Origin of the sequence: Aminobacter niigataensis, from assembly GCF_014200015.1 — a bacterium.
Taxonomy (GTDB): Bacteria; Pseudomonadota; Alphaproteobacteria; order Rhizobiales; family Rhizobiaceae; genus Aminobacter; species Aminobacter niigataensis.
Genome location: NZ_JACHOT010000003.1, coordinates 1 through 53,742, shown reverse-complemented (window position 1 = coordinate 53,742; position 53,742 = coordinate 1). Strand labels below are relative to the sequence as shown.

61 protein-coding genes (1 of these 61 only partly in view) are annotated in these 53,742 nt (G+C 65.0%); 28 read left to right on the top strand and 33 right to left on the bottom strand.

Annotated features, from left to right (window positions below; all coding sequences use genetic code 11):
- Positions 1-361 carry the 5' portion of an NADPH-dependent FMN reductase gene (locus tag GGQ99_RS13310; RefSeq protein ID WP_183262918.1) on the bottom strand. It extends 209 nt beyond the left edge of the window, so the window shows 361 of its 570 coding nt (coding positions 1-361); it begins with the start codon at positions 359-361; its stop codon lies beyond the left edge, outside the window.
- Between the two features lie 178 nt (positions 362-539).
- Between GGQ99_RS13310 and GGQ99_RS13305 the strand changes: the two genes are divergently transcribed.
- Complete coding sequence (locus tag GGQ99_RS13305; RefSeq protein WP_183262917.1) at positions 540-1,910, top strand: cytochrome P450; 1,371 nt, start codon at positions 540-542, stop codon at positions 1,908-1,910.
- Here GGQ99_RS13305 and GGQ99_RS13300 read toward each other — a convergent pair.
- Entirely contained in the window at positions 1,907-2,734 is an 828-nt protein-coding gene (locus GGQ99_RS13300; RefSeq protein WP_183262916.1) for a cyclase family protein, read from the bottom strand. The genes GGQ99_RS13305 and GGQ99_RS13300 overlap by 4 nt on opposite strands.
- A 204-nt stretch (positions 2,735-2,938) precedes the next feature.
- On the opposite strand from GGQ99_RS13300, the gene GGQ99_RS13295 reads away from it, so the two are divergent.
- Positions 2,939-3,223 (top strand): acylphosphatase, encoded by a 285-nt coding sequence (locus tag GGQ99_RS13295; protein WP_183262915.1) that lies wholly within the window; start codon positions 2,939-2,941, stop codon positions 3,221-3,223.
- 27 nt (positions 3,224-3,250) lie between these two features.
- On the opposite strand, the gene GGQ99_RS13290 is transcribed toward GGQ99_RS13295, so the two are convergent.
- From GGQ99_RS13290 to GGQ99_RS13275, 4 genes are all read right to left on the bottom strand, one after another.
- Positions 3,251-3,481: a DUF3297 family protein gene (locus tag GGQ99_RS13290; RefSeq protein ID WP_108609548.1), complete on the bottom strand. Its 231-nt coding sequence runs from the start codon at positions 3,479-3,481 to the stop codon at positions 3,251-3,253.
- Positions 3,482-3,595: 114 nt separating this feature from the next.
- The gene (locus tag GGQ99_RS13285) at positions 3,596-3,967 is read right to left on the bottom strand and encodes a YraN family protein (RefSeq protein WP_183262914.1); all 372 of its coding nucleotides are present in this window, start codon (positions 3,965-3,967) and stop codon (positions 3,596-3,598) included.
- Complete coding sequence (gene rsmI, locus GGQ99_RS13280; RefSeq protein WP_183262913.1) at positions 3,960-4,859, bottom strand: 16S rRNA (cytidine(1402)-2'-O)-methyltransferase; 900 nt, start codon at positions 4,857-4,859, stop codon at positions 3,960-3,962. The genes GGQ99_RS13285 and rsmI overlap by 8 nt, the downstream gene beginning before the upstream one ends.
- Positions 4,860-5,097: 238 nt before the next feature.
- The gene (locus tag GGQ99_RS13275) at positions 5,098-5,535 is read right to left on the bottom strand and encodes an EamA family transporter (protein WP_183262912.1); all 438 of its coding nucleotides are present in this window, start codon (positions 5,533-5,535) and stop codon (positions 5,098-5,100) included.
- A 101-nt stretch (positions 5,536-5,636) separates the two neighbouring features.
- On the opposite strand from GGQ99_RS13275, the gene GGQ99_RS13270 reads away from it, so the two are divergent.
- Positions 5,637-6,116: a GNAT family N-acetyltransferase gene (locus GGQ99_RS13270; RefSeq protein WP_183262911.1), complete on the top strand. Its 480-nt coding sequence runs from the start codon at positions 5,637-5,639 to the stop codon at positions 6,114-6,116.
- Between the two features lie 421 nt (positions 6,117-6,537).
- Here the strand turns inward: GGQ99_RS13270 and hemW are convergent, their stop codons facing one another.
- From hemW to rph, 4 genes are read right to left on the bottom strand one after another with little or no spacing between them, the layout of a single operon-like run.
- Entirely contained in the window at positions 6,538-7,704 is a 1,167-nt protein-coding gene (gene hemW / locus GGQ99_RS13265; protein ID WP_183262910.1) for a radical SAM family heme chaperone HemW, read from the bottom strand.
- Entirely contained in the window at positions 7,704-8,351 is a 648-nt protein-coding gene (gene rdgB / locus GGQ99_RS13260) for an RdgB/HAM1 family non-canonical purine NTP pyrophosphatase (RefSeq protein ID WP_183262909.1), read from the bottom strand. The genes hemW and rdgB overlap by 1 nt, the downstream gene beginning before the upstream one ends.
- Positions 8,351-8,761 (bottom strand): VOC family protein, encoded by a 411-nt coding sequence (locus tag GGQ99_RS13255; RefSeq protein ID WP_183262908.1) that lies wholly within the window; start codon positions 8,759-8,761, stop codon positions 8,351-8,353. Before GGQ99_RS13255 ends, rdgB begins: the two co-directional genes overlap by 1 nt.
- 10 nt (positions 8,762-8,771) lie before the next feature.
- Positions 8,772-9,488: a ribonuclease PH gene (gene rph / locus GGQ99_RS13250; RefSeq protein ID WP_183262907.1), complete on the bottom strand. Its 717-nt coding sequence runs from the start codon at positions 9,486-9,488 to the stop codon at positions 8,772-8,774.
- Positions 9,489-9,652: 164 nt separating this feature from the next.
- Here rph and hrcA point away from each other — a divergent pair, with 164 nt between their 5' ends.
- Both hrcA and GGQ99_RS13240 read left to right on the top strand, forming a co-directional pair.
- A complete protein-coding gene (gene hrcA / locus GGQ99_RS13245) occupies positions 9,653-10,723 on the top strand; it encodes a heat-inducible transcriptional repressor HrcA (protein ID WP_183262906.1) in 1,071 nt (356 codons plus the stop codon).
- Between the two features lie 23 nt (positions 10,724-10,746).
- Positions 10,747-10,944, top strand: a complete 198-nt coding sequence (locus tag GGQ99_RS13240; RefSeq protein WP_108605461.1) for a hypothetical protein — start codon at positions 10,747-10,749, stop codon at positions 10,942-10,944.
- A gap of 35 nt (positions 10,945-10,979) precedes the next feature.
- Here GGQ99_RS13240 and GGQ99_RS13235 read toward each other — a convergent pair whose 3' ends face one another.
- The 4 genes from GGQ99_RS13235 to GGQ99_RS13220 form a co-directional block, all read right to left on the bottom strand.
- A complete protein-coding gene (locus tag GGQ99_RS13235) occupies positions 10,980-12,332 on the bottom strand; it encodes a calcium-binding protein (protein WP_183262905.1) in 1,353 nt (450 codons plus the stop codon).
- Positions 12,333-12,436: 104 nt separating this feature from the next.
- Positions 12,437-13,240, bottom strand: coding sequence for a C40 family peptidase (locus GGQ99_RS13230; RefSeq protein ID WP_183262904.1), 804 nt, complete (start codon positions 13,238-13,240; stop codon positions 12,437-12,439).
- A gap of 51 nt (positions 13,241-13,291) precedes the next feature.
- Positions 13,292-14,224, bottom strand: coding sequence for a CHAD domain-containing protein (locus GGQ99_RS13225; protein WP_183262903.1), 933 nt, complete (start codon positions 14,222-14,224; stop codon positions 13,292-13,294).
- Positions 14,221-14,694: a CYTH domain-containing protein gene (locus tag GGQ99_RS13220; protein ID WP_108605457.1), complete on the bottom strand. Its 474-nt coding sequence runs from the start codon at positions 14,692-14,694 to the stop codon at positions 14,221-14,223. The genes GGQ99_RS13225 and GGQ99_RS13220 overlap by 4 nt, the downstream gene beginning before the upstream one ends.
- A gap of 78 nt (positions 14,695-14,772) precedes the next feature.
- Between GGQ99_RS13220 and GGQ99_RS13215 the strand changes: the two genes are divergently transcribed.
- From GGQ99_RS13215 to GGQ99_RS13180, 8 genes are all read left to right on the top strand, one after another.
- Positions 14,773-15,450: a CerR family C-terminal domain-containing protein gene (locus GGQ99_RS13215; protein WP_183262902.1), complete on the top strand. Its 678-nt coding sequence runs from the start codon at positions 14,773-14,775 to the stop codon at positions 15,448-15,450.
- Positions 15,447-16,397 (top strand): HlyD family secretion protein, encoded by a 951-nt coding sequence (locus GGQ99_RS13210; RefSeq protein ID WP_183262901.1) that lies wholly within the window; start codon positions 15,447-15,449, stop codon positions 16,395-16,397. The genes GGQ99_RS13215 and GGQ99_RS13210 overlap by 4 nt, the downstream gene beginning before the upstream one ends.
- A gap of 110 nt (positions 16,398-16,507) precedes the next feature.
- Positions 16,508-17,425 carry an ABC transporter ATP-binding protein gene (locus tag GGQ99_RS13205; RefSeq protein ID WP_108605454.1) on the top strand — a complete coding sequence of 306 codons (918 nt, stop codon included), beginning with the start codon at positions 16,508-16,510 and terminating at the stop codon, positions 17,423-17,425.
- Positions 17,422-18,570, top strand: coding sequence for an ABC transporter permease (locus GGQ99_RS13200; protein ID WP_183262900.1), 1,149 nt, complete (start codon positions 17,422-17,424; stop codon positions 18,568-18,570). Before GGQ99_RS13205 ends, GGQ99_RS13200 begins: the two co-directional genes overlap by 4 nt.
- Before the next feature lie 177 nt (positions 18,571-18,747).
- The gene (locus tag GGQ99_RS13195; protein ID WP_183262899.1) at positions 18,748-19,707 is read left to right on the top strand and encodes a TAXI family TRAP transporter solute-binding subunit; all 960 of its coding nucleotides are present in this window, start codon (positions 18,748-18,750) and stop codon (positions 19,705-19,707) included.
- Between the two features lie 88 nt (positions 19,708-19,795).
- Positions 19,796-21,901: a TRAP transporter permease gene (locus tag GGQ99_RS13190; protein WP_183262898.1), complete on the top strand. Its 2,106-nt coding sequence runs from the start codon at positions 19,796-19,798 to the stop codon at positions 21,899-21,901.
- Positions 21,898-22,266, top strand: a complete 369-nt coding sequence (locus GGQ99_RS13185) for a DUF1850 domain-containing protein (protein ID WP_183262897.1) — start codon at positions 21,898-21,900, stop codon at positions 22,264-22,266. The genes GGQ99_RS13190 and GGQ99_RS13185 overlap by 4 nt, the downstream gene beginning before the upstream one ends.
- A 99-nt stretch (positions 22,267-22,365) precedes the next feature.
- Complete coding sequence (locus tag GGQ99_RS13180) at positions 22,366-22,986, top strand: glutathione S-transferase family protein (protein ID WP_183262896.1); 621 nt, start codon at positions 22,366-22,368, stop codon at positions 22,984-22,986.
- Positions 22,987-23,179: 193 nt separating this feature from the next.
- Here GGQ99_RS13180 and GGQ99_RS13175 read toward each other — a convergent pair whose 3' ends face one another.
- Both GGQ99_RS13175 and GGQ99_RS13170 read right to left on the bottom strand, forming a co-directional pair.
- Positions 23,180-23,332: a hypothetical protein gene (locus GGQ99_RS13175; RefSeq protein WP_183262895.1), complete on the bottom strand. Its 153-nt coding sequence runs from the start codon at positions 23,330-23,332 to the stop codon at positions 23,180-23,182.
- Between the two features lie 287 nt (positions 23,333-23,619).
- Positions 23,620-24,300: an ArsR/SmtB family transcription factor gene (locus GGQ99_RS13170; RefSeq protein ID WP_108605449.1), complete on the bottom strand. Its 681-nt coding sequence runs from the start codon at positions 24,298-24,300 to the stop codon at positions 23,620-23,622.
- A gap of 86 nt (positions 24,301-24,386) precedes the next feature.
- Here GGQ99_RS13170 and GGQ99_RS13165 point away from each other — a divergent pair, with 86 nt between their 5' ends.
- The 3 genes from GGQ99_RS13165 to GGQ99_RS13155 all read left to right on the top strand — a co-directional run bounded on the left by GGQ99_RS13165 (position 24,387) and on the right by GGQ99_RS13155 (position 25,328).
- Positions 24,387-24,590, top strand: coding sequence for a DUF1127 domain-containing protein (locus GGQ99_RS13165; protein ID WP_183262894.1), 204 nt, complete (start codon positions 24,387-24,389; stop codon positions 24,588-24,590).
- A gap of 64 nt (positions 24,591-24,654) precedes the next feature.
- A complete protein-coding gene (locus GGQ99_RS13160) occupies positions 24,655-24,987 on the top strand; it encodes an NIPSNAP family protein (protein ID WP_183262893.1) in 333 nt (110 codons plus the stop codon).
- Positions 24,984-25,328, top strand: coding sequence for an antibiotic biosynthesis monooxygenase (locus GGQ99_RS13155; protein WP_183262892.1), 345 nt, complete (start codon positions 24,984-24,986; stop codon positions 25,326-25,328). Before GGQ99_RS13160 ends, GGQ99_RS13155 begins: the two co-directional genes overlap by 4 nt.
- 152 nt (positions 25,329-25,480) lie before the next feature.
- Here the strand turns inward: GGQ99_RS13155 and mbfA are convergent, their stop codons facing one another.
- Entirely contained in the window at positions 25,481-26,464 is a 984-nt protein-coding gene (gene mbfA / locus GGQ99_RS13150) for an iron exporter MbfA (RefSeq protein ID WP_183262891.1), read from the bottom strand.
- A 177-nt stretch (positions 26,465-26,641) separates the two neighbouring features.
- On the opposite strand from mbfA, the gene GGQ99_RS13145 reads away from it, so the two are divergent.
- Positions 26,642-26,965, top strand: a complete 324-nt coding sequence (locus GGQ99_RS13145; RefSeq protein ID WP_183262890.1) for a hypothetical protein — start codon at positions 26,642-26,644, stop codon at positions 26,963-26,965.
- 45 nt (positions 26,966-27,010) lie between these two features.
- Here GGQ99_RS13145 and GGQ99_RS13140 read toward each other — a convergent pair whose 3' ends face one another.
- Complete coding sequence (locus GGQ99_RS13140; protein WP_183262889.1) at positions 27,011-27,826, bottom strand: DUF2066 domain-containing protein; 816 nt, start codon at positions 27,824-27,826, stop codon at positions 27,011-27,013.
- A 224-nt stretch (positions 27,827-28,050) separates the two neighbouring features.
- On the opposite strand from GGQ99_RS13140, the gene GGQ99_RS13135 reads away from it, so the two are divergent.
- Both GGQ99_RS13135 and GGQ99_RS13130 read left to right on the top strand, forming a co-directional pair.
- Complete coding sequence (locus GGQ99_RS13135; RefSeq protein ID WP_183262888.1) at positions 28,051-28,401, top strand: YciI family protein; 351 nt, start codon at positions 28,051-28,053, stop codon at positions 28,399-28,401.
- Between the two features lie 2 nt (positions 28,402-28,403).
- Positions 28,404-29,648 carry an RNA polymerase sigma factor gene (locus GGQ99_RS13130; protein ID WP_183262887.1) on the top strand — a complete coding sequence of 415 codons (1,245 nt, stop codon included), beginning with the start codon at positions 28,404-28,406 and terminating at the stop codon, positions 29,646-29,648.
- 36 nt (positions 29,649-29,684) lie between these two features.
- On the opposite strand, the gene cysK is transcribed toward GGQ99_RS13130, so the two are convergent.
- On the bottom strand, positions 29,685-30,665 hold the full coding sequence (gene cysK, locus GGQ99_RS13125; RefSeq protein ID WP_108605443.1) for a cysteine synthase A: 981 nt from the start codon (positions 30,663-30,665) through the stop codon (positions 29,685-29,687).
- Positions 30,666-30,817: 152 nt separating this feature from the next.
- A complete protein-coding gene (locus tag GGQ99_RS13120) occupies positions 30,818-31,435 on the bottom strand; it encodes a LysE family translocator (RefSeq protein ID WP_183262886.1) in 618 nt (205 codons plus the stop codon).
- A 209-nt stretch (positions 31,436-31,644) separates the two neighbouring features.
- Here GGQ99_RS13120 and GGQ99_RS13115 point away from each other — a divergent pair, with 209 nt between their 5' ends.
- Complete coding sequence (locus GGQ99_RS13115) at positions 31,645-32,901, top strand: Hsp70 family protein (protein WP_183262885.1); 1,257 nt, start codon at positions 31,645-31,647, stop codon at positions 32,899-32,901.
- A gap of 160 nt (positions 32,902-33,061) precedes the next feature.
- On the opposite strand, the gene GGQ99_RS13110 is transcribed toward GGQ99_RS13115, so the two are convergent.
- From GGQ99_RS13110 to GGQ99_RS13100, 3 genes are all read right to left on the bottom strand, one after another.
- A complete protein-coding gene (locus GGQ99_RS13110; protein ID WP_183262884.1) occupies positions 33,062-34,783 on the bottom strand; it encodes a SulP family inorganic anion transporter in 1,722 nt (573 codons plus the stop codon).
- A gap of 85 nt (positions 34,784-34,868) precedes the next feature.
- Positions 34,869-35,111, bottom strand: a complete 243-nt coding sequence (locus GGQ99_RS13105) for a helix-turn-helix domain-containing protein (protein WP_183262883.1) — start codon at positions 35,109-35,111, stop codon at positions 34,869-34,871.
- 89 nt (positions 35,112-35,200) lie between these two features.
- Entirely contained in the window at positions 35,201-35,887 is a 687-nt protein-coding gene (locus tag GGQ99_RS13100) for a phosphatase PAP2 family protein (RefSeq protein WP_183262882.1), read from the bottom strand.
- 249 nt (positions 35,888-36,136) lie between these two features.
- On the opposite strand from GGQ99_RS13100, the gene GGQ99_RS13095 reads away from it, so the two are divergent.
- The gene (locus GGQ99_RS13095; protein ID WP_183262881.1) at positions 36,137-38,122 is read left to right on the top strand and encodes a PhoX family protein; all 1,986 of its coding nucleotides are present in this window, start codon (positions 36,137-36,139) and stop codon (positions 38,120-38,122) included.
- 254 nt (positions 38,123-38,376) lie between these two features.
- On the opposite strand, the gene GGQ99_RS13090 is transcribed toward GGQ99_RS13095, so the two are convergent.
- The 4 genes from GGQ99_RS13090 to GGQ99_RS13075 form a co-directional block, all read right to left on the bottom strand.
- Positions 38,377-38,715, bottom strand: coding sequence for a hypothetical protein (locus GGQ99_RS13090; protein ID WP_108605436.1), 339 nt, complete (start codon positions 38,713-38,715; stop codon positions 38,377-38,379).
- A 165-nt stretch (positions 38,716-38,880) separates the two neighbouring features.
- On the bottom strand, positions 38,881-39,189 hold the full coding sequence (locus GGQ99_RS13085; RefSeq protein WP_183262880.1) for a hypothetical protein: 309 nt from the start codon (positions 39,187-39,189) through the stop codon (positions 38,881-38,883).
- Positions 39,190-39,509: 320 nt separating this feature from the next.
- Complete coding sequence (locus tag GGQ99_RS13080) at positions 39,510-40,292, bottom strand: hypothetical protein (RefSeq protein ID WP_183262879.1); 783 nt, start codon at positions 40,290-40,292, stop codon at positions 39,510-39,512.
- A complete protein-coding gene (locus GGQ99_RS13075) occupies positions 40,289-40,885 on the bottom strand; it encodes a GNAT family N-acetyltransferase (protein WP_246389588.1) in 597 nt (198 codons plus the stop codon). Before GGQ99_RS13075 ends, GGQ99_RS13080 begins: the two co-directional genes overlap by 4 nt.
- Positions 40,886-41,156: 271 nt before the next feature.
- On the opposite strand from GGQ99_RS13075, the gene GGQ99_RS13070 reads away from it, so the two are divergent.
- Both GGQ99_RS13070 and GGQ99_RS13065 read left to right on the top strand, forming a co-directional pair.
- Positions 41,157-41,471 (top strand): hypothetical protein, encoded by a 315-nt coding sequence (locus GGQ99_RS13070; protein WP_183262877.1) that lies wholly within the window; start codon positions 41,157-41,159, stop codon positions 41,469-41,471.
- Positions 41,472-41,522: 51 nt separating this feature from the next.
- On the top strand, positions 41,523-41,843 hold the full coding sequence (locus tag GGQ99_RS13065; RefSeq protein ID WP_246389587.1) for a hypothetical protein: 321 nt from the start codon (positions 41,523-41,525) through the stop codon (positions 41,841-41,843).
- Between the two features lie 15 nt (positions 41,844-41,858).
- Here GGQ99_RS13065 and GGQ99_RS13060 read toward each other — a convergent pair whose 3' ends face one another.
- Positions 41,859-42,800: a homocysteine S-methyltransferase family protein gene (locus GGQ99_RS13060; protein WP_183262876.1), complete on the bottom strand. Its 942-nt coding sequence runs from the start codon at positions 42,798-42,800 to the stop codon at positions 41,859-41,861.
- 236 nt (positions 42,801-43,036) lie between these two features.
- On the opposite strand from GGQ99_RS13060, the gene GGQ99_RS13055 reads away from it, so the two are divergent.
- Complete coding sequence (locus GGQ99_RS13055; protein ID WP_183262875.1) at positions 43,037-43,723, top strand: TetR/AcrR family transcriptional regulator; 687 nt, start codon at positions 43,037-43,039, stop codon at positions 43,721-43,723.
- Here the strand turns inward: GGQ99_RS13055 and GGQ99_RS13050 are convergent.
- Positions 43,697-44,614, bottom strand: coding sequence for a trypsin-like peptidase domain-containing protein (locus tag GGQ99_RS13050; protein WP_183262874.1), 918 nt, complete (start codon positions 44,612-44,614; stop codon positions 43,697-43,699). The genes GGQ99_RS13055 and GGQ99_RS13050 overlap by 27 nt on opposite strands.
- A gap of 7 nt (positions 44,615-44,621) precedes the next feature.
- Complete coding sequence (locus GGQ99_RS13045) at positions 44,622-45,209, bottom strand: hypothetical protein (protein WP_108605426.1); 588 nt, start codon at positions 45,207-45,209, stop codon at positions 44,622-44,624.
- A 210-nt stretch (positions 45,210-45,419) separates the two neighbouring features.
- On the opposite strand from GGQ99_RS13045, the gene lepA reads away from it, so the two are divergent.
- Positions 45,420-47,228 carry a translation elongation factor 4 gene (gene lepA, locus GGQ99_RS13040; RefSeq protein WP_183262873.1) on the top strand — a complete coding sequence of 603 codons (1,809 nt, stop codon included), beginning with the start codon at positions 45,420-45,422 and terminating at the stop codon, positions 47,226-47,228.
- 202 nt (positions 47,229-47,430) lie between these two features.
- Here lepA and GGQ99_RS13035 read toward each other — a convergent pair whose 3' ends face one another.
- The 3 genes from GGQ99_RS13035 to GGQ99_RS13025 form a co-directional block, all read right to left on the bottom strand.
- Positions 47,431-48,111 carry a DNA-processing protein DprA gene (locus tag GGQ99_RS13035; RefSeq protein WP_183262872.1) on the bottom strand — a complete coding sequence of 227 codons (681 nt, stop codon included), beginning with the start codon at positions 48,109-48,111 and terminating at the stop codon, positions 47,431-47,433.
- The gene (locus GGQ99_RS13030) at positions 48,108-48,950 is read right to left on the bottom strand and encodes a hypothetical protein (RefSeq protein WP_183262871.1); all 843 of its coding nucleotides are present in this window, start codon (positions 48,948-48,950) and stop codon (positions 48,108-48,110) included. Before GGQ99_RS13030 ends, GGQ99_RS13035 begins: the two co-directional genes overlap by 4 nt.
- A 151-nt stretch (positions 48,951-49,101) precedes the next feature.
- Positions 49,102-49,566, bottom strand: a complete 465-nt coding sequence (locus tag GGQ99_RS13025; protein WP_183262870.1) for a hypothetical protein — start codon at positions 49,564-49,566, stop codon at positions 49,102-49,104.
- Between the two features lie 147 nt (positions 49,567-49,713).
- On the opposite strand from GGQ99_RS13025, the gene GGQ99_RS13020 reads away from it, so the two are divergent.
- The 3 genes from GGQ99_RS13020 to GGQ99_RS13010 all read left to right on the top strand — a co-directional run bounded on the left by GGQ99_RS13020 (position 49,714) and on the right by GGQ99_RS13010 (position 53,476).
- Positions 49,714-49,893 carry a sugar transporter gene (locus GGQ99_RS13020; RefSeq protein WP_183262869.1) on the top strand — a complete coding sequence of 60 codons (180 nt, stop codon included), beginning with the start codon at positions 49,714-49,716 and terminating at the stop codon, positions 49,891-49,893.
- A gap of 1,091 nt (positions 49,894-50,984) precedes the next feature.
- Positions 50,985-51,362: a hypothetical protein gene (locus GGQ99_RS13015; RefSeq protein ID WP_108605421.1), complete on the top strand. Its 378-nt coding sequence runs from the start codon at positions 50,985-50,987 to the stop codon at positions 51,360-51,362.
- Between the two features lie 89 nt (positions 51,363-51,451).
- Positions 51,452-53,476 carry a hydantoinase/oxoprolinase N-terminal domain-containing protein gene (locus GGQ99_RS13010; RefSeq protein ID WP_183262868.1) on the top strand — a complete coding sequence of 675 codons (2,025 nt, stop codon included), beginning with the start codon at positions 51,452-51,454 and terminating at the stop codon, positions 53,474-53,476.
- Positions 53,477-53,742: the final 266 nt, after the last annotated feature.

The following is a 53,742-nucleotide window of genomic DNA, read 5'->3' as shown; positions in this document are numbered from 1 at the left end:
CGGCCGAAACGCCACCATAGCTCAGGAAGCTCGCCGGCTTGTAGTTCCATTCGCGGGACAGATAGTCGATAGCGTTCACCAGAGCCGGAGCGGCGAAGTAGTTGTACTCGGGCGTCACGAACACGAAAGCGTCGGCGGGCTTGATCGCCTCGGACCACTGCCTGGTGTGCTCGTTCTCGTACTGGCCGAGGCGCGGGTGCTTGGGTTCGTCGAAGATCGGCAGCCCGAAGGCGTCGATGTCGGTGATCACGGGGTCGAACTTGCCGTGCTCGCGTGCAAACGCTTCGAGCCAGCGGGCGAAAACGGGGCCGACGCGACCGGGGCGGGTGCTGGCCACGACGATATTGAGCTGGTGTTTCAAGATTTCAGTCCTTGGTGGGCAGGTATCAAATGGTGACCTGCGGAGATAGTCGCCTAGACCCTCCAGTGACAAGAAGGCACCTTTTGGTAACCGGTCACATCTGGGTCATCTTGCGGCTCGGTCGCATGGACGCATGCCTCTGCCGCACCTACATTGGGCGGGTGAGGCAGAAAATCTGATGGATACCAGACCGGAACCCTTCGTCCCGCCGGCGCCGATACCGCGCACCAAGCCGCCGTCGACGCTGGAGATGATGCGCATCGTCTACCGCAACCCGCTCGAACTGTGGGGCGAGCCCTCCTACAACGAGCCGTGGATTTCAGTGTCGGGCGTCGGCGGCCCGCTGGTCATCGCCAACGATCCCGGTCTCATCCGCCACGTGCTGGTCGACAACGCCAAGAACTACAAGATGGCGACCGTGCGCCAGATGATCCTCAGGCCGATCCTGCGCGACGGCCTGCTGACCGCCGAAGGCGACGTCTGGAAGCGCTCGCGCAAGGCCATGGCGCCGGTCTTCACGCCGCGTCACATCTTCGGCTTCGCCCAGCCGATGCTCGCCCGCACGCTCGATTTCGTCAAACGCTACGAGGATGCCACCGGTACGGTCGATGTCGCCCAGGACATGACCATGCTGACCTACGAGATCCTGGCCGAGACGCTGTTTTCGGGCGAGATCGCCGGCGAGGCCGGCAGCTTCGCCCATGAGATCGACCGGCTGTTCGAGACCATGGGCCGGGTCGATCCGCTCGACCTGTTGCGCGCGCCTCAATGGCTGCCGCGCCTCACCCGCATCCGCGGCCGCAAGACCATGGCCTATTTCCGCAAGATCGTCACCGACACGGTGGCGATGAGGAGCGACAGGCTGGCCCGCGATCCCGCTGGCGTGCCGCAGGATTTCCTCACCCTGTTGCTGCGCGCAGAAGGCCCGGACGGATTGTCGCGACAAGAGATCGAGGACAACATCATCACCTTCATCGGCGCCGGCCACGAGACCACGGCGCGCGCGCTTGGCTGGACCATCTATTGCCTTGCCGAAGCCACCTGGGAGCGCGACCGCGTCGAGCAGGAAATCGACGAAGTGCTGGCCCGCGAACCCGACCCGGTGAAGTGGCTCGACGCCATGCCTTACACCCGCGCTGTCTTCGAGGAAGCGCTCAGGCTCTACCCGCCGGCGCCTTCGATCAACCGCGAACCCATCGCCGACGACGATTACAAGGGGCTGAAAATCCCCAGGAAAGCCCAGGTGCTGGTCATGCCCTGGACGGTCCACCGCCACCGCAAGCTGTGGGACCGCCCCAACGCCTTCATGCCGGAGCGCTTCCATCCCGAGAACAGGGACAAGATCGACCGCTACCAGTACCTGCCGTTCGGCGCCGGTCCGCGCGTCTGCATCGGCATGAGCTTTGCCATGCAGGAGGCGATCATCGCCCTCGCCATTCTGCTCTCCCGCTTCCGCTTCGACACCGTCGCCGAAACCAAGCCCTGGCCGGTGCAGAAACTCACCACCCAGCCGCAAGGCGGCCTGCCGATGCGGGTCACTCGCCGCTAGACTAGCGCGAAGACGCGGGCCGGGCCACCGGTGCCGCCGCGCACCTTGGGCGCGCCGACCACGATGGTCGCGCCCTTGGCGGGCAGCTTGTCGAGATTGGCAACGCCCTCGATGCCGTAGCGCCCGGCCGGCAGCCAGGTGTTGTGCACGGCGAAGTCGGGCGAAGGGCCATGGTCGAGCGACAGGGTGTCGACCGTGATCGCCTTGACCGTCGGCTTCTCGAGCAACAGCTGCGCCGTCTCGACATGAAAGCCCGGGAAATGCAGCGTCTTGCCGTCGGCGCTGACATTGCGGAACTTCTCGGTCGCGACATGCGCGCCCCAGCCCGACAGCAGCGCCACCACGGCGCCCTCCGGCAGTTCGCCATTTGCAGCCTCCCACGCCTTGATGTCATCGGGCGTCAGCTGCGCGTCGGGGTTGTCAGCCGCCTTGGTGCGGATGTCGACCACGACAAGCGGCGCGATCAGGTCCTCGACCGGCAATTCCGCCACGGACTTTCCGTCGGCGCTGAAATGCAGGGGCGCGTCGATATGCGTGCCGGTGTGCTCGCTCACCCGCCATTCGTTCAGGTTGAACGTGTCCTTGGCATGGCTGAATTTCTGCTCGATGAACAGCTGTTGTCCGCCAAAATAGGTCGGAAACTGTTCCCACAGTTCATGGGTCAGGTCTTCGGCCTTGTGCGGCGGTTCGGCAGCGAATAGCGGCCTCGGCGGCAGGGCCGAGGCAAGCGCTGCGGCCCCGGCGGCGGTGATGGCTCCCTTGAACAGGCTGCGGCGGCTCAGCATGCCGCTCTTGACGGATTCGATGACGCAGTGATGGCACATGATCTCCTCCTGGGGTTGGGCGGGAGAGTGTGTGCCTGCACTGGCGCAGCGGCAAGTGGTGCGCTTTGCACCTGATTCTGTCGCTGTAGAAAAGCGTTTCGCGGAAGTTTCGAACGCCGAAACCGGCTGCCAGCCGGGCAGGGCGGCGTATACTGAGGTGCCAAGGGCGTGGCGGAAAACCGCCGCGCCGGTCAGGAGGCCCGAATGCCAGCTCCGTCCCGCGCGCTTCTTGTCCGCATCGCTGGCCACGTCCAGGGCGTCAGCTTCCGCGTCTGGACACAGCGCGAGGCCCAGCGCCTCGGCCTGCGCGGCTGGGTGCGCAACGAGCGCGACGGTTCGGTCAACGCTTTGATATCAGGCCCGGACGAAGCGGTGGCGTCGATGCTGGACGCGTTTTGGCAGGGGCCGCGCGGCGCCGATGTCCGAAGCGTCGTGCCGGAGCCGGCCGATCCGTCGGGCGTGCCGGCCGGCTTCGACATCACCGGCTGACAACTCGTCAGGAGCGAACCGAGCGCCTTACGGCTTGGGGAACGGCTCCACCGTGCCCTTGAGCTTGATGGTGATCGGCTCGCCGAAGCGATCCTTCGACTTGCCGGCCGGCACGCGGATCCAGCCTTCGCTGACGCAATATTCGCTGACGTCCTGGCGCTCTTTGCCGTTGAACAGGATACCGACGCCCTGCTCCAGCGCTTCCGCGTTGAAATAGGGGCTGCGCGGGTCGTTGCTCAGGCGGTCGGGAAGGGTCATCGATATCTCCAGTATTTCAAGGCGTCCATGCCGACGCGAAACGCGATTGCCCGCGCCACGGCAGGCTTTGCGAGCGCTGTTAAGGGCATTGGCCATCGGGGTAAAGACCCGCGCTCAATTCCGTCCCTGGAATGCGTTCTCGACATGCACCGGCCAGCGCCTCGGCAGCACCGCCACCATGTCGAAGCGCACCGAAAGTTTTCCATAGTCCGGCTGCCGCGCCAGCCACAGGTCGGCAGCGCCTTCGATGCGGCGCTCCGAGCCATAGGCCACGGCCTCCATCGCCTCGATCAACGTCTTGCGCGCTTTCACTTCGACGATCAGCACAAGGTCGCCACGCCTCGCGATCAGGTCGATCTCGCCGAGCTTGGTCCTGTAGCGCCGGGCGACGATGCGATAGCCCTTGAGCATCAGCGCGAGCGCAGCCAGCCATTCGCCGCGATGACCGCGGCCCAGTGCCTTCTGCCGGGCGAGCCGGTCAGTCACCGGCCCCTTCCTTGAGTTCCAGCAGCCGGCGGTAGAGCACGGGCTTCTGCTGCCCGGTCATGCGCGCGGCTTCCGCCGCCGCCTTCGACGCCGGCATCTCCTTGGCCAGCGAAACCAGCAGCTTGTCGATGTCTTCCACCGTCTCGGTCCGCTCCTCGGGCGGTGCCACGCAGATGACGACCTCGCCCTTCGGCGTGTCGGCCTCGGCATAATGCGCGGCGAGTTCCGCCAGCGTGCCGGTGCGGATTTCCTCGAAGGCCTTGGTCAGCTCGCGGCCGATCGCCGCCTGGCGCGTGCCGAGCACCTCAGTCATCGCTTCCAGCGTGTCTGCCAGCCGGCGCGGCGATTCGAAGAAGATCAGCGTGCCGGGCACGGCTTTTACCTCACCCAGGCGCGTCCGCTTCTGCCCGTCCTTCACCGGCAGGAAGCCGGCGAAGAAGAACGCATCCGAAGGCAGGCCCGAGGCGGTCAGCGCCGCCAGCACCGCCGAAGCTCCGGGGATCGGCACCACGCGGATGCCGTGCGCCTGCGCCTGCTCGACCAGCCGGAAGCCGGGATCGGAGACCAGCGGCGTGCCGGCATCAGACACCAGCGCCACGCTGCGGCCATTCTCCAGCGCCTCGATCAGCCGTGGCCCTGCCTCGGTGGCGTTATGTTCGTGATAGGCGCTCGGCCGCTGGCGGATGCCGTAGCGGTCGAGCAGCACGCGGGTCACCCGCGTGTCCTCGCAGGCGACATGGTCGGCGCCGGCCAGCGTTTCCAGCGCGCGCAGCGTGATGTCGCCGAGATTGCCGATTGGCGTCGCCACCAGATACAGCGCCGGATCGAGCGGCCGTGCCGCGATCTCGGTCTGCCCGATCACAAAAACCCGCTTGTTGTCGCCCGTCTGCACTCAACCCCGCTCGCCGCCCGGTTCAGGAATGGACGGCTTTCGCCCTGTTTGGCACGACGCGCCCCGGCTTGCAAAACATGTGATCGTTTCTGCCTTGGCTTTGCCACAGTGCGGGGCAGAAATCGCGGCCGCGGATCGGAACAGAGATTCGCGGAAAACGGCAAAAGCACCGGCCATGCCCCATCGCTTCGACGCCTTCATCTCCCGTCTCGACGCCGCCACCAAGGCAGCCCCGCCGTCACGACCTGGTGGCGACCAGAACCGCGCCCGCCGCGATCAGCGCGACGCCGAGCCAGTTCGCCGCGCTAAGTCGCTCGCCAAGGAAAATGACGCCAAACACCGCGACAAGAACGACGCTTAGCTTGTCGATCGGCGCCACCTGCGCCGCATTGCCCAGCTTCAGCGCGCGGAAATAGCACAGCCACGACGCCCCGGTCGCCAGCCCCGACAGGATCAGGAACGTGTAGGTCTTGGCCGAAATCGTGCCCAGCGCCTGCGCCTGGCCGGTGGCGGTCACGATGCCCGCCAGCACCAGCAGGATCACCACGGTGCGGATCAGCGTGGCGAAATCCGAATTGACGTTCTCAATGCCGACCTTGGCGAAGATCGCCGTCAGTGCGGCGAAAACCGCGGAAAGCATCGCCCAGAATTGCCAGGTAGAGAATGCCGTAGTCATGTCTGGCTCCGTGAATGTCATCTGTTGGCCGCTGGAAAGTTGCTTGTTTGCCTTGTAGCAGTCGCCGGCTTTCCGAAAGTCCCAAAAAAGCAGCAGGCACGATGACGAACGCCCAGGTCCAGCCCTATTCCATCTCCGATCTTCGCGACAGGCCGGAATTCGCCGCCGAGGTCGCCGACCGCATCTGGAATGCGTGGTGGCGCGCCGACGGCCACCAGCTCGCCTTCATCCAGGGACTGGTGGAAGAGAATTTTGCCTCGACCGGGCTGCCGCGGGCGCTCGTCGCTCATCGTGGCGATACCTTCCTCGGCACAGCCCACCTGATCGACAACGATCTCGAATCGCGGCCGCAATATGCGCCATGGGTGGCGGCCGTCTGGGTCGATGAAGCCGCCAGGAAATCCGGCATCGGCGCAGCCCTTGTGCAGACCGGTGCAGAGGCAGCGTTCGAGCAGGGTTTCGACACCGTCTATCTCTGCGCCAAGCCGGCGGTTTCCGCCTTCTACGAAAAGATGGGCTGGCAACGCATCGAGGAAGGCGTCGAAGGCCTCAACGTGTTTTCTATGGAGAGGAAGGCCTGAGCGCAGGCTGGAAGTTGGATCGTTGTTGGCTCAGCGGTGTTGGCGTGGCTTTGTCGGCTTCGCGCTGGACAGAAAGGCATTCTGAACCGCCGAGGCCGGCCGTTCAGTCACGGCATGGATCCCCAGGTCTGCGCAGTTCGCTACGCTCCTGCTCCGCCCGAGGATGACGAGGGGAGGCTTCGCGCCGCTAATCGTGGACGCTGGAGATCGAGAATACCTACAACAACTGGTCCAATTGGTGGCACCTGTGCCACCGTTGGGGATTGGCGGTGACGCTCCCACAGCTTCGTCATCCTCGGGCGGAGCAGGAGCGTAGCGAACTGCGCAGACCCGGGGATCCATGCCGTGACGTTGAAGCCGGCACCTCGGTCAAATGCTATCACGCTTGCTACCGCACCACGCCCAACGACAAGACCGGCCGCTACCGCGCCAAATCCGCCACCACCGCATCCAGCACGATCATGCCCTCAGGCGTGGCGCGCAGGCGCGAATTGCCGATCGGCGCGACCAACCCTTCGCCCTGCAGGATCGACAGCCGCGCCGAAGATAGCGACTTGCCGGAAAGCTGCTCGTAGCGGGCGAGGTCGATGCCCTCGACCAGCCGCAAGCCCATCAGCAGGAACTCGTCGGCCTCTTCGGAGCGGTTCAGCGTCTCGCCGCCGGTGATGCCGTGGCCCTTCTGCTCAACCAGTTCGGCCCAGCGTTCCGGCATCTTCTCGGCGATGGTGACGATGCGCCTGCCGTCCTCGATGAAGCGCCCATGCGCGCCCGGGCCGACGCCGACATATTCGCCGTAGCGCCAGTAGGTCAGGTTATGCCGGCTTTCGGCGCCCGGCATGGCGTGGTTGGAAATCTCATAGGCCGGCAGGCCATGCGCCGCCGTGACATCCTGCGTGATCGCATACAGTTCGGCGGCGTGCTCGCCGTCGGGGATCTCGAACTTGCCGGCACTGTAGAGCTGGAAGAAGCGCGTGCCTTCCTCGATCGTCAGCTGGTACAGCGACAGGTGGTCGACGGCATAGCCGATCGCCTGCTTCAGCTCCGCCGCCCACGCATCCGGCTTCTGGCCGGGCCGGGCATAGATCAGGTCGAACGACAGGCGCGGGAAGATCTCGCGCGCCAGGCCGATGGCGTGCAGCGCCTCCTCGACGTTGTGCAACCGTCCGAGGAAGCGCAAATCGGCATCGTTCAGCGCCTGCACGCCGAGAGACACCCGGTTGACGCCGGCGGCTCGATAGCCACGGAAGCGCTCGGCCTCCACCGAAGACGGGTTGGCCTCCAGCGTGATCTCGGCGTTGCCTGAAATCGTCCAGTTGGCGGCGATTGCCTCGAGCACCGCGCCCACCGTTTCGGGCCGCATCAGCGACGGCGTGCCGCCACCCAGGAAAATGCTCGTCACCTCGCGCGGGCCGGTGCGGGCGCGCATGGTCGCAAGCTCGGTGGCGAAGGCGCGCGCAAAACGCTCCTGGTCCACCGGCTGGTGGCGGACATGACTGTTGAAGTCGCAGTAGGGGCACTTGGCCGCGCAGAACGGCCAGTGCACATAGACGCCGAAGCCGGGGTCGCGGCTGAGCGACGCAAATGCCATCAGGCCGAACCGAGCTTGGCGCGGGCGAATTTCTGGAAGGCGCGGGCGCGGTGCGACAGCGCCTCGGCCTGGCCGGGCTTCCAGCCGTGCTTTTCGTCGGCGCTCATCTCGCCAAAGGTCTTGTCGAAGCCTTCTGGCAGGAACACCGGGTCGTAGCCAAAGCCCTTTTCGCCACGCGGCGGCCACACCAGCGTGCCCTCGGCCTCGCCGCGGAAATATTCGGCGTGGCCGTCGGGCCATGCCAGGCAGATGACGGCGACGAAGCGGCCGCTGCGCTGGTCCGGGCTGGCCGCGCCGCGCTCCTGCATGGCGTCTTCGGTGCGCTGCATGGCCATGGCAAAGTCGCGCGTGCCGTTAGGCTTCTCGGCCCAGTTGGCGGTGTAGACGCCCGGTGCGCCGTCGAGCGCATCGACCACGAGGCCGGAATCGTCCGACAGCGCCGGCAGTTCCGTCGCGGTCGCCGCTGCCAGCGCCTTGATGTAGGCGTTCTGCTCGAAGGTCGTGCCGGTTTCGTCGGGCTCGGGCAGGCCATATTCCTTGGCCGACTTCGCCTCGAAGCCGAACGGCGCCATCAGGTCGGCGAATTCACGCAGCTTGCCGGCATTGTGGCTGGCGATCACGATCTTCTTGTCGGCGAGTTCGCGCATCAGATACCCCATATTTTCGGTTCGGCGATCTCCAGCGAATTGCCTGATGGATCGCGGAAATAGATGGAGCGGCCGCCGTTTGGCCACTCGAAATCGGCTTCGATGGCGATGCCCTTGCCTTCGAGCCGCACCTTCCAGTCTTCGATTTCGTCAGCCGTGCCGGCAAAGCACAGATGTCCCTGGCCCGACGTTCCGTGCGGCGGCACCGGCAGCCTGGCGTCCGGCTTTGGCGGTTGCCGCGTCGCGTCCGCGTTGAACAGGAGCAACACCCCCTGGCCACAGCGGAAAAACACATGCCGCCCCGGCACCTTGGCGATCCGCTCCAGCCCCATCACCTCGCCGTAGAACGTCTCCGCGGCATCGAGGTCGGCGACGTAGAGGGCGGATTCGAGGATGGCCGAGGGCTGCATGCCGCTTGCCTCAGCCCACCGCCATCTTCTGCAGGTCGACCAACCGGTTGATGCCCTTGCGGGCAAGGCCCATAAGCTGCAGGAATTCTTCCTCCGAGAACGGCACGCCTTCGGCGGTGCCCTGGATCTCGACGATTCCGCCCTTGCCGGTCATCACGAAATTGGCGTCGGTGCCCGCTGCCGAATCCTCGACATAGTCGAGGTCGATCACCGGCTGGCCGTCATGGATGCCGCAGGAGATCGCCGCGATATGATCTTTCAGCACTTTCTCGACGCTGACCATCTGGCGCGCTTCCATCCAGCGCAGGCAGTCGTGCAGCGCGATCCATGCACCGGTGATCGAGGCGGTGCGGGTGCCGCCGTCAGCCTGGATCACGTCGCAGTCAACGGTGATCTGGCGCTCGCCCAGCGCCTGCATATCGACGACGGCGCGCAACGAGCGGCCGATCAGCCGCTGGATTTCCTGCGTGCGGCCGCCCTGCTTGCCGGCCGAAGCCTCGCGGCGCATGCGCTCGCCGGTGGAACGCGGCAGCATGCCGTATTCGGCCGTCACCCAGCCTTTGCCGGAATTGCGCATCCAGCCCGGCACCTTCTCTTCCAGGCTTGCCGTGCACAGCACATGTGTGTCGCCGAACTTGACCAGGCACGAACCTTCGGCGTGCTTGGACACGTTGCGCTCGAAGGAGATGGCGCGCATTTCGTCGAATTGGCGTTTGGAGGGGCGCATTCGGGTGCTTTCTGTGGCGAAATCGGAAATTGTCGCCGGCTTGTAGCTCCATGGCTCCGGGAGCGCAAAGGAAAACAGGTTCGCTTGTGTCCTGACGCTGGACCCGGCGGTTGTGTTCGCGGCTGCGGGGTCTATATCATTTGAGGCGGAGACCACGAACAGACATGACCAAAGCGGTAACCGACCCCAGCCTGCAGTCGCTCGACATGCGCTCGCGCGACATCTTCCGGCGCATCGTCGATTCCTACCTGCGCGACGGCGAGCCTGTCGGCTCGCGCAACCTGTCGCGCATGCTGCCGTCGTCCTTGTCGCCGGCCACCGTGCGCAACGTCATGAGCGACCTCGAACATCTCGGGCTCGTCTACGCGCCCCACATTTCCGCCGGCCGCCTGCCGACGCAGAAGGGCCTGCGCTTCTTCGTCGACGCCTTCATGGAACTCGGCGACCTCTCCGACGACGAGCGTCGTGTCATCGAGGCTCAGGTCAAGGCTTCGGGCGAGGGCGCCACGCTCGAACACATGCTGACCGAGGCGAGCCAGATGCTGTCGGGCATGTCGCGCGGTGCCGGCCTCGTGCTCGCGGCCAAGAACGAGGTCGCCCTCAAGCATATCGAGTTCATCCAGCTTGAACCGACAAAGGCGCTGGCCGTGCTGGTGTCGCAGAATGGCGATGTCGAGAACCGCGTCGTCGAGCTGCCGCTCGGCGTCACCGTTTCCCAGTTGCACGAAGCCTCAAACTTCCTCAACGCCCATATTCGTGGCCGCACCCTGGCCGAGGCCCGTCTCGAGATCGCCCGCATCAAGGACGAGACCAAGGCCGCCCTCGACACGCTGTCGCAGGATCTGGTCGAAAAGGGTCTTGCCGTCTGGGCCGGCGCCGACAGCGGCCTGCCGGCGCGCCTGATCGTACGCGGCCGCGCCAATTTGCTCGAAAACGTCACCGCCCAGGCCGACATCGAGCTGCTCAAGCACCTGTTCGAGGACATGGAAACCCAGGACGGGCTGATCCAGTTGCTCGACCTCGCCGAGGAAGGCTCCGGCGTGCGCATCTTCATCGGCTCGGAGAATCGGCTGTTTTCGCTGTCCGGCTCGTCTCTGGTCGTCGCCCCTTACCGCGACAAGGATGCCCGCGTCGTCGGCGCGCTCGGCGTCATCGGCCCGACGCGGCTCAACTATGCCCGCATCGTGCCGATGGTCGACTATACGGCGCAGCTTATTTCGCGCATGCTGAGGTAAGCTGAAACCACGGAGGACGGACCATGGCGCTCGAACAGATCAAGGCCCAGATAGCTGTCCTGCTCCAGGAAATGGTCAACCAGCCCGAGGATTCCCACGAATTGCAGGAGCAGTTGCGCGAGAAGCTGAGCGAGCTGCGCGCGCAAGGCTTGCCGCTGCCCAAGGACCTTGTCGATCTGGAAAAGCGCCTCGACGACGACTTCTCCGAACCGGAGGAATAAGCAGCTAGCGCACTGCGGACGGGCTCGACTGTTCGCTAGGCCTGGCCGTTCGCCGGGCCGATCGACAGGTTGCCGTTCTCGACCCTTGCGACGATCTCGCGCCCGGCCATGGCACCTGTAAACTTGACGGTCACGCTGTCGTTACTGCCTTCGAACCGGACGGTGACAGTGCCGTCGTCATTGTGCGCGAGCGTGGCCTTTGCAGGATCGAGGCGTGTGGCACCGTCGCTGCTGTAGCGAGCGATGTTCAGCGGAGCATTCGTCTCGACGACATCGTTGCCGTCGCCTTCCGCCATCCTCAGCGTCGCGGCCCGATTGGCGGTGCTGTCGAGCTTGATCAGGTCGTTGCCCTTGCCGCCCAGCGCCATCAGGTCGCGGCCGGACAATTGCAGCACATCATTGCCGTCGCCGCCCCCGGCTCTGACCTCGAGGCCGGACAGGTGCAGCACGTCGTTACCGTCGCCGCCACTGGCAAACGCATCCCACCTGGCGGTGACCCGGATGGTGTCGTCGCCATCGCCGCCGTCGATGAAGCTGGTGCTGGCTGCGGTGACGGCAATGACGTCGTCGCCGGCGCCGCCATAGAGGCCGGACACGCTGCCCTTGGCGGAAACGGCGATCGCGTCGCTCCCGTCGCCGCCGGAGACGTGGTCAACGCCGCCGGCCGTGGCAATGGCGATGGCATCGTCGCCCTCGCCACCATCGACCAGTCGCACCTCGCGTTGCGCGGAGATCGAGATCGCGTCGGCGCCACGGCCTCCATCGACGATCCAGATCGAGCCTGCCGTGGTGATGGCTATACTGTCGTTGCCGTTGCCGCCATCGGTGCGTGTCACATCGCCCCGGCCTGCAATGGCGATCGTATCGTTGCCGTCACCGCCGTCGACGAGATCGACGGCCGGTTCGAAGTCTGCGTAGGGTTTGCTGCTCGCGAGCCCGAGCACGGAGATGTGGTCGTTGCCCTTTTCTCCGGAAACGCCCATCACCCGGTTTCCGACAACCTGGATGATGTCGTTGCCGTCTGCGGCACCGGCGGAAATGTAGTCCTTGTTCGAGGATATGACCGACAGGTTGAGGTTGCCCGAACCTGTCGCCCTGACCTGCGTGATGTGGTTCATGTCCTCGCCGCCCGTGTCGAACTCATATCGCTCGACCTCCATGCCGAGCGCGTTGCCGGACGAACTCACCGAAGCCCGGATGCCTTCCGACTCCACCAGGATGCGCATGATCGCCGATACCGCTGCGCTGGGCGAATATTTGAGGCCCGGCAGCGATTGGTTCTTTGCGGCGTCGGTGCCGGCAGGAAGCCCGCCGCGCGCATTCAACTGCTGCAGCAGATTGACTGAAACGGACGTGTAGGAAATCGTCGGAGTGTGAATCTTCAGCACTGGCTAATTTCCCGGAAGTCTCACGGCACTCCAGGAATTGTCGTCGGTAGACGCTAACGGAAAGTGAAAGCCAAGTTGATTGGAAGACTTTCTTTTTGCGAAATCTATGCTGATCTTGAGTCTTCGCTCTTGTATTCCTCGCCCCATGTCACCTGCCTGTAGTCAAAGCCGTATTCCAGCGTCGGCTTGACGATGCGGAAATAGGGCGACAGGTCGAAGTCGCGCGGCGTGTACAGCGAGTGGTGGCGGATATGCATGATCTCGCGCCGCATGTAGCTCGATTGCGCCGAGGCGCGGCCGGGCGCCCGGGTGATTTCCGGCAGGATCGGGTAGCGGATCTCGCCATAGGCCTCGGCGATCATCGTCGAGCAGATGGCGCGCGTCGGGTCGCCCGACCCGAAGGCGATCATGCGGCGGCGCCAGCGCACCGGCACCGGCGGCCTCGGTATGAAGTAGCGCAGCATGTCGGTGATGTTCTTGAGGTCGTATTTCAGCCCCAGGCGCTGGATCATGAACCTGACGACATGGTCGCGATCCTCCGGAGACAGGCCGTTGGCGCGGCAGATGCGGGTGTTGTAGGTCCGGTATTTCGACAGCGGCACCGCCACGCAGCCGTCGCCGAGGTTGACCTCGATCAGCCGCGGCCGCTCCGAGCCATCAGCGGGTTCAGGCAAGGCGTCGCCGACATAGAGCGCCGAATGCGACCAGGTCGACTGGGTCAGGTACTTGATGACGGCCGAAATGCGCTGGTTGCCCTCGATCAGCAGGATGTCGCCGGGTTCCAGCGTCCGGCGCAGGGTCTCCGGGTCCGACGGCGTGTAGGGTTCGTAGCCGGAGGATGCGACCTGCAGTCGGGCGGCAAGCCAGCGGCCAATGCGGTCTAGTAATGTGTCGGTCTTTTGCGTCATGACGCACAGGACGTAACATGAGCCGGCCCGGGGAGGCCAGCCGCAGCCGCATCAGTCCGCTTCGTTCTCCGCCATGCTGTCGTTCAGGTCCTGGCGGGCCTTCTTGGCGAGCTTGCGCGCCGCACGCCTGGGCTTTTCCTCGAACAGCTTGGCGGCATCGGCAAGACAGAGCTTGCGCAGTGCTTTTTCCGCGCGCCTGAGCAGCCGCACCAACTGTTTCGGCTCGGGGCCGTCGAAGGGCGCTTCGCGTGCCTCGATTAGCGCGCGCATGACGAACACGTCGTGCAACTCGCCCAGGCTTTCGCCCAGTTCTTCGGCGCGTTCGCGGCGCGGCTTGACGGGTGCGGGCCAGAGCTTGCGCAGCAGCGCCAGATGCGCGGCATGCGTCTTCACTGCCTTGCGCAGGTCGTGGAAATCGTTGGGCTCGCCGCGTTCGCGCGATTGCTGCAGCGCCTTGCGCGCATACCGCAAAGTTGCCAGCGCCCCGTCGGCAAGCACATCGGCCGCATTTTCCGGATGGTCGGGGAGAACGAGCATTTCAAGTGCGACCATGCCGGCCTGGCATTCCGCGACGGCGTTGTCGAGCACTGCGCCGAGCCCTGCCTGGCCGTAGGCAGCTTCGGTGCGGTGGCGCGCCAGCATGGCGCGAATGCCGGCAAGGCCGGCGCCATCGGCGTCCTCGGGAAAATCGGCGATCAGCCGGTCGATCGTCTCGATCAGCGCCGTCGCCTGGCGCGGGCCGGCGATCGACAGCGAGATGTCGCGGTAGCGGTTGTTTTCGGCGCGGCAGAACGCTTCGTCGCCCGGGTGAACCAGGCGCAGCAGCGCGCGCAGCGCCTTGATGCGCTTGCGGGCGCTGTGCAGCGATTTTTCCGGATTGTCACGGGCAACGTTGAGATGCGCGACGATCTTGTCGATCTCCCCGGCGGCAATGCGGCGAACCTCTGCGGTAAGCGCCAGCCGGGGATCGATGCGAAAGCTCATGCGACGGCTTCCGGCACGTCGCTGAGGGCCAGCGACGCGTTGTAATAGCGCGCGTCGTCGGTGACTTCCTGGCCGATCCACGCCGGCAGGTCCGATGCCGGCACGTCGTCCGGCGTTTCCAGTTCCGCAATCACCAGGCCGCTCAGCTCCCCGCCGAATACATCGATCTCGTAGAGTCGCCCGCGATGGCTAACATGGTGACGTGTCTTCTCGATGACACGGCCGACGGCGAAACCGGCCATCTCCTCGGCTTCGGCCAACGGCACCTGATATTCGAACTCGTCGCGTTCGCGGCCCCGGGAGCCGAATTTCAACGTCAGCGTCGCGCGCTTGCCGTCGGAAATCCGAAGCCGGACCGAGCGGCCCGTATTCGAGGCGAGATAGAACTGCCGGATGCGAATCCTGTCTTCGACAAGGCTCCGCCATTCCGGTCCCTTCACCAGGAATTTGCGTTCGATTTCCTTTGCCATGGCGGCAGTAAAGCGCGCCCCGTCCTGCAGCGCAACAATTCACTTGACTTTAATCAATCGATTGATTAAATAACGAGTATGAGCAAGACACAGACCCCGCAAACGACCACCGCAGCCGACGCCACCCGCATGGCGCTGGTCAAGGCAGCGCTTCAGCTTTTCGGCCGGCAGGGCTTCGACGGCACCTCGACCCGCGAGATCGCGGCCGCCGCCAATGCCAATATCGGCTCCATCGCCTATCATTTCGGCGGCAAGGAAGGGCTCCGGCTGGCCGCCGCCGATTACATCGTCGAGACGATTCAGACCATTGCCGCCCAGGCCTTCGGCAGTTCCGCTCCGGCCCTGCCGGATAACGCCGAGCAGGCCGAAGCGCAGCTCGACGCCACGGTCGAGCGCATGGTCGGCTTCATCGTCGCGCGTCCCGAGGCTGGCGAGATCGTCCAGTTCGTGCTGCGCGAACTGTCGACGCCGACCGACGCGCTCGATCGCATCTACAGCGGCGTCTTCGAGCCGGTTCACCGCAGGCTGTGCCAGCTCTGGGCGACGGCCACCGGCGAGCAAGCCGAAAGCGAGAAGACCCGCATCAGCGTGTTCATGATGATCGGCCAGGTCGTCTATTTCCGCATCGCCCGCGCCGCCGTCATGCGGCGCATGGATTGGGCCGACATCGGTCCCGCCGAAGCCGCCAAGGTCATCGGCATCGCCAAGGAAAACGTCGCGGCCATCATCGCCGCGCGAAAGGCAGGAAAGCCATGAGTATCCTCTGTTCCATTCCCTTCGCCGCATCCCTGTTCACAGCCTGCGCTGCCCCCGCGCCGCTCGCCGTCGGCTACGTCGAGGGCGACTACGTCTTGCTCGCCCCCATCGAGGTGGCGCAGGTGGAGACGGTTTCCGTCCGTCGCGGCGATCGCGTTCAGGCCGGCAGGCCGATCGTCTCGCTCGAAAGCGGCGACGCCAGGATCGCCGTGACCCAGGCCGAGGCAGCCCTTGCCCAGGCAAGGGCGGAACTCGCCGATCTCAAGGTCGGCAAGCGTCCCGAAGAGATCGCGGCCCTCGAGGCGACTGTCCGCTCGGCCAAGTCCCAGGCCGAGGAAGCGAACCGCGTTCAGGCACGGACGCAGGATCTGCTGAAGCGCGGCATCGCCACCCAGGCCCAGATGGACGAGGCGAGAACGCGGGTCGAGGTCGCGGAAGCGGCCATCGGACTCGCCGAAGCCAACCTGAGCGTCGCCGGCCTGCCCGCGCGCGCGGAAGCCATCAAGGCTGCCGAGAAGGAGGTCGAGCAGGCGGAGTCGGCCCTCGGCCAGGCTCGCTGGCGGCTTTCCAAGCGCGCGCTTGCCGCACCCACCGACGGGCGCGTCGACGACGTCATCCGCAATGCCGGCGATACTGCCGGACCGTCGTCTCCGGTGGTTTCGGTGCTGCCGGACGGTGCGGTCAAGCTGACGCTGTTCATCCCCGAGACCGCCTTCTCTTCGGTTCATGTCGGCACCCGGCTGGCCGTACGTTGCGACGGCTGCCCCGAGGGGCTGACGGCCAAGGTCAGCTATGTCTCGCCCGACCCCGAATTCACCCCGCCGGTGATCTACTCGCTCGAGAACCGGCAGAAGCTCGTCTATCTCGTCGAGGCCCGCCCGGAAGACACGGGCTCCGCCCTGCAGCCGGGGCAGATCGTCGATGTGGCACTGGAAGAGAGCGAATAGCGAATAGGGGGTAGCGAATAGTGCAGCACGCCATGACAGCCGCGCTCGTCCCTACTCCCTACTCCCTACTCGCTATTCCCTACTCGCTCCGCTGCCGGAGGCAGCACCCAATGAACGCCATCGAAGTCACCAACCTCGTCAAGCGCTTCGGCGACAAGACCGTCGTCGACCACGTCACCATGACGGTCGCCGAGGGCGAGATCGTCGGCTTCCTCGGGCCCAACGGCTCGGGCAAGACCACCACCATCCGCATCATGTGCGGCCTGCTCACGCCCGATGAGGGTGACGGCCAGGTGCTTGGTTATGACCTGCGCACCGACGGGCTGAAGATCAAGCGCGAAGTCGGCTACATGACGCAGAAGTTCTCGTTCTACGAGGACCTGACCATCGGCGAGAACCTCGAATTCGTCGCCCGGCTCTACAAGCTCAGGCCGGTCGAGGAGCACGTCGCCCGCACCCTCGACGAACTTGGCTTGACCAGCCGCCGCAACCAGCTCGCCGGCACGCTGTCGGGTGGCTGGAAGCAGCGCCTGGCCCTCGCCGCCTGCATCATGCACAAGCCGAAGCTGCTGCTGCTTGACGAACCCACCGCCGGCGTCGATCCCAAGGCGCGGCGCGAGTTCTGGGACGAGATCCACCGGCTGGCGCGCGGCGGGCTCACCGTCCTGGTTTCGACCCACTACATGGACGAGGCCGAGCGCTGCCACCGCATCAGCTACATCTCCTATGGCAAGATGCTGGCTTCCGGCACCGTCGAAGACGTCGTGCGCAATGCCGGGCTGACCACCTTCGTCGTTTCTGGCCCGCGCCTCGACCAGATCGCCGCCGCACTCGAGGGCAGGCCCGGCGTCGAGCAGGTCGCGCCGTTCGGTGCCACGCTCCACGTCGTCGGCTCCGACCGCCAAAAGCTCGAAGCGGCACTTGCCGACATCCGCGGCCGCAAGGACGTGACCGTCGAACCGGGCGAGACCAGCCTGGAAGACGTGTTCATCCAGTTCATGGCCGGCTCCAGGGACAACATGTCATGACAAGCCTCACCGACGGCATCTTCTCCTTCGCCCGGCTCGGCGCATTGCTGACCAAGGAGTTCATCCAGATGCGGCGCGACCGCATCACCTTCGCCATGATGCTGGGCGTGCCGCTGATGCAGCTCGTGCTGTTCGGCTTCGCCATCAACAGCGACCCCAAGAGCCTGCCGGCCGCGCTCGTTGCCACCAGCAACGACCAGTACACGCGCGCCATGGTCTCGGCGCTGCAGAATACCAACTACTACCGCTTCGACCACATCGCCGAAACCGCAGCCGAGGCCGAGGAGCTGATGGCCAGCGGCGAGGTCGCCTTCGTCGTCACCATCCCCGCCGATTTCGGCCGCCGGGTAGCCAGCGGCGACGCGCCGCAGATCCTGATCGAGGCCGATGCCACCGATCCCTCGGCGTCCAGCGGAGCGGTGTCGACGCTGGGCACGGTGGCCAACCAGGCCCTGCTGCGCGCCCAGGGCATGGAAGCGGCGTCCGCCGAGGCGGCCAAGGGCCAGCTCGAGGTCGTCGTCCACCGCCGCTACAACCCCGAAGGCATCTCGCAATACAACATCGTGCCCGGCCTGCTCGGTGTCATCCTGCAGATGACCATGGTGATGATGACCTCGATGGCGCTGACGCGCGAAACCGAACGCGGCACCATGGAGAACCTGCTTGCCATGCCGGCAAGCCCGGCCGAGATCATGCTCGGCAAGGTGCTGCCCTATCTCGTCGTCGGCGCCGTCCAGGTGGCGGTGGTGCTGATCGCCTCGAAGCTGCTGTTTTCCATCCCCTTCATCGGCTCGCTGTCCTTGCTGCTGTCGGCGATCCTGGTCTTCGTGCTGGCGCTGGTTCTGCTCGGCTACACCATTTCGACCATTGCCCGGACGCAGATGCAGGCGATGCAGCTGACCTTCTTCTTCTTCCTGCCGTCGATCCTTTTGTCGGGTTTCATGTTCCCCTATCGCGGCATGCCCGGCTGGGCCCAGGCGCTGGGCGAGATCCTGCCGCTGACGCATTTCCTGCGCATCATCCGCGCCGTCATGCTCAAGGGCGCTGAGTTCCCGGCCATCGCCGCCGAGGTCGGCATACTCGCCTTGTTCGTCGCGGTCTTCGCCGGCCTCGCGCTGTTCCGCTTCCGCCGCACGCTGGATTGAGTTCCACTGGCCATGTGCCGCACCCTCCGGGCCGAGGGTGCGGCACATGCTTTTCTCAGCCATTCGTCTGAGGCCGCACATTTGCGGGTTGGCATTTGGCGCCCGCTGTCTAACATGATCGCAACTTGCGCGGGGGGAGCCGACGCAAGGCTTCAGATTCACAGGGAGGACACCAAGATGCTGAATGTAAAGACCAGGTTTCTCGCCGCTGGCGCGGTAGCAATGTCGATGGCGTTTGCTGCCATGCCGGCCAACGCCCAGCAGTTCATCAACGTGCTGACTGGCGGCACCTCCGGCGTTTATTATCCGCTCGGCGTGGCGCTGTCGGAGATCTACGGTAAGAGCATCGAGGGCCCGCGCACCCAGGTGCAGGCGACAAAGGCCTCGGTCGAAAACCTCAACCTGCTCCAGCAGGGCAAGGGCGAGATCGGCTTCGCCCTCGGCGACTCGGTGGCGCTGGCCTGGGAGGGCAACACCGAGGCCGGTTATCCCGGCAAGCTCGACAAGCTGCGCGGCATCGCCGCGATCTACCCCAACTTCATCCAGATCGTCGCAAGCCAGGAATCGGGGGTGAAGTCGCTCGCCGACCTCAAGGGCAAGAGCCTGTCGGTCGGCGCGCCGGCATCGGGCACCGAGCTCAACGCCCGCGCCATCCTCACGGCTGCCGGCATGAAGTACGAGGATCTCGGCAAGGTCGAGTACCTGCCCTTCGCCGAATCCGTCGAACTGATCAAGAACCGCCAGCTCGACGCCACGCTGCAGTCGGCCGGGCTCGGCGTCGCCTCGATCCGCGACCTGGCGACCTCGCTGCCGATCACCGTCGTCGCCGTGCCCGCAGCCGATGTCGAGAAGGTCGGTGCGCCCTACATGGCGGTGACCATTCCGGCCGGCACCTATGACGGCCAGACGGCCGACGTGCAGACCGCAGCCGTCGGCAACTTCCTCGTCAGCCATGACGGCGTCTCCGAGGAGGTGGCCTACCAGATGACCAAGCTGCTGTTCGAAAACCTCGACAAGCTGTCGGCAGCGCATGCGGCAGCCAAGGGCATCGACCTTGCCAAGGCGATCGACGGCATGCCGATCCCGCTGCATCCCGGCGCCGAGCGCTATTACAAGGAAAAAGGGCTGATCAAGTAATCGCCGGTCTCAGCGTATTCTCGCCTCCGCCCGCCCGACGGCAGGCGGAGGCAATTGCCCTGCCAACTGGAAGTGAGAAACGCTTTCCATGACCGGTATCGAGTCCCAGCCCGCGCCGACCGTCCTTTCGCCTGAAGTCGAAGAAGCGATCGAAGGCCTGCCGCCGGGTTTCGGCGAGGGGTTGGCCGGGCGCTTCGCTTTCGGCATTGCGGTTGCCTTCTCCGGCTTCCAGCTGTGGACCGCCGCCTATGGCAACCTGCCGAGCCAGGTGGTGCGCGCCATGCATGTCGGTTTCCTGCTGCTGCTCGGTTTTGCGCTTCTGGCAAATCTGCGCGCCAAGGGCACCGTTGGCAAAGCCTGGTTCTGGACGTTGGGGGTGCTGGGTTTCCTGACCGGCATCTACAACTGGGTGTTCTATTTCGACCTGATCCGCCGTGCTGGCTTCCACACCACGCTCGACCTTGCCATGGGGGCGCTGCTGATCGTGCTGGTGTTCGAGGCGGCGCGACGGCTGATGGGGTTGCCGCTGGCAATCATCGCCGGCCTGTTCCTCGCCTATTGCTTCTTCGGCCAGTACCTGCCGCCGCCCTTCATCCATCGCGGCTATGACGTGGCCCAGATCATCGAGCATTTCGGCTTCGGCACCGAGGGCATCTACGGCACGCCGGTCTATGTCTCGGCCGCCTATATCTTCATCTTCGTGGTCTTCGCCGCCTTCCTCGAAAAGGCCGGCATGATCGCACTGTTCAACGACTTCGCTCTCGGGTTCGTCGGCGCCTGGCGCGGCGGGCCGGCGCAGGTCTGCGTGCTGTCGTCGGCACTGATGGGCACCATCTCCGGTTCGGGCGTCGCCAATGTCGTGGCCAGCGGCCAGTTCACCATTCCGCTGATGAAGCGCTTCGGCTTCCGCTCGGCTTTCGCCGGCGGCGTCGAGGCGACCTCGTCGATGGGCGGCCAGATCATGCCGCCGGTGATGGGCGCGGTCGCCTTCATCATGGCCGAAACGCTCAATATCCCCTACGCCGAAGTGGTCAAGGCGGCGCTGATCCCGGCTCTGCTCTACTTTGGCGCCTGCTTCTGGATGGTGCATCTCGAATCCGGCAAGTTCGGGCTCAAGGGCATGGACAAGACGACACTGCCCGACCCATGGGACGCGGTGAAGAAGCACTGGCCGCTGGTGCTGCCGCTGGCGGCGCTCGTCTACCTGCTGTTTGCCGGCTACACGCCGATCTTCGCCGGCACCATGGGGCTGGCACTGACCATCGTGCTGATCCTCGGCACGCCGCTCGCGGCGCTGATCGGTCCCTTTGCCTTTCGCGTGGTGTTCTGGGTGGCGCTCGGGTTGGCCGCCGCCGCCTTCATGAAATTCGGCGTCAACCTGCTCGTGCTGGTGATCGGCGCGCTGGTGCTGGCCTGCGCTGTGTTCAAGGGCGGGCGCGAGACGCTGCTGATCTGCGTCGACTCGCTCGCCGAAGGCGCCAAGAACGCGCTGCCCGTCGGCATCGCCTGTGCCATCGTCGGCATCGTCATCGGCACGCTGACGCTGACCGGCATCGCCTCCACCTTCATCGGCGCCATCATCGCCATCGGCGAGAACAACCTGTTTCTGTCGCTGGTGCTGACCATGCTGACCTGCCTGGTGCTCGGCATGGGCATTCCGACGATCCCCAACTACATCATCACCTCGTCGCTTGCCGGCCCAGCACTGCTCGAACTCGGCGTGCCCTTGCTGGTCAGCCACATGTTCGTCTTCTATTTCGGCATCATGGCCGATCTCACGCCACCCGTGGCGCTCGCCGCCTTCGCCGCCGCACCGATGGCCAAGACCTCGGGCATGAAGATTGCCGTCCAGGCCTCCAAGCTGGCGGTTGCCGGCTTTGTCGTGCCCTTCATGGCCGTCTACACGCCGGCCCTGATGCTACAGGATCCGGGACCGATCGCCGCCAGCTTCGGCTATCCCGTCGAGGTCGCCTACATCTTCGTCAAGGCCTGCCTCGGCATTGCGCTCTGGGGGGCCGCGGTGGTCGGCTTCCTGTTCGCGCGCATCGCCGTTTGGGAACGGCTGCTGGCCTTCACCGCAGGCGTTCTGCTGGTGCTGGCCCTGCCGCTGACCGACGAGGCCGGCTTCGCACTGGCGTTGATCTGGGGCGGCTGGCACTGGTGGAGGTCGCGCCAGGCCGCTGCCCCGGCATGAGCCTGTGCATCGCGGCCGGCTCCAAGGCAGTGACCATGGCGGTCGCCGCCTTCACCCTGTCCTGGACCCATTCGGTCGAAAAGACGCGCTGGGAGGAGGACTGGCTGGTGACGCCGGCCGGGCTGGAGATCGTCGAGGCCCGCGTCAGGGGCTCGGGCGCCGGCATGGAACCCGCCGAAGGCGCCAGGCTGGTGGATGGCTGGTGGATCTACGTACCCAGGCTCGGGCCGCAGCCAAGCGTCGTGCTGGCCGCATCGGGTGCGACCGGCGCGGGCTGGACGCTGTGCGCCGAGGGGCGCTGCATGACGCTCGGCGCCGAGGCCGGCGAGACGGTCGTCATCAGGGCCTGCGCTGCAAAACCCTAGCCCCGAACTGGACCGGTGAAAATACCACCCTGGCGGACCATCCCGGCGCTTGAGAAGCCACGCGAGGCCATGTCAAATCACGCCAAGGGGGACAAGAAAATGTACAAGCTCTATACGCGCGCCGGCAGCGGCGGCTTCGTCGTCGAGTCCGCACTCGAACTGGCTGGCGTGCCTTTCGAATGCATCAACGTCGTCAAGGGCACAGACCCCGACGACAGGTTCCGCACCATCAGCCCGCTCGGTCAGGTGCCGGTGCTGGTGCTGCCGGATGGCAGCGCGATGACCGAGTCGGCGGCGATGTGCCAGTTGATTGCCGAGCGCCACCCCGATGCGCGGCTTGCGCCGGCAGCGGGTGCACCCAGGCGTGCCGATTTCCTGCGCTGGCTCACCTTCCAGTCGTCGGTGATGTATCCGGCGCTGCTGCGCTACTACTATGCGCAGCGTTATACGGCCAACCCGCAAGGCAAAGAGGCGGTGAAGGTCGCAGCCGTCGCCGAAACCGATCGCGGCTTCTGCATTCTCGATGCCGCGTTGCAGGATCGCAGCTGGCTCGCCGGCGAGCACATGTCGATCGCCGACGTCTATCTCCTGATGCTTGCATATTGGCATCCCGAGGCCGGCAAGGTCGCTGCGACCTGGCCGAACATCGAGCGCATCTGCACGATGCTGCGCGACGTGCCGGTCATCAAGGACCTGAACGTGCGCCACGAGCTGTGGTGAGGCCGGGAGCGACTCTCGACCTCGGTGCATGGAGCTGTGGGGGCGTGAAGCAGCCGGGCTTGCGCCGCCGGCGGGCGTAGCCGCTAGAGGCGGGTCGAGACGATCGCCCGGCGTTCGCCGCGCAACGTGGTGGTGCGGTGATCGCTGGTTGGCCGGGCGATGCGGCTTTCGTGGCGTCCGGTAACGGTCATGATCAGTGGAACGTTACGCGCGACTGAAGCGTGTTGGTGCGGCGTGCGCAGGCAGGTCCCGGGCCGCGCATGTAGTGGCGCTCGGGGCGGTAGGTCGGTGCGATGAATTCGCGAAGCGCCGATGCGGCGTGAGTGATTTGGTTCCAGATAGCCATTGTTCTTATCCCTGTCCCTTCGGGGCTCGTCCCGAACGTGGAAGCGATCATAGCCGGCGGGTGTGAATCTTCGGTGAACGCGATGTTAATCTTCGTGTGAAAATGCGCCCGATCGGGGCCGAATTGCGTTCTTTTCTAGGCATTTAGGCCTGATCGGGCGGCATTGGTTAAGATGTGTCTTTTGCGCCACGGATGTATCCGCAATTTGCCGTGCGGCTATCCACAGGTTTCAGCCCGTCGTTACATCGAAGGACGGCGTCGGGCAGGGCCGGCTCTGGATTTTGGCTTCAGGCGAGGAAGGTCTTTTCGAATGCGCGCCTGCCCGGAGGCGTGAATTCGACGACGCGGCTGCCGGCCGGCCGGCGCGCCCATTTCTCGGCGATGATCTTGTCGAGGATGGCGCTGCCCAGCGATCCCGCAAGATGCGAGCGACGCACGCTCCAGTCGAGGCAGGCGCGGCACATCGGCCGGCGCGAGGCGCCGAGCCCCGAGGTGTCGATGCCGATGGCGGCAAAGAAACTCGCGCCCGCCGGGCCGAGCCGGACCGCGTCGTCGTTTTGCACGATGATTTCTTCGGCGACGAAGCGGTCGAACATTGCCACCGCATGGTCGCCGGCGAGGTGGTCGTAGCAGATGCGGGCTTCGCGCATGGACTTGTCGCGCGGTCCCGGCCGGGCGCGCTGGGGGCCGGAATGGGCGGCGACGCCGCTGATCGCCTCGATCATCGCCGCCACCTCCGTTCCGGCCAGCGCGTAGTAGCGATGCCGGCCCTGGCTCGCCACGGTCAGCAGCTTGCCGTCCATCAGCTTGGCGAGATGCGAGCTTGCCGTGGGCAGGCTGACACCGGCTTCCAGCGCCAGTTCACTGGCCGTCAGCGCACCGCCGTCCATCAGCGCGGTCAGCATGTTGGCGCGGGCAGGATCGCCGACAAGGCTGGCGATACGGGCGATGTCGGGGCCTTCCTTCATGGCAGCCTTACCTCCATGGTTAGATGGTAGTCGAAGCGTCCTCGTCAGGCAATGCGTATTCTCCAGCCATGGAAAGGAGCAACGTCATGACACCGAACACCCAATCCGCCACCGCGCCGAAACGCCTGCCGCTCGGTTCATTCGGCTGGATGCTGGCCTTCCTCGCCCGCGGCTATGACCGGCACCTGCAACGGATCGACCTCTCAGAACTGACCGACGACCAGCTCCACGACATCGGCCTCAGCCGCCGCGACGTGACGCGTGAAGTCGCAAAACCCTTCTGGCGCTAGCACGCCATATCGACCGGACGCTTCGATGCCGGACGAACCATTCTCACCGCATATGGAGACGACAATGACCATCACCTGCTTTATCCGCTACGAGATCGACCCGTTCGGCAAGGCGGCATTCGAGCAATATGCCCGCAACTGGGGCCAGGCGATCCCGCGCTGTGGCGCCGACCTGATTGGCTATTTCGCGCCGCATGAGGGGTCGGCGACAACCGCCTATGGCGTCTACAACATCGAGAGCCTGGCCGCCTACGAGGCCTACCGGGCGCGGCTGATGGCCGATCCGCTCGGCCGCGAGAACTATGAGTTTTCCAAGCGCGAAAGGTTCATCCTGAAGGAGGACCGCATCTTCCTGAAGCTGGCCTCGGGGCCGCATGCCGAAAGGGTCCTGCCGTGATCGCCGTCATCTTCGAGGTCGAGCCGGCGGAGGGCCGGCGCGACGCTTATCTCGGCATCGCGGCCGATTTGCGCCCGCTGCTCGATGGCATCGACGGCTTCCTGTCGATCGAGCGCTTCCAGAGCCTCGCCAATCCCGGTCGCCTGCTGTCGCTGTCGTTTTGGCGCGACGAGGCGGCGGTGAAGGCGTGGCGCAACACCGAGGAACATCGGCAGGCGCAGGTGGCCGGGCGTGGTGGCGTGTTTTCGGATTATCGCCTGCGCATCGCCCATGTCGTGCGCGACTATGGGCTGAGCGAGCGGACGGAGGCGCCCACGGACAGTCGGGCGGTGCATGGGTAAAGGCGTGTAGGTGGCAGCGCCTCCTCACCCGGCCTCCGCTGCGCTCGGCCGACCTCTCCCTACGGGGAGAGGAGGATTGAGAGGTAGTCATTCCTCTTCTCCCCACCGGGGAGAAGATGGCCGCGAAGCGGCCGGATGAGGGGGCGACGTGGCTAGGCATTCCCGATCAGCACGCCCGCGGCAAGGACCAGTGCGCCGCCGAGCACCACCTGGAAGGTGGCGCGCAGGAACGGCGTTTCCATGAAGCGGTTCTGGATGTAGGCGATGGCCCAGAGTTCGAAGAAGACGACGACCCCGGCGACCGTGGTTGCGGTCCAGAAATGCGGGATGAGATAGGGCAGCGCGTGGCCGAGGCCGCCGACCGTGGTCATGATGCCGGAGGCGAGGCCGCGCTTGAGCGGCGAACCGCGGCCCGAAAGCTTGCCGTCGTCGTGGGCGGCTTCGGTGAAGCCCATCGAGATGCCGGCGCCGACCGAGGCGGACAGGCCGATGAGGAAGGTCTGCCAGGTGTCCTGCGTGGCAAAGGCGGCGGCAAAGATCGGCGCCAGCGTCGAGACCGAGCCGTCCATCAGGCCGGCGAGGCCCGGCTGGACATAGGTCAATATGAACTGGCGCCGCTCGCTCGTCCTTTCCTCGTCCTTGACGTCCTCGGGCACGTGCTTGTCGCCCAGCCGGTGGGCGAGCGTTTCGTGGCTCTGCTCGGCAGCCGCGAGGTCGCCCAGCAGCTTCCGGGTCGAGGCGTCGCTCGTCCGCTTCATCGCCTCGACATAGAAGCGATAGGCTTGGCGCTCCATATCCTCGGCCTGGTCGCGGACCTTGTCGATGCCGAGCGGCCGCACCAGCCAGTCGGGCTTGCGCTCGTAGTAGCCGCGCACATGCTCGCGCCGGATCAAGGGGATGCGCTCGCCGAAGCGGGCGCGATGCAATTCGATCAGCGCGGCGCGATGGCCGTCCTCTTCCTCGGCCATGGCGTCGAACACCTTGGCCGATTGCGGAAACTCCTCGCGCAGCCCGTCGGCATAGGCGCGATAGATGCGGCCGTCGTCCTCCTCCGACGATATTGCGAGGGCCAGAATCTCCTGCTCGGACAAGGAATCGAAAGCGCGGCGGCCGAAGCCGAAGACACGGGACAGCATAGGCGAATCTTCCAGATTAGAATAATTCTAAACTAGGTAATCGACGCTCTCCGGTCAATGCTCGACGTCGAAGCGTGACTTATTTGCCGCACGCCCCAAGCTCGTGAAACGGCATTCCTTGTTATAGCCCAATGTTTGGCTATATAGCCTAATCTCACCTGATAGAAGGATTGCACCATGGCGGCCAGGCAGCACGCGCACCACATCGACCCCAAGCCCGTGCTCGAGCTGATTGCCAGCATCGAGGCAGACCTGGCCCGGCTCAAGGGCATGCTGGAGCCGCAGCCGGAAAAGTTCGACCCGGCCAACCCGCACAACAAGACCTGCGACGGCAAGCTGACGCCCGATGGCGTCGAGTGCTGCTACCGCATGTTCGACGAGGGCAGTTCGCGCTACTCGGTGGCCCGCGCAATGAAGATCTCGTTCGCCGCCGCCACCCACCGCTTCAACGCCTGGCGCAAGGCCGGCGGCGAAAAGCGGGTGCGCTCGCTGCTGGGGTGAAGGGCGTTTTTTTTCTTCTCCCACAAGGGGAGAAAGGGACGCTGGCTACGGCGCCTCATTCCCCGACAGAACCTGCGCCGCACCTGCCACGGCATTGCGGAAGGCATCGTCGAAACCGACGCCCGAGATGCCCCAGCTGACATGCGGTGCCGGTCCTGCGAGCTGCCAGCTGGCGACCCAGCCGAGGTCCCTGTCGCTCCAGACCACCGTGCCGGTGAGCGCGATGCCGGTCGCCTTGGCCAGTCTGTCGAGCCTTGTGGGATTGGTGCCTGCCATCGCCGCCGGATCAAGACCGGCTTGCACGAGTTCGTCGCGTGTCGGCAGCGCAAGCGGCAAGGCCAGGCGGGCAGCGGCGGCAAGCAACGCCGTACGCATGTCCCTGTCGCGCGGGTCCGGGCTGTCATCGGCAAGCATCGTGCCCGTGCCTTTCATGTCGCGTATCGCAACGACGGCCACGACAAGGGGACGATCGCGCCACGGCTTGCCGCCGAGCGTGGCCAGGAACGCGTCGAGCTTCCCTTCGTCGAAGACACAGGTCAGGTCGTGCGGCCGGTCGTAGCTGCCCTGCTCGTCATGGATCGGGATGCCGCCCATGCGGTCGCGGAAGGTGTGGCTGGCGATCAGGTCGCCGGCATGGCTCGCCTGTTCGGCAACGTGCGGCTCGTTGAGCAGTCGGGAGTTGCCGGTCACCCTGACCACCACGTCGCGCAGGCACTGGGCAAAGCCGATGTCGCGCCGCTCGGGCGCGGTGCCACTCGTGATGGTGTTGACGGTGTAAAGGTCGGATGCCGCTGCCGGGCAAGGCGAGGCCATGGCCAGCAGTGCCGCTGCAATCCAGTTACGCATTCCGCCGCGAGGCATGTGCCGCATTCTCTGTTCGGGTGCGCAACCTATCAGAGCAATGGCCGATGCAGAAGCCAGTCCAACGTGCGGCGGAAGCGGCCCCGCGTGGCCCAGTTCCTGCGACCCTTGCCGAAAATCCCGGCATGGACGAAAGATTTCTCCGGCGCCTGTCGAAATCGAGCTCCATCAGGCGACATCCGTTTGGCCCGCGACGATGCGGCCTGGAAACGCAGGAGACGACGATGCAGTACATGCTTCTCATCCACTTTGAAGAGACACCGGGAGAGGTTCCCGGCCCCGAGGCGGCCAAGCAGATGGGCGCGCCCTATGCCGCCTACAACGAGGCGCTGATCAAGGCTGGCGCGCTGGTATCGGGCGAACGCCTGCAACCTTCGGCCACCGGCACCATCGTGCGCGTCCGCGACGGCAAGACGCAAGTGCTCGACGGCCCCTTCGCCGCCACCAAGGAACAGCTGGGCGGCTACTACGTCATCGAGGCGCCCGACCTCGACGCCGCGCTCAACTGGGCGGTACGCTGCCCGAGCGCCAGCAACGGCACGATCGAAGTGCGGCCCATCTGGCCGACCCGCTAGGCATGGCCTGTGCCGCGGAACAGGCACGGGCGGCGGCCGAGGCCGCTGCCCGCCAGAGCTATGGCAGGCTGGTCGCCTACCTTGCCTCGCGCACCCGCGACGTCGCTTCGGCCGAGGATGCACTCGCCGACGCCTTTGCCGCCGCACTTGTCAAATGGCCTGAGACGGGCGTGCCGCTGCATCCCGAGGCCTGGCTGCTGACGGTGGCGCGCCGCCGTTCGATCGACCAGCAGCGGCGGCGCGCCGCCGGGGAGGCCGGCCAGGATCACCTGCGCCTGATCGGCGAGGAGCTGGAGCAGGAAATGGCGCGCGAAAAGTTTCCCGACGACCGGCTCGGCCTGATCTTCGCATGCGCCCATCCGGCGATCGATCCCGGCGTGCGTGCGCCGTTGATCCTGCAGGCCATCCTCGGCTTCGATGCCGCCACCATCGCCTCGGCCTTCCTGGTTTCGCCGGCGACCATGGGCCAGCGCCTGGTGCGGGCCAAGGCGCGCATCAGGCAGGCCGGCATCCCCTTCCGCATTCCCGAAGCGGCGGAACTGGGCGAAAGGCTCTCGGCTGTGCTGGAGGCCATCTACGCCGCCTTCGCCGAAGGCTGGGCCGATCCGGCCGGGGCCGAGTCTCGCCGCCGCAACCTGGCCTCCGAGGCCATCTGGCTCGGCCGCCTGCTGGTCGAGCTGATGCCTGGCGAGGGCGAGGCGGCCGGGCTCCTGTCGCTCATGCTGCATGCCGAGGCCCGCCGCGCGGCTCGCCGCGATGCCGCCGGCGAGTTCGTTCCGCTCAGCGAGCAGGACACGCTTCGGTGGGATGCCGACATGATCGCCGAGGCTGACGCGCTGCTCCAGCGCGCCGGGCTTTTCGACGGCATCGGCCGCTACCGGATCGAGGCGGCGATCCAATCGGCCCATGCGGCGCGCCGCTCCACCGGCCGCACCGACTGGGCGGCGATCGCCACCCTCTATGCCGGCTTGATGACGCTCACCGCCTCGCCAGTCGTCGCCGTCAATCATGCGGTCGCCGTGGCCTATGCCGTCGAGCCGGCGAGGGGGCTCGCCCTGCTCGACGCCATCGATGACGCTCGCCTCGACCAATACCAGCCCTACTGGGCGGCCCGCGCCGAACTGCTGTCGCTTGCCGGCGATTTCCGGGAAGCCGGCAAGGCCTACGAGATTGCGACCGGCCTCGAGACCGATGCCGCCGTCCGCCGCTTCCTGCAACGAAAACGGGCGGCTCTCGCCGCCCGGTAAAGCTTCTCCCGCAAGTGGAGGCGGGAAAGTCGCCCCTTAGTTGCCCAGTCCCTCGAACAGCACCGTCGACAGATAGCGCTCGGCGAAGGACGGGATGATGACGACGATGTTCTTGCCGGCGTTTTCCGGTCGCGATCCGACGATCACGGCAGCTTGCAAAGCCGCACCGGAGGAGATGCCGACAGGCACGCCTTCGAGGCGCGCGACCAGGCGGGCGTTGGCCACCGCATCCTCGTTGGAGACCTTGACGATCTCGTCATAGATGGTGGTGTCCAGCACCTTCGGCGCGAAGCCCGCGCCGATGCCCTGGATCTTGTGCGGGCCCGGCTGGCCGCCGGACAGGATCGGTGATCCCTCGGGTTCGACGGCAACCACGTGTAGCGACGGCTTGCGGGCCTTGATCACCTGGCCGACGCCGGTGATGGTGCCGCCGGTGCCGATGCCGGCCACGAAGATGTCGATCGACCCTTGCGTGTCGTTCCAGATTTCTTCCGCCGTCGTCGCGCGGTGGATCTCGGGATTGGCCGGGTTCTCGAACTGCTGCGGAATGACCGCGTTAGGGATGGTTTGCACCAGTTCCTCGGCCTTGGCGATGGAGCCCTTCATGCCCTTGGCGCCTTCGGTGAGCACCAGTTCGGCGCCGAGCAGCGCCAGCATCTTGCGGCGCTCGATCGACATCGTCTCGGGCATGGTCAGGATCAGCTTGTAGCCTTTGGCGGCGGCGGCAAAGGCAAGTGCGATGCCGGTATTGCCCGAAGTCGGCTCGATCAGCGTGCTCTTGCCCGGCTCGATGCGGCCGTCGGCCTCGAGTGCCTCGATCATGGCAACGCCGATGCGGTCCTTGACGGATGCGATCGGGTTGAAGAATTCGAGCTTGGCGATCAGGTTCGCCACAACGCCCTTTTCCTTGGCAAACTTGTCGAGCCGCACCAGCGGCGTATCGCCGATCGTTTCGGTGATCGAGCCATAGATGCGGCCGCGACCGGGCGCACGCGTGGAGGTGACGGGCTTGTTCATCGATTTCGCTCCCGAAATAGGCCTGAGATTTGAGCGACGAAGATAGGGTGTCGCAGGGCAAATTCCGAGTGGGCGTCGTGCTGATTAGGCGCATTTCCCGGAAACACGTTTCCGGGAAAGCCGAAATCGAGGAATGAAATTCCTGCTGGTTCCTACTGGCGGACCGCAATCGCTGCAGCCGCACCGACCATGAAGGTTGCGGCGGTGCGGTTGAGCAGCTTCAGCGCTCGTGGTGTCTTGAGGAACCAGCGCGCCTTCGACGCCAAGAGCAGATACGGCACCAGCACGACCATCAGCACCACCACCGTGATGGCAACCAGGATGCCGTAGTCGCCGAGCGTCAGCGAATGCAGGTCGACGACCGTCGGCGTGATCGCCAGGTAGAAGATCATCGTCTTGGGATTGCCCAGCGTCACCGTCAGCCCGGCGAGGAAGCTCGACAGCAGCCCGCCCTTGCCCTTTCTCGCCTCGATCGTCTCGGGCGTGATGCCGCTGGTCCAGAAATTCCAGGCGAGGTAGGCAAGATAGGCGACGCCCAGCCACTTGATGGCCAGGAACACAATGCCGAAGGACTGGGCGACGAGGGCCAGGCCCAGCACCACGGCGGTGAGGTAGGTCAGGTCGCCGACAACCAGTCCCAGCGACATCGCCAGCGACGAGCGGAAGCCGGAGCCGAGCGCGCGCGCCACCAGTGCGGTCACGCCCGGGCCGGGGATGGCGGCGGCAACGGCCAGCGCGCCGCTATAGGCAAGAAATCCTGCAAGGGTCATCGAAAGGCTCGCGCGTCGATCGGGAGGCGACGATATCGCACGAAAGCGGTTTCCTGTGAATGTTGCGATGGTTGGGCCAGCGATCACATTTTCCCGGATGGCGCTTCAGACATCGACATTGGTCCCCGCCTCGTGTATGCGCACGGTCCCGCTGCGGCCTTTCTTGAGGATCGGCCGCCCGATCACGCAGAAAAATTCAGGACGAGACGATGCGACCGGCTTTCGGCGGCATAGACTTTGGCACTTCCAATTCAACCGTTGGCGTCATCGAGAACGGCCGCCCGCGCCTCGTCGCGCTCGAGGGCGAGAACGTCACGCTGCCTTCGGCCATCTTCTTCAACTTCGAAGACAACCAGACGGCACTTGGCCGCCGTGCCATCGGCGAATACACCGACGGCGCCGAAGGCCGCCTGATGCGCGCGCTGAAAAGCGTGCTCGGCAGTTCGCTGGTGCATGAGAAGACCCGCATCAAGGCGCGCCAGATCGCCTTCACCGACATCATCGGCATGTTCGTCGGCCATCTCAAGGATCGCCTCGAAGGCCATGTCGGCGAGTCGGTCGAAAATGTCGTGCTCGGCCGCCCGGTCCAGTTCGTCGACGACAATCCCGAAGCCGATGCCGCAGCCCAGGGCGAGCTCGAGAAGGCTGCCCGCGCGCAGGGCTTCAAGCACATCGACTTTCAGTTCGAGCCCATCGCGGCAGCCCTCGACTACGAACGCACCGTGACGCGCGAAGAGCTGGCGCTGATCGTCGACATGGGCGGCGGCACCTCCGACTTCTCCATCGTCCGCGTCTCGCCCGAGCGCGCCGCGGCACCCGACCGCAAGGCCGACATCCTCGCCAACCGCGGCGTCCACATTGGCGGCACCGATTTCGACCGCCTGCTCAGCATCGCCCACGTCATGCCCGAACTCGGCTATCTCACGCCGACCAAGGACGGCAAGCGCAACCTGCCGGCTGGCTATTTCATCGACCTGGCGACGTGGCAGCGCATCAACCTGCTCTACACGCCCAAGGCCAGGCTCGACCTGCGCCAGATACGTTTCGAGGCACAACGTCCCGAACTCATCGACCGGCTGATCGAGGTCGTCGACCAGCGTTTCGGCCACGCTCTGGCGACCAGGGTCGAGAAGGCCAAGATCGAGCTGACCGACGCCGAGGCAGCCTCCATCGACGTTTCGCTGCCAGCGGCGAAGTTCACCGGGTCGCTGACCAGGCAGGGGCTGGAGGACACCATCCGCGCCGCGGTCGGCCGCGTCACGGCGACCGTCGCCGATACGCTTGAAGAAGCGCAGGTGCAGGCCAGCGACATCACCGCCGTCTTCCTCACCGGCGGCTCGACCGCCATTCCTCTGGCACGCCAGAGCATCCTGGCGCTGGTGCCGGAAGCCAGGATCGTCCAGGGCGATGCCTTCGGTTCCGTCGGCCTTGGCCTGGCTCTCGATGCGCAGCGCAAGTTCGGCTGACGCAGGCTACGATCTTGCCTGTCGGCGGAGGCGGCCCAGAAGGCCGTCATTCCCGGCCTCGTGAGCGAGCGAAGCGAGCGGAGAGTGTCGGGAATCCATGCCGTGACGATGATGACGTCGTCCACAGTTCAGAAAGCCACGGCCGGAGACTGCGGTCAGGCTACCTGACTGCCTTCTCTGCCTTGAGCAGCTCTTGCGCGTCCTTCACCGAGGCGGCATAGCTGACGGCGGGATGCTTGACGCCGTGGTTGATCAGCATCCGCCGCGTCTGCGGCGATGCCCCGGTGATGAAGAAGCGGACGCCTGCCTGCCGCGCCTTGCGGGCGGCGCCTTCGAGCACGTTCGCTGCTGTTGAGTCGAGAAACGGCACGCCCGAGCAGTCGAGGATGAAGTTCTTGCGCTGGTCGGCGATGCGGTCGAGCACGGCCCCCACGGTCGAGGCCGCGCCGAAGAAGAACGCTCCCGAAATGCGGTAGATGACGGTGTCGGCATCGCCGGCGTCGCTCGCCTCGTATGCGTGGCGGCTGCCGTTGGTGGCGTCGGCGACATCCTCCTGCACCAGCGGCTGATCGCTTTCCACCGCGATGCTTTTGGCCATGCGGTCGATGAACAGGATCGAGCCAAGCGCAAAGCCAACGACGATGCCTTCGGTCAGGTCGCGGAACACCACCAGCAGGAACGTCACCATCAGCACCAGCGCGTCACCCCATGACGAGCGGATCAGTGTGGCGAAGGCCTGTTTCTCGACCATGTTCCAGGCCACCACGGCGAGCACGCCGGCCAGCGCCGCGAGCGGGATGTAGGAGGCAAGCGGTGCGGCCACCAGCATGAAGGCGAGCAGGAAAAGCGCGTGCAGCATGCCTGATACCGGACCGTGCGCGCCGGCCCGCACGTTGGTCGCCGTGCGGGCAATGGTACCGGTCACGCAGATGCCGCCGAACAGTGCGGCACCGATGTTGGCGAAGCCCTGTGCCACCAGTTCGCAGTTCGAGCGATGCCGCCGCCCGGTCATGCCGTCGGCGACGACCGCCGACAGCAGCGACTCGATGGCGCCGAGAAGCGCAAAGGCCACCGCATCCGGCAGCACCGCCAGCGCCTTGTCCATGCTGAAGGCGGGCAGGGCAGGCCAGGGCAGGCTGCGCGGAATGCCGCCGAAGCGCGTGCCGATGGTCTCCACCGGCAGGGTCAGCAGCGTAACGGCCAGAGAAGCCACGCCCACCGCAATCAGCATGCCCGGCCAGCCCGGGCGCCAGCGCTTGAGCAGCAGGATGGTGCCGATGGTCAGCATTGCCACCGCCACGGCTGATGGGTTCACCGTGGCCGCCGCCTCGGCCAGCGCCCTCAGCTTCGGCACCAGCGCACCCGGTTCCTTGCCGCCGAGCGTCAATCCGAACATCTCGCTGAGCTGGCTGGCGAAGATGATCACGGCGATGCCGGCGGTGAAGCCCACCGTCACCGGATAGGGGATGAACTTGATGTAGGTCCCGAGCCTGAGGTAGCCGATCGCCGTCAGGAACACGCCTGCCATGGCAGTGGCGAGGATCAGCCCGTCCACGCCTTCGCGCGCCACCGTTGCCGCCACCAGCACGATGAAGGCGCCGGCCGGTCCGCCGATCTGGAAGCGGCTGCCGCCGAGCGCCGAGACGATGAAACCGCCGATGATCGCGGTGAACAGGCCTTTGTCAGGCGACACGCCCGATGCGATGGCGATCGCCATCGACAATGGCAGCGCCACGATCGCCACCGTCAGCCCGGCAATCGCATCGGCCTTGAACTGCCTCGCGCCATAGCCCTCGCGCAGAACCGTCACCAGCTTGGGCGTGAACAGTTCCGCGAAGGTCGGTTGCCTGTGCTGTCTTGAATTGCTGCCTGCGTCCATCATCCGCACCACTGGAAACGCGGCGGGATCGTCGGCAAGACTGTCGGCGGTCGCCGTCGCGACTACATCATGCGGATCGCCGGGAGCCTCAGGCCCTTTTCTTCAGGCGCACGCCCCGGCCGCCGGTCTCGTTCTCGCCGATCAACTCCACGCCGGCGGCGTCGAGCGCCTCGATGACCTTGGTCAGTGTGTCGACCACGCCACGCACCACGCCCTCGCTCGCTTCCATGCGCTGTATCGTCGGCACCGAGACGCCGGCAAGTTCGGCGAGCGTCTTCTGGTCGATGCCTGCCAGCGCTCGTGCGGCGCGCATCTGTGCGGCTGTGATCACTGAGATGTTCCCGTCTCGATCCGCAACATCAATGTATCATACATTCATATTGATGTTTCAAGCATCATTATTAATGCCTGTAGCATACGTCATTCGTCGCCGGCTTGCGGGCGCATCAGAGTGCGGCTGACCAGCCAGCACAGCGTCGCCCAGGCAAAGCCAGCGCACCAGCCGGCCAGTACGTCCGACGGCCAGTGGACGCCGAGATAGACGCGGCTGATACCGACCATCAGGGTCGTCAGCACGGCCACGGCGAAGACGAAGATCGTCGTCGCACGTCCGGGCAGGAAGCGCGCCAAAAGCGCGCCAAGCGTCAGGTAGGTCACCGCCGACAGCATCGCGTGGCCGCTGGGAAAGCTCATCGTATAGACCTGCGCCAGATGCGGCACGAGGTCGGGCCTGGGGCGGTCGATGCCGAGCTTGAGCAGGCTCGACAGCACTTGGCCGCCGGCCACCGAGGCGAAGACGAACAGCGCCGGGCCCCAGCGCCTGGTCATGCCGAGATAGATGACGACGATGGCGGTGATGTAGATCAGCACCGATGCGCTGCCGAGTGCGGTGATGTCGCGCATCGCCTCTTCCAGCCAGGACGGGCCGATAGGGTCGGCCGCATTGCCGGCCTCGCGGAAGAACAGCAGGATGTCGGTGTCGAAGGCGTGCGGTGCTGCGTCGCGCGCCACCTCGGACAATTCGACGAAGCCCCACAGCCCGCCGGCGATGATGATGCCGGCTGCCAAAAGCGAGAATTCGATCCTGTTCCACAGTTTTTGATGCATCGTCCTGCCGTCTGCCTGCTGCGTTTGGTTGCGGAGTGAGGCTCCGCGCGTCGAAAGATGGGAGACTGTCCTCGTCGGGAAAAGACGTTGAAACGAAAATGCCGCGGTGCTTCGCGCCTGAACAAGGCGCTGTTCCGTCAGGCTCTATAGCCAAGGCCGACTTTCGGCGAAACTGTCATGATACTGTTATCTCGTCCGATTAGCGGTGCCGGCGAACCCCAAGCCGTACACCAGCCAGAGGTCGACATCATGAACCAGCCCTACGATCAGAAATTCCGCACCAGCCTGCTCGAGGACAATGACGGTCCCGGCCACAACCCGACCGACAACCGCACCATGGGCGACATCATCGCCAAGCGCTTCTCGCGCCGCGGCTTCCTCAAGGGCTCCCTCGCCGTTTCGGCCATCGCCGCCACCGTCAGCCCCATCGCCATCATCCTCGCCGACGACGCCCGCGCCGCCGGCGGCTCGGCCTTCAACTTCGACGAGGTCGCCGCCGGCATCGACGACAAGCACCATGTCGCCGCCGGCTACGATGCCGACGTGCTGCTGCGCTGGGGCGACCCGATCTTCACTGATGCGCCGGAATTCGATCCGCTCAACCAGTCGCCGGAAGCGCAGGCCAGGCAGTTCGGCTACAATAACGACTATGTTGGCTATATCGAGCTCGAAGGCTCGTCCGAGCACGGCCTGCTGGTCGTCAACCACGAATACACTAACGAGCACCTGATGTTCCCCGGCATCGTCAAGATCGTCGAGGGCAAGATCGAGGTCGCCCCCGCCGACCAGAAGCGCGTCGACATCGAACTCGCCGCCCATGGCGGTTCGATCGTCGAGATCCGCAAGGTTTCAGGCAAGTGGCAGGTCGTCCGCGACGGCAAGCTCAACCGCCGCATCACCGCCACCACCGAGATGCAGCTGACCGGCCCGGCTGCCGGCCACGATCGTCTCAAGACCAATACTGACGCATCGGGCACCAAGGTCTTCGGCACGCTGAACAATTGCGCCGGCGGCGTCACGCCCTGGGGCACCTACATCATGGCCGAGGAAAACTTCCACGGCTATTTCGGCGGCGAGCTGCCGGCCGACCACCCCGAAGCCGCCAACTACAAGCGCCTCGGCGTGCCGGAAGGCACCTATGAGTGGTTCAAGTTCTACGACCGCTTCGACGTCTCCAAGGAGCCGAACGAGCCCAACCGCTTCGGCTGGATCGTCGAGGTCGACGTCAACGATCCGAACTCGCTGCCGAAGAAGCGCACCGCGCTCGGCCGCTTCAAGCACGAGGGCGCCGAATCCATCGTCGCCAGCGACGGCCGCGTCGTCTTCTACCTCGGCGACGACGAGCGCTTCGACTACGTCTACAAGTTCGTGACCGCCGGCAAGTTCAACCCCGACAACCGCGCCGCCAATCTCGACCTGCTCGACGACGGCACGCTCTACGTCGCCAAATTCGCCGAGGACGGCGCCTTCGAATGGCTGCCGCTGGTCCAGGGCGAAGGCCCGCTCACTGCCGACAACGGCTTCGTCAGCCAGGCCGACGTGGTCATCGAGACGCGCCGCGCCGCCGACCTGCTCGGCGCCACCAAGATGGACCGTCCCGAGGACATCCAGCCCAACGGCGTCAACGGCAAGGTCTATGTCATGCTGACCAATAACACCAAGCGCAAGGCCGACCAGGTCGACGCCGCCAACCCGCGCGCCGAAAACGCCTTCGGCCACATCATCGAGCTGATCGAGGACGCCGGCGACTTCACCGCCACCAAGGGCAAGTGGGAAGTGCTGCTCAAGTGCGGCGATCCCGCGATTGCCGAGGTCGGCGCCTCGTTCTCGACCTCGACCACCGAGAATGGCTGGTTCGGCATGCCCGACAACTGTGCAGTGGATTCCGCCGGCCGCCTCTGGGTTTCGACCGACGGCAACTCGCCCAAGGCCACCGGGCGCACCGACGGCCTGTGGGCGGTCGACACCGAGGGCGAGGCGCGCGCGACCTCCAAGCTGTTCTTCCGCGTGCCGGTCGGGGCCGAGATGTGCGGCCCGCTGTTTGCGCCCGACGACCAGACCGCCTTCGTCGCCGTCCAGCATCCGGGCGACGGCGGCGAGGACTGGGAAGGCTTTGGCCGTCCGTCCTACTACGAGGACCTGTCGACCCGCTGGCCCGACTTCAAGCCGGACATGCCGGTGCGTCCGGCCGTCGTCGCCATCACCAGGCAGGGCGGCGGCAAGATCGCCGTCTGATACGGACCGAACCGATGTAACGAGAATGGGGGCCGCTTGGCCCCCATTTTTCTTGGTCGCTGCCGTAGCTGACGCGGCGCCTCCTTCACTCCGTCATTCCCAACCTCGTGAGCGAGCGCAGCGAGCGGAGAGTGTCGGGAATCCATGCCGTGACGATGACGGACCAGAGCCGGTTCAGGATTTGGACCTGCGCTCGATCTCTTACGAGGTTAGGAATGACGGAAGGTGGGTTTTCGTCTTCCTTCGGTGACGCCCTATTTCCCGGCCAGTGCCGGCCCAAGCGTGATCAGTGCCACCGCCACGACCGCGAGCCCGACGCCGATGCCCTGGATGCCGCTCAGCTTCTCGCCGAAAAAGACGATGGCGACGAGGTTGACGGCGATCAGCTGGATCACCGCCGACAGCGAGAACGACACCGACATGCCGAAGTCGCGCACCAGCCGCAGCATGATCAGGTTGCCGAGCGAATAGAGGATCAGCGTCACCACCAGCTTGCCGATGGTCGGCTCGATGCCCCAGGTCTTGGCCACCATCGCGGCAATCAGGAAGATGACGGTCGAAAAACCGAGCAACGAAAGGCCGATGGCGGACATTTTCAGGCAAGCTCCCACGAATGTCCGCGATTTGCTCCGAATGCCGCACCGGCGTCAAGCAGGGGGGCGACACGCTCCAACGCTATCGCGCCATCGCGCACAAAAACCCTCCCGTCCGGGGACGGGAGGGCGCTTGGCCAAAAGTCTCGGGAGCCCCTGATTTTATCAGGGATAGGTACACTTGCCCTTCTGCGGTTCGCCCTGCGGGCCCGGCGTGCCGGTTTCCTCCCAGTCGCCGCCGTGGCCGGCGCAATAGGCGATCATCAGGTTGCACGACGCCTTGTTGTTGCACGTCTCGACATGGCCCTCGGCCTGTCCGCCGCCGCCCGGCGCCTTGAGCCCGAGTTGATGCGGCGGCGGGGCCGGCACGCGCGCCTTGAGCTGTGCGGCCGAGGCCGCGCCGGCAAAGGCCGACATCGAAAGGGCCAGCGTCGCGATCATCGACGAGCGGATGATGGTGTTGGTCATGCTCATGTCAGGTTCTCCTCTGGGACACTTGCGGCTCGCTGGCCGCCACGATCATGTGTGCCCCGGCGGGAGAGGAAGGTTCACGCGCAGATGGAAAAAATGATCGAGCGAATGGCAGCTCCACCTGCATTCGGCATTCCCGACCTCGTGAGCGAGTGAAACGAGCGGAGAGTGTCGGGAATCCATGCCGTGACATTAGTGAAGGGCACGGTGGCCCAGAACGTACGGCCGCATTCCCTGGCAGCACCTTCGCACGATACCCCCCAGCCGTCCGGACCTTGTGCTGCGCGATATGAGCAGTGACCACGAAACCAGGCGTCAGCTGCCTAGCCCCCACCCACCGGGATCGTCGCGATGATCCGCGCGGAAAGCCCCAGGTCGTCATTGGTCGCCTGGATGGCGAGTGACCTCACAGGTAGCTCGGCCAACGTGCTCTGGCGCCACCGCTCCGCCAGCCTGGTCAGGTCCACCGTCTCTGCAACCGTCAGCACTGCTGCGAAATGATAATAGCCGATCACGTAAAACCGGGACTGCTGTGCGCCACACGCGTTCTGGATCAGCGCGAACACGTCGCTGCCGTCGCGGCATTCCGGATAGACCGGTAGATAGATCCGGCCGGTGTTGATCCTGCCCAGGAACGGTCCGCCGATGCGCAGGGAGACTGCGCCCAACCGTTCGAGTGCGCTGGCGGCGGCGTCGGCATAGCGCGCGATATCCGGCTCGGAAAGGCCGCCAACGATGGTCGCATGCAGCTTGCCGGCACGCTGGCGGCCGACCTGCCAGGCGATCTTGTCGCTGAACGAAAACGAACGAAGCTCTGCCTCGAACAGCTGGAAAGCTTCGGATCTGCCCAGTTCCCCGGCATCGATAGGCACGACCAGCGAGTGCCGTGGCGTCTCGTATCTTCCGTTGAGATAGTCGGTCCCGTCCTTGCCGGCGATGATTTCGGGATGGCCCGGCACCACCAGCGGCAGATGGGCGAGACGATAGGCCTCGTCGAAGGTCAGGGCCTCGCCTGAAACGAAGCTCCGGCGCGCCGCGTCATAGGCCATCGCGGCATCGTCGCAGAATGTCACTTCGGAAACCTCGGGTGCGGTCGCGCGCCTCACGGCTTCACCATCAGCACCCAGTTCTCGCCCGCGCCGGTCCAGCCCTCCTTGATCATCGGCTCGGAAGCGATCTCGCGGTATCCGGAGCTCTCATAGAGATGCCGGGCGGTGGCGTTGGCGTCCGAAACGATGAGGCTGGTGCCCGTGCAGCCGGTGGCCTCGGCAATCGCGTCGGCCATCGCCAGCAGCCGCGAGCCGAAGCCGCGCCCGCGCGCCTCGGGCAACGTCGCCATGACGTTGACGTACCAGCTGCCGGCGGCCAGGGCCTCGAGCATGTTGAACGGCACGAACATGGCCGGCGTGTCGGGATCCGGCAGCGAGGGTACGATCGGATAGCCGATCAGGCAGGCCAGCACCTTGCCGTGCTCCAGGACGACGGCGTTGCGGTAGGAGAAGCTGCCCTCTTCGCGCTGCGCCCGCTGGCGCCCCACTTTCCAGGGATCGCCGCCTTCCGCCATCTTGGTCCAGAGATACAGCGGCAGGCCGTCGCCGGCCATATTGACGAGTTGCGCCAGGATGCCCGCGTCTTCCTTGGTGGCGGGGCGGGCCTCGGCGGTCAAGCCTTCGTCACTGTAAGCAGCCTTCTCGGCCATGACCGCTCCTCCACTCTGCAGCCGCCCCAGGCTGCGGTCCATATAGGAGCGCGCGTCGCCGCCCCAGTCAACCGCCGCTGTCGGCTGCTGCCCGGGGCAGGGCGGGAACGTCGGCTCTGCCCCTGCAGCGCATGCTGGAACGCCAAGTTTTTAAACTTGATATTTTTAGTCCAGTTTTGTATTGGCTCATTCCAGGTGGCGGGTTAGGCTTGCCATGACCGCGCACCATTCGACGCGGTCATGGTCGCGAACGAACGAAGGAGGCAGACCGATGATGCATGTCGCTCCCAGCGCTGGATTTTCCGAGGCGAGCAGCCGTGACGCGGACATCGGCCGCTATCTCTCGCATTTCGGTCGTGTCGAGGCTTTGAAATTGCAGGTCGACAGCGCTCGGCGCGCCGCCAACGACAGCCTCGGCCGGCTCAACGCGCTGCCGCAACCCGAGGTCGGCGAAAGCACCTTGTTTGTAGCCGCCCTCGATATCCATCGGCGCGACAGGGAAGCGCTCTTCGAGGCGATGCGTCAGCTCGAAACGGCGCGCGAGGCCCTGCGGCTTGCGGCCTCGACGGTCGTCCCCGACCGATGAACCCACAAGGCGCCCCGATGCGGGCGCACGAGTTTTGATCTGGAGAATTTCTTGTTGGCACATCTGAGCGAGAACGAGCGTCGGCACGAGGAAGCGCAGGCGCATATCCGCGCCACCATCATGAACGAGTTCTGCGAAGTGATGCGCAAGACCGGCCTGCCGCCGATGGTCGTCATGCGGCTCGCCGCCCAGGCGGTGGGCTCGATCTACCGCGAGACCGCCGACGCCCATTCCGGTCCGGCGGCCTGCCCCTGTGGCTGGTGCCCGCGCGAGGGCACTGATGTCGACGTCCTCTGTTCGGCGCTGCTGGCGGCCTGCACCCGTCGCATGGGCCGCGATCTCCGCTCGATGGCGATTGCCGGAACGGCTTGACCGCGGCCGCCGTCTTCAGGCCGGCAGGCAGGCCTCGCAGATCGCCGCGACGTGGCGATGGTCGGTTCCGCAGCAGCCGCCAAGGATGCGCATCGTCGGGAACGACCGCGTCAGCGCGCCGTAGCGGCGGCCGAGATCGGCAGGATCGCCGGCATCCAGCGTCTCGGATTCATCGAGCTCCGCATGGCTCTTGGTCGAGGCGTTGGCCTTCACGCCGGCCACCCGTTCCAGCCATGCTTCGCCTGCGCCAAGTGCCTGGGCAAAATGGCTCGGATGGGCGCAGTTGATCATGTAGTAGAGCGGATAGGCGCCGGTCTCGCGGTCGGTCGTCTCGATGGCGTCCTTCAGCGTCTTTCCCGTCACCAGCCTGCCGTCGGTCTCCACCGTGAACGAGATCATGCACGGCATGCCGAGCCGCTTCGCGGCGCGGGCGATGCCGATCGCCTCGTCGATGTTGGTCAGCGTATAGGCCGCCACCATGTCGGCGCCCGCCTCCGCAAAACTGGCGATCTGGGCCGCGTGATAGGCTTCGGCCTCCTGCGCATCCATGTTGCCGGCCTTGTAGCCGTCGCCGCGCGGGCCGATGGCGCCGCTCACCACCAGCGGAGTCTCCGGCGCCTCCCATTTGTCGCGCAATTCCTCGAGCAGGCGGATCGAGCCGACATTGATGGCCTTCAGCGCGTCGGCCCCATAGCCCAGCTTCTCGCCCCAGTCGGGGTTGGCGCGCCACGTCGCGCTGTCGAGCACGAAGCCGGTGCCGCGCCGGCGGGCGATGTCGAGATATCGCTCGTAGTAGCCCTTCAGGCGCTGCCGGCCCTCGGCGGTGTCGAGCAGCACGAAGGAGGCGAAATGCGGCAGTTCGACGCCGTCATGGAAGATCAGCGTTGTTTCCATGCCGCCGTCGCTGAGGAACAGGCCGCCCTTCATCTGCGGCAGGTCGTTGCGGTACTTGGCCATGTGGGTCTCCGATATCAACGGTTCCCGTCCTGCCGCACGGCCCGGCATCGGGAATGCCGTTTTTGCCTCAACCGTCGGTTCGGAACTAGAAACCTTGCGGTGCGGTGGTCGCGGAAACGCGAATTACGTCGGCACCTCAATGGCTTGGCCAACCATGTGGCGGCATATGCGTCATCGGTGATATTGTCGCGGAGTCAAAAACCGTACCGCAGGTACAGCGTTTTCTCGGATCGGATATGGGCAAGGGCCTGGAAACCCGTGAGCGGATACTCGCGATCGCCGAGATGTCGGTGCTCGCCAAGGGTTTTGGCGCCACCTCGATCGACGAGGTCATCGCCGAGGCCGGCATCACCAAGAGCGGCTTCTTCTACCACTTCAAGGACAAGAACGAGCTCGCCCGCGCCATGCTGCTGCGCTACGTCGAGGCCAACAACCGGGTCTTCGACGACGTTTTCGGCCGCGGTCGCCAGCTTTCCGACGACCCGCTCCAGGCCTTCCTCATCGGCCTCAAGCTGCTCGCTGAGGTCATGGCCGATCTGCCCCACGGCCACCCCGGCTGCCTCATCGCCTCGGTCTGCTACCAGGAGCGCATGTTCGACCGCGAGGTCCGCGCCATCGCGGTCAATTCGGTGCAGGGCTGGAACGTGCGTTTCCGCGCCACGCTCGACGAGATCGCCGCCCAGCATCCGCCGCGCGAGGCTGTCGATCTCGACACCGTCGCCGACATGATGTCCTGCATCGTCGACGGCGGCATCATCATGTCCAAGCTGATGGCCGACCCGCGCCGGCTCGAGCACCAGGTGCTGGCATTCCGCAGCTTCGTCAAGATGCTGTTTTCGCCCAGTCCGGCCGTGCCTGCCGGGCAGGTCTCGGCTCCGGCCACGCGCGTCGATTCCTCACACGTCGACCCCCATCTGCTTTAGGCAGCGCCTGATCGGGAAGACCCAGATCTCGTTGATCGCCAGCGCGCCGCCGAACAGCAGGCCGACGGCGACCAGCCCCGATTTGGACAGGCAAAACACCACCGCGCCCGAATTGCCCGGGCTCGCCTGGCCGACGATCACGCTGAGCTTGTGGAAGCTGGCATAGGTCTTGTCGTGACCTTCGACGGTGATCTGCGCTCCGCCCGGCACCCATGCCGCCCATCGAGCCTCGTGCACGAATTCCTTGGAGACGAAGAAGAAGCGCCGCGGGTCGTTGTTGGCGATCTCGCCATAGCCGACGAGAATGAGGTCGGTGCCGCGGAATCGTCCCGGCGCCACGGCGTTCAGCGCCACCTCGACAAGGGCTGCGTCGCTGCGGATCTCGGCGGCGCCGAGGTTGTCCATGCGCCGCACGATGCCCTCGATCTCGACGGCCGAATGCGGCACGCGCACCGTCACTGGGCCGGGCAGCACGCCGGGATCTGTGACCACATGGGCATTGGTGACGAGAAAATCCCTGTCGCCCTGCCTGAACACCAGCCCCACCGTGCCGGGTTCGCCGTCCGCGCCGAAGACAGCGTTGCCGCCGCGGATCGACAGGGCGACCGGCTGCTCCAGGATCTCGCAGACATCGGTGGCGATCCGGCGCGGGTGCGACCCCTCCTTGTAGGCGAGGTCGAGAAAAGGCGGCACCAGGTGCCGGGCATGTTGCGCGCCCTTCCTCATCACGTAGAACGTCACGCAGGTCGCAGCCAGCTTCGCGCCGCCGCGGTATTTTTTGGACACGCCGAGGTGGTGTGCCTGGTAGTGCGCGACGAGGTGGTCGTGGTCCGCCTCGATGGTCCGGCAAACCGTCGCATATTCCGGATGCTCGACGATTTCTGCGGCCATCGCCCGCTCACCTCGCCCCGAGCGGTCCCGGCGTGATCCCGCCCGCGTCCGGCTGCTCGGCGACCACAGGTGCCTCCACGACGTTGCGCACCACCTGCGTCGTCTTGACGTGCAAAAGGTCGGGCTGGCTGATCAGCGGCCTGAGCGCCACCAGGTTGCCGTCATGGTCGAACACGAAGTCGAACACCTGGAAGCGGTCCTGGATCCCGCCATTTGGCGCCCGCTGAACCTCGCCGGAAAGCCCCTTCGCCCCTACCGTCTTGAGCAGTTCTTTCAGGAAGCTGATGAACTCGGTCGAATCCATGTTGGCATGGACCTCGCTGAGCACGCCGTTGGTCATCGTCGCCGTGAAGTCGTTCTTGGCCAGGAAGGCGCCGAACTGCAGCGCATAGGCCCGGTTGTAGTTCGGCACGATGTGAATCGCCGCCGCGGCGCCGTTGACCACCAGGATCGGCTTGACGTCGTAGATGCGGATGCCGCTGACCTTCGAGCCCGGCTTGACCGGCACCGCGGTGACATAGGCGCAGCCCGTAAGCCCGGCGGCCAGGACGACGGACAGCGAAAGCAGCATGCGGGAAAGTGCCGGCCTGACCATGAAATCCCCCGATTCACGTTGGCGCTTCGACCTCGCCTCATGCTGGTGATTGCCGGCCAGAAAGTCAATCTAAAATTGTATTTTATAATAGATGCAACCAAAAGCTGAAATCAGCCTGGGCCTCCACGCCCGGCGACAGGCGCATTGCCCGCCCCGCAGCGCGCAAAGCCGTGCTTGTTAAGCCTTGCCGCCCCTGCTAAAGCGCGGCGCATGACCACACCGCTCGACCACATCCGCAATTTCTCCATCGTTGCCCATATCGACCACGGCAAGTCGACGCTTGCCGACCGGCTGATCCAGTCCACCGGCGGGCTGGAACTGCGCGAGATGACCGAGCAGGTCCTCGACAACATGGACATCGAGCGCGAGCGCGGCATCACCATCAAGGCCCAGACCGTCCGCCTCAACTACCGCGCCAACAATGGCGAGGACTACATCCTCAACCTGATCGACACCCCCGGCCACGTCGACTTCGCCTATGAGGTGTCGCGTTCGCTGTCGGCCTGCGAGGGTTCGCTGCTCGTCGTCGACGCCAGCCAGGGCGTCGAGGCGCAGACGCTCGCCAACGTCTACCAGGCCATCGACAACAACCACGAGATCGTCGTCGTCCTCAACAAGATCGACCTGCCCGCCGCCGAGCCCGAGCGCATCAAGGAGCAGGTCGAGGAAGTCATCGGCATCGACGCCTCCCAGGCCGTCTACATCTCGGCCAAGACCGGCCTCGGCATCCCCGACGTGCTGGAGGCGATCGTCACCCAGCTGCCGCCGCCGCGCGAGGGCGACATCGACGCGCCGCTGAAGGCGATGCTGGTCGACAGCTGGTACGACACCTATCTCGGCGTCATCGTCCTGGTCCGCATCATCGATGGCAAGCTCAGGAAGGGCCAGACCATCCGCATGATGGAGACCAACGCCAAGTACCTGGTCGAGCGCACCGGCGTCTTCACGCCCAAGATGATCCAGGTCGACGAGCTCGGCCCCGGCGAGTTCGGCTTCTTCACCGGCTCGATCAAGGAAGTGGCCGACACCCGCGTCGGCGACACCATCACCGAGGACAAGCGCCCCACCGCCAAGGCCTTGCCGGGCTTCAAGCCGGCCCAGCCGGTGGTGTTCTGCGGCCTGTTCCCGGTCGATGCCGCCGACTTCGAGGACCTGCGCGCCGCCATGGGCAAGCTGCGCCTCAACGACGCCTCCTTCTCCTTCGAGATGGAAACCTCGGCCGCCCTCGGCTTCGGCTTCCGCTGCGGCTTCTTGGGCCTGCTGCATCTCGAGATCATCCAGGAGCGGCTCGAGCGCGAGTTCAACCTCGACCTCATCGCCACCGCACCATCGGTCGTCTACCGCATGAACCTCAATGACGGTTCGACCAAGGAACTGCACAACCCCGCCGACATGCCCGACGTGGTCAAGATCGCCGCGATCGAGGAGCCGTGGATCCGCGCCACCATCCTCACCCCCGACGACTATCTCGGCTCGATCCTGAAGCTCTGCCAGGAGCGTCGCGGCATCCAGGCCGACCTCTCCTATGTCGGCAAGCGCGCCATGCTGGTCTACGACCTGCCGCTCAACGAGGTCGTGTTCGACTTCTACGACCGGCTGAAGTCGATCTCCAAGGGCTACGCCTCCTTCGACTACCACCTCACCGACTACAAGGAAGGCGACCTCGTCAAGATGTCGATCCTGGTCAACGAGGAGCCGGTCGACGCGCTCTCGATGCTCGTCCACCGCACGGCGGCCGAAAAGCGCGGTCGCGTCATGGTCGAGAAGCTGAAGGAGCTGATCCCCCAGCACATGTTCAAGATCCCGGTCCAGGCCGCCATCGGCGGCAAGGTCATCGCCCGCGAGACCATCTCAGCCCTGCGCAAGGACGTCACCGCCAAGTGCTACGGCGGCGACGTCACCCGCAAGCGCAAGCTGCTCGAGAAGCAGAAAGAGGGCAAGAAGCGCATGCGCCAGTTCGGCAAGGTCGACATCCCCCAGGAAGCCTTCATCCAGGCGCTCAAGATGGGTGATAACTAGGCGTTCTCTGCTACTTTCTCCCCGCTTGGGGGGGAAGGATCATTCGTAATGCAGGCGGTTACATCCCTCTCTCCCGATGGGGGCTGCCGCGCTTCAACGGGGCGCCGGCGGCAGCATTGTGCCCTATTTCTGTCGCTCGCGTTGCATTGCGCTAACTTGCCAAATGCACTGAAACAGACGGCTGCAGTGCTCGGTCAAAAATTCACGATATATCGGAGATAATCCACTTAATCTCACTTCGCCCTGTGTGTTTATTCCTTTGGAGTGGGATTCCGCCCAAAGAAATAAGCTTATCATTGCCGATATTTGAAGAATTTGGATCTGAATATTTAGCAACAACAAGAAACCGTCCTTGCTGAAGTGCAGTTATCCCTGCATGAAAAGTTCCGCCAGTTTCCCGTGCCTCTATGACAATTGTGGCTCTAGAAAGGCCGACAATTGCTTTATTCCTATCCATCGCCCGATCTGCTCTCCAGGCTGCGTCTGGTGCAAAATAGCTTATTACTAAGGTTCGCTGCCAATCCCAAGCCTCCTTTAGTTCCCGTTTGATACGAAAATGATTGATGCCTTCCGGTAGGACTACGATCGTCGAACCAGAACTCTCCAGTGCTCCGCGGTGGGCCTGGGTATCTACGCCTTTGGCGTATCCAGACACGACAACCACATCGTTGTCAGCAAACTGGCTTGCGCAATCATGTGCAACTTCCAAGCCTTTATCGCTAGCGTTTCTAGATCCGCAGAAGCCGACGCTCGGTCTATTTAATAGGTCTATGTTTCCGATATAAAAAATATCTGGTTTATCAAAATGTCCAAATATATCTGAAAACGCGCTCGGATAAAGCTCGTCTTCGGGATGAAGGATTTTGTATTCATTAACAATCATTTGATGTTGTCTTGATCACCGGCAGACTTGACAATAGAAAGTCCAAATATGTCAATTTGAGAAAAATGCTGAAGGCGGTTCCCGACAAAATTAATTGTGCATCCGCTTTGATACAGATCATCCACTAAAATAATAGATTCGTATTTCTTGAGATCGTCGTTTGGAATGAACTTGGCTGTCTCCAAAGCATCCCATTTTTCTGAAAGAGATTTTTCCTTAAGCTGCGCTTTTTCCTTTCCCCATATACCAGCCGCGACGTTGTCAATTTTTAGCCTGTCGCATATGCCCGCACTTATGACGCTCGGTAGATCAAAATCTTTGCCCGCGCGCGGCGGCACGGGAGCTATGGCCCTCGATTTTTTGTAGTTTTGCGTCGAACTCACAAATGCTGCACCTAGGTCTATCAATTTTGATATTGCTGCTTCGTCGCGGTGGTACTTTGCCGCATACTCGAGCTCGCCAACAGCCGTCCGAGTCTGTCCATCATAGTGCATCGACAAGGCTACGCTAGCGTCGAGGTAGTCGCGCAGGAATACGTTTTCTCGACGGCTTGTGACGAATTTGTCGACAGCAGCCTTCTCGCCCTCGCTCAATCCGCACCAAACCCCGCCATACTGGCTGCTGTGCAAAGAAAGGCCGGTTTCATGCTCGAATACAGGCTGAATCGTATTGGAGAAAGGGACTGAAAACTTGTAGGGAAACTTCCCTTTGTAAGGTGCCAGCGCGTTAGCGTGAGTGTTGGCAAAGCAAATCCGATGCGCGCGCTTCTCCTCTCTGAATTGGAGAAATTGTTCCTTTGTGACGAGAGGTGGCCTAAAAAAACGCTTTGTTCCGATCATCTTTTCCTCCAAGCAAAAATATCGTTGCTAAGGAAGAAAAAGGCAATAGGAAGCATGATCGCTAGAAGCAGTAGACTACGCGAAACTCTAGCGATTGCTTTGCTTCTACAAAGCGGGTTCGAGGCTGCGATTTTGCGCCGGAGGCGCTAGGTCACCTCCCAAACCGCATCACCCAGTTCAGCTCCCACGTCTCCCCCTCATCCACCGACATCGCTTGCTCCCAGCGCGGGCTTTCCCCCGGCGTCCAGAGGAATCGCACGCGCACCGGCCGGCCGCCCTCGACGTCGTCGCCAAAAAACGCGCCGCGACCGTCCTCGAACCGCCCCACCATCGGCGGAAACAGCCGGTGGCTTTTGGTGTCGCTCCAGTAGATCGACCATAGCCCTGTCTCGGGATTGTAGAGCCTGAGCGTCATGCCGGTGAAACCGCGCTCGGGCACCGCCATCTGGTCGAGATTGCCGCCAAAGGTGCCGTCGGGCGCCTGCATCACCTTTTCGACGTGCGAGAACGCCGTGAACGTTTCCCACGCGTCCGAGCCCACCAGCCGCGCGCGCAGGCGTTCGTTGGTCACCGTCCAGTCGCCGATCAGGAAATCGAAATCGTCAAAGCCGCTCATGCCATCCTCCTCAGGGTTTGCAGGAGAGTAGCCGATGCCTCCTGACAGGCTGCTGTCAGGAGATGTCAGGGGTGGCTTGACCTAGGCGGCGCCTCGGGCTCATCTGCCGCCGCGATCCCGCCACACCTTCCGCCTAACGCCCGCCCCATGAAATTGCTCGCCGCCCTCCTTGCCCTGGCAACCCTCTCCGCCTGCGCTGCCCGCGCGCCGGTGCCGCCGGCGCCCGTGGCCGCCCCGCCTGCCGCCGTGCAGCCGGCCATCGAGCCGCTGCCGGCAGGCGTCAAGCCGCTGACCGTCGAGCAGGACGAGCAGATTTCGCAGGGCTGAGCGGGGAAAACTTCTCCACGGTTTTGAATTTTTTTCGCGATTTGAGTTCTGCACCGTCGCGGCAGTTTCGACGTCACGGCATGGATCCCCGGGTCTCCGCACGTCGCTTCGCTCCTGCTCCGCCCGAGGATGACGAGCGCGTTTGGCTGCCCTCGCCAATCGCCAACGCCGGCGCAAAATCCAGGCGTTCGCGCTCGTGAAAATGAGCAGTTTTACCGGTTCCGGCCCGCTGGTTCCGGGCAATCTGCCAACTTCGGCGTTGGCGATTAGCCGCGAGCAACATGCCTTCGTCATCCTCGGGCGGAGCAGGAGCGAAGCGACGCGCGGAGACCCGGGGATCCATGCCGTGACATCGAAACTGCCGCAGCCGTGCAGGACACTCAAGCGGTTGCACGACGTCACCCCATGTCACCAAACCCCGTGGATACCCGCCGCCCTTTCTCCACCCCCCAAAGACCTCCCGTACAATCCATCCCGTCCCTGCCGCGGGAACACCGGTCATGACGGTGATTGCGTGGGCAGGGGCCGGCGCCTCCGGCGACGGGCCAGCGTAGCCCGCCGCCCGGGGAGGTTCCGTCCAAGGGTTCCCCCTCGGGCACTACGGCCCGGGTGCGCTGGTCGATGCGCTAGTGGGGCCGGGGCGAAAATGCCCGGGCCCAGAAGCGGAACGGACGGGAACATAAATCGCCGGACGGGCGGTCGCGAGATCGCACTTAGACATAGCCGAGCGATCCCGCGACCGCCCGTCTTCCCACCCCATTCAATGGCCAGACCGGCAACGGGGCGTGGCGAGGCTGGTACTTGCCTTCTCCCCTTGTGGGGTGAGGAGTGGTGGCCGAAGGCCAGGAAAAGCCAACGATTTGGCTTTTCCAACGACGAACGTCCGGAGCCCTAGCGGAGGGCCGGGTGGCAGAGCGAAGCGAGGTCGGATGAGGGGTGTTGGAAGAAACGGGACGCTGCAAAGGGCGGCCGATGGCGTCAACCCAACACCCCTGCACTCCGTCCACCACCCCTCATCCGTCGCCTTCGGCGACACCTTCTCCCGCTAGGGGAAGGGAGCGTGCCAGCAACCCCAACCCCAGGAGCCCGACATGACCGAAGCCGAAGAGCGCTGGTATCCCAGCTTCAGGATCAACAGTTTCCCGCGCGAGCCCTGGTGCACCGACGCGCAATGGGCCTGCGTGCTGCGCGACCAGCAGGAGCACGCCGAGGCCAAGGGCATCTATCTCGGCCTGTTCCAGCTGCTCGCCGCCCATCTTGGTTTTGTGTGCAAATGCCCGCTGCGTGCCTGCCGGCGCCTCAGGAAATGCACCGGCCGCCGCGCCGAGGACGACTGGTCGTTTCCGTTCAAGCCGTTCATCCCGCCCTGCGTGCCGCTCGATGTCGAGATCGTCGAGAAGATGCGGGCCGGGATCCGCGCCGAGACCGACCGCATCCTCGCCCTCCACGAGGCGCGGGGCGATGGCTGACCCCCTTGTTTCAGGCGGCTGGCCAATTTTCCTTTGGCCGGCATATCGGCTAAGCGGGACGGAGATCAAGAACTCTGGAACACCAGCGCATGAACCCCAGCCACCACGCCCCGCTTTTCCTCGGCATCGACACCGGCGGCACCTACACCGACGCGGTGCTGTGGTCAGAGGCGCACGGCCCGCAGGGCAGGGTGCTGGCCAAGGCCAAGTCGCTGACCACCCGCCACGACCTGGCTGAGGGCATTTCGGGTGCGGTCGGCGCGGTGCTGGACAGAGCGGGCGTCAACCCCGCCGCCATCAAGCTGGTGTCGATGTCGACCACGCTCGCCACCAACGCGCTGGTCGAGGGCCAGGGCGGGCGCGTCGCACTCGTGATGATCGGCTTTTCCGAGGCCGACCTTGCCCGCGACGGGCTGAAGACCGCGCTCGGCACCGACCCGCTGGTGTTGTGCGAAGGCGGCCACGACGTCCACGGCAACGCCCGAACCCTCGATCTTGCGGCGCTGGAAGCGGCCTTGCCCGAACTGGCGAAAACCGTCTCGGGTTTTGCGGTCTGCGCCTATTTCGCCACCCGCAACCCGGCCCACGAGATCGCCGCACGGGATTTGATCCGGCAGAAGACGGGCCTGCCGGTCACGGCCAGCCACGAGCTGTCGGCAAAGCTCGGCGGCCCGCGCCGGGCGCTGACCACGCTGCTCAATGCCCGCCTGATCTCGATGATCGATCGCCTCGTCGCCGCCACCGAAGGTTTCCTCGAAAAGCGCAACATCAAGGCGCCCTTGATGGTGGTGCGCGGCGATGGCGCGCTGGTATCGGCCGAATTCGCCCGCCAGCGGCCGATCGAGACCATCCTGTCCGGCCCCGCCGCCAGCCTCGTCGGCGCCCGCCACATGACCGGCCTCGACAACGCCGTGGTCTCCGACATCGGCGGCACCACCACCGACGTCGCCGTGCTCGACCATGGCCGCCCGCGGCTCGACCCGGAGGGCGCCACGGTCGGCGGTTTCCGCACCATGGTCGAGGCGGTCGCCATGCGCACCTTCGGCCTCGGCGGGGATTCGGAAGTCTTGCTGCAAGAGGGTGGGCTGCAGCCCAAAATGTCGCTCGGCCCACGCCGCCTCGTGCCGCTGGCGCTCGCCGGCATGATGCATGGCGAAGCGGTGACGAGCGAGCTGGAGCGCCATCTGCGCGCGCCCAATCCCGGCCGCATGGACGGCCGCTTTGCCGTCCGCACCGGCGTGCCGGAACATCTCGCCGCCGGGCTGACCGCACCGGAAGCCAAACTCTACGACCAGATCACGGCCGTGCCGCAGCCCATCGACCGCCTGCTCACCTCCAACGCCCAGAACGCCACGCTCAACAGGCTGGTGTCGCGCGGGCTGGTCCATGTCTGCGGCTTCACCCCCTCGGATGCCGCCCATGTTCTCGGCCGCCAGGCCAACTGGGATGAGGCGGCCGCACGTCTTGGCGCCGAGCTGTTTGCCCGCAAGCGCGACGGCCGCGGCCAGCCGATCGCCGCGAGCCCGGAGGCTTTGTCCGAGCGCGTCCTGGCGACGCTGACCCGGCTTTCCGCCGAAGTGATCCTCGAAACCGCCTTTGCCGAAGACGGGCTCGACGGCGCGGCCACCGTCGCGCATGCGCTGGTGCAGCGCGCGGTCGACTCCCATCCCGGCATCGCCCGTTTCACGGTCGCGCTCGACCGGCCGGTCATTGGCCTAGGCGCCTCGGCCCCGCTGCATTATGCCGGCCTGCCACCGCTCGTCGGCAACGAATGCGTGGTGCCCGAGGACACCGACGTCGCCAACGCTCTGGGCGCCGTGGTCGGCCAGGTCCGGGTCACCGCCGAGGCGCGCGTCAGCCAGCCCAAGGAAGGACTGTTCCGGGTGGCCGTCGGCGAGCTTGTGCGTGACTTCATCGACGAGGATGCGGCGATGGCGCTGGCCGAGGCGGAAGCGCGCGCCATCGTCGCCGCCAAGGCGCGCGATGCCGGCACCGACGCGGCCGAGATCGATGTGACGGTCGATTTCAAGGTCTCGACGGTCGAGGGCCAGCGCATGTTCATCGAAGCGCATGTTCTGGCGATTGCCGCGGGCAGGCCCCGGATAGCGGTTTGACGGCTAAATCGATTTGCGGCGGCGCTGCGCGGCAAATCAATGCTGCTTTGCAACATTGGACGAATTGACCCTGCGGGCTTTGCGTGCCAAACGCCCGAAAACCTTGTTTTGAACGCCCCTGCGGCGCCGGAATTTTGGAGCGCATGATATGACCGACACCGTCGAACTCTTTGGCCTTTCGATATCGCGTGAGTTGCACGACTTCGTGGTGTCGGAAGCGATGGTCGGCACGGGTGTCGAGGCGGATGCGTTCTGGGAGGGGTTTG

Coding starts and splice junctions, on each gene's coding strand:
- GGQ99_RS13270 (WP_183262911.1), top strand. CDS start 5,637: ATGACGAACGCCCAGGTCCAGCCCTATTCCATCTCCGATCTTCGCGAC.
- GGQ99_RS13165 (WP_183262894.1), top strand. CDS start 24,387: ATGACACCGAACACCCAATCCGCCACCGCGCCGAAACGCCTGCCGCTC.
- hemW (WP_183262910.1), bottom strand. CDS start 7,704: ATGGCATTTGCGTCGCTCAGCCGCGACCCCGGCTTCGGCGTCTATGTG.
- GGQ99_RS13130 (WP_183262887.1), top strand. CDS start 28,404: ATGGCCTGTGCCGCGGAACAGGCACGGGCGGCGGCCGAGGCCGCTGCC.
- GGQ99_RS13035 (WP_183262872.1), bottom strand. CDS start 48,111: ATGATTGTTAATGAATACAAAATCCTTCATCCCGAAGACGAGCTTTAT.
- GGQ99_RS13210 (WP_183262901.1), top strand. CDS start 15,447: ATGAGTATCCTCTGTTCCATTCCCTTCGCCGCATCCCTGTTCACAGCC.
- GGQ99_RS13185 (WP_183262897.1), top strand. CDS start 21,898: ATGAGCCTGTGCATCGCGGCCGGCTCCAAGGCAGTGACCATGGCGGTC.
- mbfA (WP_183262891.1), bottom strand. CDS start 26,464: ATGCTGTCCCGTGTCTTCGGCTTCGGCCGCCGCGCTTTCGATTCCTTG.
- GGQ99_RS13090 (WP_108605436.1), bottom strand. CDS start 38,715: ATGTCCGCCATCGGCCTTTCGTTGCTCGGTTTTTCGACCGTCATCTTC.
- GGQ99_RS13045 (WP_108605426.1), bottom strand. CDS start 45,209: ATGGTCAGGCCGGCACTTTCCCGCATGCTGCTTTCGCTGTCCGTCGTC.
- GGQ99_RS13255 (WP_183262908.1), bottom strand. CDS start 8,761: ATGCAGCCCTCGGCCATCCTCGAATCCGCCCTCTACGTCGCCGACCTC.
- GGQ99_RS13095 (WP_183262881.1), top strand. CDS start 36,137: ATGAACCAGCCCTACGATCAGAAATTCCGCACCAGCCTGCTCGAGGAC.
- GGQ99_RS13170 (WP_108605449.1), bottom strand. CDS start 24,300: ATGAAGGAAGGCCCCGACATCGCCCGTATCGCCAGCCTTGTCGGCGAT.
- lepA (WP_183262873.1), top strand. CDS start 45,420: ATGACCACACCGCTCGACCACATCCGCAATTTCTCCATCGTTGCCCAT.
- GGQ99_RS13205 (WP_108605454.1), top strand. CDS start 16,508: ATGAACGCCATCGAAGTCACCAACCTCGTCAAGCGCTTCGGCGACAAG.
- GGQ99_RS13175 (WP_183262895.1), bottom strand. CDS start 23,332: ATGGCTATCTGGAACCAAATCACTCACGCCGCATCGGCGCTTCGCGAA.
- rdgB (WP_183262909.1), bottom strand. CDS start 8,351: ATGCGCGAACTCGCCGACAAGAAGATCGTGATCGCCAGCCACAATGCC.
- GGQ99_RS13020 (WP_183262869.1), top strand. CDS start 49,714: ATGAAATTGCTCGCCGCCCTCCTTGCCCTGGCAACCCTCTCCGCCTGC.
- cysK (WP_108605443.1), bottom strand. CDS start 30,665: ATGAACAAGCCCGTCACCTCCACGCGTGCGCCCGGTCGCGGCCGCATC.
- GGQ99_RS13230 (WP_183262904.1), bottom strand. CDS start 13,240: ATGACGCAAAAGACCGACACATTACTAGACCGCATTGGCCGCTGGCTT.
- GGQ99_RS13240 (WP_108605461.1), top strand. CDS start 10,747: ATGGCGCTCGAACAGATCAAGGCCCAGATAGCTGTCCTGCTCCAGGAA.
- GGQ99_RS13195 (WP_183262899.1), top strand. CDS start 18,748: ATGCTGAATGTAAAGACCAGGTTTCTCGCCGCTGGCGCGGTAGCAATG.
- GGQ99_RS13160 (WP_183262893.1), top strand. CDS start 24,655: ATGACCATCACCTGCTTTATCCGCTACGAGATCGACCCGTTCGGCAAG.
- GGQ99_RS13070 (WP_183262877.1), top strand. CDS start 41,157: ATGATGCATGTCGCTCCCAGCGCTGGATTTTCCGAGGCGAGCAGCCGT.
- GGQ99_RS13120 (WP_183262886.1), bottom strand. CDS start 31,435: ATGACCCTTGCAGGATTTCTTGCCTATAGCGGCGCGCTGGCCGTTGCC.
- GGQ99_RS13305 (WP_183262917.1), top strand. CDS start 540: ATGGATACCAGACCGGAACCCTTCGTCCCGCCGGCGCCGATACCGCGC.
- GGQ99_RS13115 (WP_183262885.1), top strand. CDS start 31,645: ATGCGACCGGCTTTCGGCGGCATAGACTTTGGCACTTCCAATTCAACC.
- GGQ99_RS13055 (WP_183262875.1), top strand. CDS start 43,037: ATGGGCAAGGGCCTGGAAACCCGTGAGCGGATACTCGCGATCGCCGAG.
- GGQ99_RS13275 (WP_183262912.1), bottom strand. CDS start 5,535: ATGACTACGGCATTCTCTACCTGGCAATTCTGGGCGATGCTTTCCGCG.
- rph (WP_183262907.1), bottom strand. CDS start 9,488: ATGCGCCCCTCCAAACGCCAATTCGACGAAATGCGCGCCATCTCCTTC.
- GGQ99_RS13135 (WP_183262888.1), top strand. CDS start 28,051: ATGCAGTACATGCTTCTCATCCACTTTGAAGAGACACCGGGAGAGGTT.
- GGQ99_RS13110 (WP_183262884.1), bottom strand. CDS start 34,783: ATGATGGACGCAGGCAGCAATTCAAGACAGCACAGGCAACCGACCTTC.
- GGQ99_RS13050 (WP_183262874.1), bottom strand. CDS start 44,614: ATGGCCGCAGAAATCGTCGAGCATCCGGAATATGCGACGGTTTGCCGG.
- GGQ99_RS13215 (WP_183262902.1), top strand. CDS start 14,773: ATGAGCAAGACACAGACCCCGCAAACGACCACCGCAGCCGACGCCACC.
- GGQ99_RS13025 (WP_183262870.1), bottom strand. CDS start 49,566: ATGAGCGGCTTTGACGATTTCGATTTCCTGATCGGCGACTGGACGGTG.
- GGQ99_RS13225 (WP_183262903.1), bottom strand. CDS start 14,224: ATGAGCTTTCGCATCGATCCCCGGCTGGCGCTTACCGCAGAGGTTCGC.
- GGQ99_RS13015 (WP_108605421.1), top strand. CDS start 50,985: ATGACCGAAGCCGAAGAGCGCTGGTATCCCAGCTTCAGGATCAACAGT.
- GGQ99_RS13140 (WP_183262889.1), bottom strand. CDS start 27,826: ATGCCTCGCGGCGGAATGCGTAACTGGATTGCAGCGGCACTGCTGGCC.
- GGQ99_RS13200 (WP_183262900.1), top strand. CDS start 17,422: ATGACAAGCCTCACCGACGGCATCTTCTCCTTCGCCCGGCTCGGCGCA.
- GGQ99_RS13085 (WP_183262880.1), bottom strand. CDS start 39,189: ATGAGCATGACCAACACCATCATCCGCTCGTCGATGATCGCGACGCTG.
- GGQ99_RS13290 (WP_108609548.1), bottom strand. CDS start 3,481: ATGACCCTTCCCGACCGCCTGAGCAACGACCCGCGCAGCCCCTATTTC.
- GGQ99_RS13295 (WP_183262915.1), top strand. CDS start 2,939: ATGCCAGCTCCGTCCCGCGCGCTTCTTGTCCGCATCGCTGGCCACGTC.
- GGQ99_RS13190 (WP_183262898.1), top strand. CDS start 19,796: ATGACCGGTATCGAGTCCCAGCCCGCGCCGACCGTCCTTTCGCCTGAA.
- GGQ99_RS13145 (WP_183262890.1), top strand. CDS start 26,642: ATGGCGGCCAGGCAGCACGCGCACCACATCGACCCCAAGCCCGTGCTC.
- GGQ99_RS13075 (WP_246389588.1), bottom strand. CDS start 40,885: ATGGCCGAGAAGGCTGCTTACAGTGACGAAGGCTTGACCGCCGAGGCC.
- GGQ99_RS13010 (WP_183262868.1), top strand. CDS start 51,452: ATGAACCCCAGCCACCACGCCCCGCTTTTCCTCGGCATCGACACCGGC.
- GGQ99_RS13100 (WP_183262882.1), bottom strand. CDS start 35,887: ATGCATCAAAAACTGTGGAACAGGATCGAATTCTCGCTTTTGGCAGCC.
- GGQ99_RS13060 (WP_183262876.1), bottom strand. CDS start 42,800: ATGGCCAAGTACCGCAACGACCTGCCGCAGATGAAGGGCGGCCTGTTC.
- GGQ99_RS13300 (WP_183262916.1), bottom strand. CDS start 2,734: ATGTGCCATCACTGCGTCATCGAATCCGTCAAGAGCGGCATGCTGAGC.
- GGQ99_RS13030 (WP_183262871.1), bottom strand. CDS start 48,950: ATGATCGGAACAAAGCGTTTTTTTAGGCCACCTCTCGTCACAAAGGAA.
- hrcA (WP_183262906.1), top strand. CDS start 9,653: ATGACCAAAGCGGTAACCGACCCCAGCCTGCAGTCGCTCGACATGCGC.
- GGQ99_RS13220 (WP_108605457.1), bottom strand. CDS start 14,694: ATGGCAAAGGAAATCGAACGCAAATTCCTGGTGAAGGGACCGGAATGG.
- GGQ99_RS13180 (WP_183262896.1), top strand. CDS start 22,366: ATGTACAAGCTCTATACGCGCGCCGGCAGCGGCGGCTTCGTCGTCGAG.